We start from the raw sequence: 55,097 nt of genomic DNA on the forward strand, positions 1-55,097 counted from the left end.
TAGCGGATGTTCCGGGCGGCCTGCCCGGTGGCCGAGCAGGGGGCGAGCCGGACCGAGTAGCCGAGGTGGGAGTCCAGGCAGAGGCCGGGGGCGGAGGCGTTGCGGAGGAGTCCGTCGCTCTCGTACGTCCACTGCTGGCTCGGTGTCGCGGAGCACGGGGCGAGTTCGGTCTCCGCGCCCCGGACGGCCTTCTGCCCGGCGACGCCGACGCACAGTCCGGAGGCGAGGCTGTGCAGTTGCCCGTGCAGGGCGCCCTGGGCCGTTGCACTGGCCCGTGCCCAGGAGGGATCCGGCGGGGAGGTGGTCTGGCTGCCGGTCGCCCGCGAGGGTGTCGCGCCGGGGGCGGGCGCCGGGGCGTCGTGCGAACCGAGCACCGACCACAGGACCAGAGGGAGGACGACCATGCCGCCGACGGTGACGACGGCCAGCGCGAGGGTGCGGCGGCGGGTCCGGCGGGCGGCTCGGTGGGCGGAGCGCGGGGAGCGGTGGGAGCGGTGGGAACGGTGTGAGCCATGGGTGCCCTCGCGGGGCGGCGGGGCGGTGTCCGGGGGGAGCGCTGTCGAGGCGGCCGTCGGGAACGGGCCTGTGGCGGCCCCCCGTTCCGGGTGCGGGCCCGGCCTCGGCCGGGAGCCCGCCGGCGTGCGCCGCATCGGACGGCGCGGGGCCGGTCCCGGTGCGGCTCGCGTCCCCGCGGGCCGGCCGGGAGGCGCGGCGGGGGCGTCCGGCGCGGCATCGGCGAGGAATGCCTCGCCTCCTGGCGGCGGGAACGGGGCCGCCGCCGTCCGCGCACCGGGGGCGGCGGCCTCGTCGGCCGTGCCGGCGGTCCGGACGGGCCCGTCGTCGGTGCGGACGGGCCCGTCGTCGGTCCGGACGGGTCCGTCGTCGGTGCGGGCCGCGCGGGACTCGATGTAGGCGCGGGCGCCCCAGCCGAGGACGGCCTCGGCGAGAGCGAGGCCGAGTCCCGCGTTGAACCGGGCGAGTTGGTCGGCGGTCCGGCCGCAGTGGCGGCATCCGGCGAGGTGCTGCCCGAGGTCGGGGTCGATGTCGACGCCGCCGCGCCGGAAGGTGACGTCGAGCATGCGCTGATAGCGCCGGCACTCGGTCTCGGGGGCGAGTTCGTGGTGGGCCTGGAGGCACTCCTCGCGCAACCGTTCGCGGGCGCGGCGCAGTTCGGTCCCGGTCTCCTCCTCGTCCAGGGCCAGCAGGGCCGCGGGCACGGCAAGGGGATCGCCCTCGACCTCGGTGTGCCACAGGACCGCGCGGGCCGCCTGGGGAAGGCGCTGGAAGGCGCGGGACAGCAGTCGGCGTTCGGCCGGCGGAAGCAGCCGGGCGACGGCGCGCTCGCCGCTTCGGGGGGACGGCAGCACGGCGGGGTGCAGGAGTTCCCGCCGGCCATCGCCGTCCCATTCGGCGGCGATGCGGCGCACGGTGACCAGCAGGTGGGGACGCCAGGCGGCGGACGGGCCGGATTGTCGTATCGTCTCGCCGAAGAGGCGGGTGAAGGCGGCCGTGGTGAGCATGCCCGCGGCCCGCGGTCCCGCGGTGCACAGCCGGGCGTAGGAGAAGGCCGCTTCCCAGTGCCGGTCGAGGAGTTCACCGACGGGATGCAGCGCCAAAGGCGCGCCCGTCCACTTCTTCAGTTCGGCGCTCAGTTGCTCGTCCGAGGCGTCGGCATTCATGGCTGCATTCCTCCTGACGCACCAAGGAATTAGTCCGTACCAGGCGGTACGGAACGGGGCACAGCATCTCGAACGTCCGCCTGCGGCAGCTCTTTTGAAGCGTGAGGGCGTACGGGAGCGACCTGGCGCGTCCAGCGGAAATGTCAATTCCCGCCCGCCGCCAGCGGACACCTTGGCACAGCCCGGTACGGCGCAACAAGAGATCTCCCGCTGCGAAACATTGTGCGCGATGGATCTCCCCGCGAGACCTTGCAGATTTTCGCAAGGTCTCCCAAGTCCCTGTCGGAGAAAGTCTTTTCGGCCCCTGCGGTACGGTGCGCCTGAGCGTTCGCCCCCGTACCGCACGGACCTCGTACGCCGTCAGTGGCCGCTGACCGCGCGCGGGGTGTAGGGCTGCTCCAGTTCCTCGATCTCCTTCTGGCTCAGCTCCAGTTCGACAGCCGCCACCGCGTCCTCGAGGTGCTGGGGCCTGCTCGCGCCGACGATGGGCGCTGCCACCGTGGCATGGTGCAGCAGCCAGGCCAGGGCCACCTGGGCGCGATTGACGCCGCGTTCCCCGGCGATCCGGGTGACGGCCTCGACGATCGACCGGTCGCTCTCCAGGTACAGCCGGCCGCCGAAGGCGTCGTTCGCGCTGCGGTCGGTGACGGTGCCCCAGTCGCGGGTGAGCCGGCCGCGCGCCAGCGGGCTCCAGGGCAGCACGCCGACGCCCTGGTCCGCGCAGAGCGGCAGCATCTCCCGCTCCTCCTCGCGGTAGAGCAGGTTGTAGTGGTTCTGCATGGACACGAACCTGGTCCAGCCGTTCAGGTCCGCCGTGTACTGCGCCTTGGAGAACTCCCACGCGTACATCGAACTCGCCCCGATGTAGCGCACCTTGCCCGCCTTGACCAGGTCGTGCAGGGCCTCCATCGTCTCCTCGACGGGCGTGGAGTGGTCGTAGCGGTGGATCTGGTACAGGTCGACGTAGTCGGTGCCGAGCCGGCGCAGGCTGTGGTCGATCTCGGACATGATCGCCTTGCGGGAGAGTCCGCCGCCGTTGGGTCCTGGCCGCATCCGGCCGTGCACCTTGGTGGCGAGCACGATCTCGTCGCGGTTGGCGAAGTCGCGCAGGGCCTTGCCGACGATCTCCTCGCTGGTGCCGTCGGAGTAGACGTTGGCGGTGTCGAAGAAGTTGATGCCCACGTCCAGCGCCTGACGGATCAGCGGCCGGGAGGCCTCCTCGTCGAGGGTCCACTCGTGGACGCCGCGGTCGGGTGCGCCGTAGGTCATGCAGCCCAGACAGATCCGCGAGACGTCCAGGCCCGTCGAACCGAGCTTCACGTACTGCATCGTTGCTGCTCCTGCCTTCGGGACGGTTGTCATCGGCGAGCCTACGGGGTGGCCCCCGGGGGACTTGACGATCACCGCGCGCGAACGGTTGGATGCCCACCGTGTCATGCCGTGCGGCAGGGCACGCAGAGGTGCGCCCAGCCGGTGACGGACCGTCACGACCGCGTCCCAGCCCGGCCCCAGTCGCCAGGACGGCCCCGTGCCGGTCCGAGGCGGGGCCGTACCCGCGATCGATGGAGCGGACGTGCCGCACCGGGGTGTTTCCCGCATCGGAGGTCCCCGGACGACCATCGGCTCCGCCCTGTCCGCCCTGTCCGCCCTGTCCGCCCTGTCCGCCCTGTCTGCCCTGTCTGCCCTGTCCGCCCTCGTTCTCGCGGCGGCGGCGCTCGCCGGCTGCGGGTCCGGCGACAGCGCCGGGTCCACGTCACCGCGGCCGGCCGCGGTGCGTCTGCCCCCGCGGCACGCCGGGTTCGACTACCAGATCGGCGGCGCCTACCCCCCGCCCGCCGGGGTCCGGATCGTCAGCCGGGACCGCGCCGACTCCCCCGCTCCCGGCCTCTACAACATCTGCTACGTCAACGCCTTCCAGGCCCAGCCGCAGGAACTCTCCTCCTGGCCGGCCGACCTGCTGCTGCGCGACGCGCACGGCGCGGTCGTCGTCGACGAGGACTGGGACGAGGCCCTGCTGGACCTGCGCACCCCGGCCAGGCGCGAGCGGGTGGCCCGGCGCGTGAACGGCTGGATCGACACGTGCGCGGACAAGGGCTTCGACGCCGTCGAGCCCGACAACTACGACAGCTACACCCGCTCCCGCCGTCTGCTCACGGCCGCCGACGCGAGCGCGTTCATGCGGCTGCTCACCCGGCACGCGCACGCCCGGCACCTGGCCGTCGGACAGAAGAACACCGCCGAACTGGCCGGGCAGCGGGCGCGCGACGGACTGGACTTCGCGGTGGCGGAGGAGTGCGGGCAGTACGACGAGTGCGGGGTGTACGCGCAGGCCTTCGACGACCGGGTGGTGGACGTCGAGTACACCGACAGCGGACTGCGCAGGGCGCTGGACCGCTGGGGCGCCCGGCTGAGCATCGTCCGCCGGGACAGGGACGTCTCCACGCCCGACAGCCCGGACTACGTCCGCGAGGACCACTGAGCGGACCGGCCCGCCGCTAGGGGGTGTCGTTTGGATCAGGCCGGCCGGGACCGACGGTGCGGACCGGCCGACCCGAGCGGGGTCTGGTGCGTGCAGATGCAAGGCGGAGGAGGGAGTCGACGCGATGGGGGTCCCCCCGCGCGAGCGGAGCCGAGCGTGGGGGAGTCGGCGATCAACGACAACGCCGCAGATGTGCGTGCCAGGGCCCGCGACGCCGGAATGATCCAAACGACACCCCCTACGGCCGCTCCAGCAGGTCGAGCGCCCGCTCCCAGCCGAAGTCCGGCCGCTCGCCGTCCGCCCCGGGCCGCCCCGAGTACGGCTCGCCGAAGCGCACGCCCATGCCGCGCAGCCGGATCAGGCTGTCCCGGTAGGCGGGGTGGGCGGCCAACGCGTCGGCCACACAGGGCAGCACAGCGACCGGCACGCCCAGCCCGGGTGCCTCGCACAGTGTGCCGAGGGCGAGGGTGTCGGCCGATCCGGCCGCCCACTTGTTCACGGTGTTGAAGGTGGCGGGCGCCACGACGACCGCGTCCGGCGGCGGGAACGGGCGCGGGTCGCTCGGCGTGCGCCAGGCCGACCGGACGGCCCGGCCGGTCTGCGCCTCGGCGGCCACGGCGTCGAAGAAGCCACCCATGGCCACCGGGGTCGCGATGACACCGACATCCCAGTCCCGCCTCTGCGCGGCCGTGATCAGATCGCCGACCCCCTCGGCGATCCCAGCCGCACAGACGACGACGTACAGAAACGGCTTCCCCCGACGCTCACCCATCCGGGCACCCTACCGACACCCCGTGCCTCCGGCCGGTGGCGGGATGCAACGGTCGCCCCAGGGGCGAACGCGAGGTCCGGGGCGGGGTGTCGATGCCGGAGCCTGCCGTCGGTGCGGGGGGCGTCGGTGCGGCGGCCGGACCCGGGAGCGGGGGCAGCCACCGGTCCCGAGGGCGCCAAGGCCAAGGCCGGACGGCAACGCTGATGCCGAAGGCAACCGCCGACGCCAAGGGCAGATACCGATGCCGTGGTCAGTCGCCGAGGCCCGACGCCGACGGCGGACGCCACGCCGACGCCCGACGCCGACCGCAGACGCCACGCCGACGCCAGGAGCAGACGCCGTTGCCGAGGGCACTTACCCACGCCGAGGCCGGACTCCGACGCCGACGGCAGACGCCCACACCAAAGCCAGAGGCCGTGCCAAGGGCAGACGCCCGCGCCGAGAGCAGACTCCGCACAGGCCGGACACCAGCGACCAGAGGCAGCCACCAAGCCCGAGACCGGACGCCGGCAGCCGGAGGCAGCCACCGCGCCGGTGCCGCGCCAGGCGCCGACGCCGGATCGGACACCGGTGCAGGGACCGGACACCGGTGGCGGGGCCGCAGGCCGACGCGGAGGCCGGACACCAGCGACCCGGGGCAGCCGCCGAACCCGACACCAGACGCCGGCCGCCAGACGTCAGACGTCAGCCGCCCGTGGCAGCCACCGGGCCGGTGCCGGGCCCAGGGCGGATCCCGAGCCCCGACACCGACGCCGATGCCGACGCCGACACCGATGCCGATGCCGAGGGGAGTCAGTCTTCGCGGAGGCGAATCGCGCTGACCGGGCACGCGCGGGCGGCCTCGCGGGTCATCGGGTCGCCCGTGCCGTCCTCGCGGCCCGGGATCACCATGCTGAAGCCGTCGTCGTCCTGCGTGAAGACACCAGGTGCGGCGAGCGCGCACTGCCCCGCGCCGATGCAGCGGTCCTTGTCGATCTCGATGTGCATGACCAGAGCCTCTTACCAGGTCACGGGGAGTTCCAGCATCCCCTGGATCGTGTCGCCGGGTTTGAACGGGATTTCCTGGGCCGGGGCGGCCAATCGGAGTCCGGGCAGCCGGGTGAACAGCGCGCCGAGGGCGATCTCCAGCTCCGCGCGGGCGAGGTTCTGCCCCAGGCACTGGTGGATGCCGAAGCCGAAGGCCACGTGGTGGCGGTTCGGGCGGTGCCAGTCCAGGGAGTCGGGTTCCTCGTACACGGACGCGTCGCGGTTGATCACCGAGGTCGCGAAGAGCACGCCCTCGCCGGCCCGGATCGTGGTGCCCTCGACCTCGATGTCCTCCAGGGCCACGCGCAGCAGCCCGTCGGCGATGGAGAGCATGCGCATCAGTTCCTCGACGGCGTCGGGCAGCAGTGCGGGATCCGCGCGCAGCTCGGCCAGCCGGTCGGGGTGCTGGAGCAGGGTGTAGGTGCCGAGGGAGATCATGTTGGCGGTCGTCTCGTGTCCCGCCACCAGCAGGATGACGGCCAGGGAGACGAGTTCCGCGCGGTCCAGGGCGCCCTCGCGCAACTGGTGGTGGATCAGGTCGTCGATGATGCCGTCGCCGGGCTCCGGCTGTTCGGCCTTGCGGTCGATGAGGTCGCCGAGGTAGGTCTCCAGCCGGCTGCGGGCGGCCTGCGTGTCGGCGGCCGTGGGGCCGCGCAGCAGCCTGCGGGACTGCGCCTCGAAGAACTCGTGGTCGGCGTACGGAACCCCGAGCAGGCCGCAGATCACCATGGACGGCACGGGCAGCGCGAAAGCGGAGACCAGCTCGGCGGGCGGGCCCTGCGCGATCATCGCGTCGAGCAGACCGTCGACGATCTCCTGGATCCAGGGCCGCAGCCGTGTCGCGCTCTTCACGGTGAACGACGGGATCATCATCCGGCGCTGTGTCTGGTGCTCGGGGTCGTCGACGCCGAGCAGGGCCACCCGGCGGTCACGGACCGCCGCGAAACGGGCGGTGGGCACCGGGAAGTCGGGGCGGCGGCGGTCGGTGGACAGGCGGGGGTCGGCGAGCAGCGCGCGGGCGGTGGAGTGCCGGGTGACGATCCAGACCTTCCGGCCGTCGAAGAGGGTGACGCGGGAGAGGGCCGGGCCCTCGCGCAGGGGTTCGTAGCCGGTGGGCGGGTGGTAGGGGCAGGTGCGGTCCTGGGGGAAGGCGACCGGGGCGGCCGGGGTCGCCGGGCCGGTGATGTCCGTCAGATCCGTCATGGAAAGACCTCTCAGACGAAGAAGTGCGTCGCACCGATCACCATTAGATGCCTCGGGCACCTAATGGACGACAACAAGTTCGGCCAGATCGGTGATCCGGGGAATCTGTCCGGAGCACGGGGTGGTGGGGGGTTGCCATGCGCCGGGTTCCCGCTCGCCCGGTGAGCGGGAAGGCGCTCCTGACCAGCGGGGCGCCGCGCCACCGGGCACGAACGGAGCGGCTGGTTCCAGTCGCTGGGGAGACGTGTCCCGGCCTTTTCATTATCGCTCGGTCCGTACAGTCCCGGCTCGTACAGCCTCGGGCCCTGCAGTCTCGGGCCCTACAGTCTCGGGCCCTACAGTCTCGGTCCGTAGCAGTCTCGGCCCGTACCGCCCCGGCGACCCGTACGGGCCGAAGACGCGGGTGAGGTCATCACCCGCCTGGCGCAAGCGGCCCCGGTTCCGGATGAAACCGGGGGCCGCGGGCGTTGAAGCTGGCCGCAGGAATCAGCCGTTAGGACCGACGAAGGGTACGGATCCGATGCCTCTTGAGGGCGAGTACGAGCCCAGCACGGCCGAGTGGGTACGTGATCAGGTCGAGCTGTACGAGAGTTCGGGCGGGACGAAGGGCACGACGCTGCTGGACACCGGCCTGCCGGTGATCCTGCTGACCACGCTGGGTGCCCGCAGCGGGAAGATCCGCAAGACCCCGCTGATGCGGGTGGAGCACGACGGCAGGTACGCGGTGGTCGCCTCCCAGGGCGGGGCGCCCAAGCATCCCGTCTGGTACTTCAACGTCACGGCCGATCCGCACGTCGAACTGCAGGACGGCCCGGTCAAGCGGGACATGCGGGCCCGTGAGGTCACCGGCGCGGAGAAGGCCGAGTGGTGGGAGCGGGCCGTGGCCGCGTTCCCGCCGTACGCGGAGTACCAGAAGAAGACCGACCGGCAGATCCCGGTGTTCGTCCTGGAGCCGCTCGACGAGAGCTGATGCGGGCCCGGAAGCGGTTCGATCGGGAGAAATCCGCGCCGCGGGCGCACATGAACCGCTTCCGGGGCGGGCACCCGTGCGTCAGGCCCCGCCGCGTTCCCCCGTCGCGGCGGGGCCGCTTTCCTCCGTCGCGGCGGGGCCGCTTTCCCGCACGTGGATCCGGTCCAGTCGGGCCTGTGCGGCGGTCAGCAGCAGGTCCAGCGCTGCCGGGTAGGAGCTGTGGCGCATGGTGACCACGAGCTGGCGGGAGCAGGCCGCGATGTGGGGGTGGGTGTCGGCGGGCAGCCGGGCGTACGTGTCCCGCCAGACGTCGGCCTCGGCCTCGCGGGCGGCCCGGGGCATCGCGGTGCCCGCGGAGTCGAGGGCGGCGAAGGCGAGGGCCTGGTCGACGAAGGCGTGGTAGATTCGCACCGCCTCCCGTTCCGGGAAGCCGGCCCCGCGGAGCACGCCGAGGATGCTCTCGATCGCCTTGATCTCGTGCGCCCGGCCGGTTACCCGGTGGGCGCTGAGCACGGCGGCCCGGGGATGCGCGAGCGCACTCGAGTGCATGCGCAGGCCCAGGTCACGCAGGTCGGCCCGCCAGTCGCCGGTGGGCCGCCAGACGCGCAGGCTGTGGCCGATCAACTCGTCCGCGATGGCGAGCATCAGGTCGTCGGTGTGCCGGAAGTACCGGTACAGGGAGCTGGGGTCGGCGCCGAGGGCGCGGCCGAGCCGGCGCACGGACAGGGCGTCGGCGCCGTGCTCCTCGATCAGCCGGAGCGCGGTCTCGACGATCAGCTCCGCGGACAGGACGACGCCCTGTTTGGTGGGGCGCCGGCGCCGCCGTTCGGTGGCCGGCACAACGCGCTCGCTCATCGGACCCCTCCCTGAGGTGTGCCCCGGCTGTGTCCGGGGTGTGCCGGGGTGTGCCCCGGGTCTGTCCGGGGGTGTGCCCGGCACCTTATGACAACACCGTTGACCTGTGAAGCTCACGGGCGGTTTCATCTGCGGTCACCGGGGCCGGCCAGGCCCCGCGCTGCGAGCGGAGAGCCCGGTCATGAGCGAGACACCCTTCGGTGTGGATCCACCACCCGCGCGGCCCGAGCTGCGCAAGTCCCTGAGTGTGCTGGACACCGTCGCCGTGGCCGCGTCCAGCACGGCCGCGACCACGAGCATCGGCATCGGGCTCGGGGTGACGGCCGGCGTGGTCGGCCTCCATCTGCCGGCCATCATGCTGCTGGCGTTCGTGCCGATCCTCGGGATCGCCGGGGCCTTCTCCCGGCTGAACCGGGTGGAGCCGAACGCGGGCAACGGCTATGTGTGGGTGGGCCGTTCACTCAGTCCTTGGCTCGGTTTCATGGTCGGCTGGGTCAACTTCGTGGCGAGCATCGCGTTCCTCGCGTACACCACGGCGGTGACCGGCTCGGCGCTGCTGCAACTGGCCGGGGACGCGGGCCTGCACCGGATCGGCTCGCTCGGCCTGGATCCGGACTCGACCGCGCAGACCACGACGGTCGGTGTCGTCGTGCTGGCCGCGGTCACCGTCACGGCCGTGACCGGCGTGCGGACCGCGGCCCGGCTGCAGACCTGGCTGCTGGTCTTCGAGTACGTGGTCCTGCTGGGCTTTTGCGGCTACGGCATCGCGGCCGGCCCGCACCCCTTCCGGCTCTCCTGGTTCGACCCGTTCGCGATCCCCTCGGCGAGCGCGCTCGCACAGGGTCTGCTGCTGTCGGTGTTCTGCTACTGGGGCTTCGAGGCCGCGTTCACCGTCAACGAGGAGGTGCGCGACCCCCGGGACGCCTCCCGGGCCGGGACGATCACCCTGGTGACGATGCTCGGACTGTTCCTGCTCGGCTCGATCGCCTTCCAACGGGTGCTTTCGGAGGGCGAGTTGGCCGGGCACGGGGCGCAGGGGCTGGCGTACTTCGGGGACCGGCTGGCCGCGCAGCCGCTGGCCGCGCTGCCTCTGGTGGCGCTGATGTTCTCGGCGGTGGCCTCGCTCCAGGCCGGGGTCATCCCGGCGGCACGGGGGATGTTCGCGATGAGCCGGGACCGTACCCTCGGGCCGGTGTGGTCCAAGGTCAGTTCCCGGTACGGGACTCCGGCCGCCGGGACCCTGCTGATCGGGGCGCTGGCCACGGCCGTGGCGGTGCTCGCGCTGGTGATCCCGCGCCTCGCCGACATGATCATGGCGACGGTGAACGCGGTCGGCATCGTGGTCGCGCTGTCGTACGCGCTCACCGCGCTCGCCGCCGCCGCCCGCTTCCGGTCCCTGCTGCGCGAGGACTGGCGGCAGGGGGTGCGGGCGGTGGTCCTGCCCGCGCTGAGCGCGCTCTGCCTGCTGGGCCTCGGCGGCTATCTGGCGTGGTCCTTCTACACCTCCGTCGACCACGTCGAGGTCAGCGCGGACAACGGACGGTTCCTGCTGCTCATGCCGCTGGTGATGATCGTGTCCGGGTTCGTCGTGGCCGCGTGGGCGAAGTGGGTGCGCCGATCGCCGTACTTCCGCACCGGTGAAGGCACCGACGCCGACTCCCCGCAGCTCCTGTCCGCCGTCGACTGACCCGCCGGCCGGCCCCACGACCATCCCCGCGGCCGTCCACCCGACCGTCCACGCGGCCGTCCACCCGACCGTCCACGCGGCTGTCCATCCGACCGTCGACCCGGCTGTCCACCCGACCGTCCACCGAACGTCCTTCCAGGAAAGGCATCATGCACGCTGATCTGCTCTTCACCGGCGGCCCCGTCCTCACTCCCGAGGGGGTGACGGCCACCGCCGTGGCCGTCACCGGGGGCCGTGTCACCGCCGTCGGACACGACGAACTGCGCGCGCTCGCCGGGCCGCGCACGGAGGTGGTCGACCTCGCCGGGCGGCTGCTGCTGCCGGGCTTCCAGGACGCGCACGTGCATCCGGTGCCGGCCGGCCTGGAGATGACCCAGTGCGACCTGACCGGGACGACGACCGCCGAGGAGAGCGTGGCCGCCGTCCGCGCGTACGCCGAGGCGCATCCCGGGCGGGAGTGGATCCTCGGCGGCGGCTGGTCGATGGAGGCGTTCGAGGGCGGTACGCCGACCAGGGAGCTGCTGGACGCGGTCGTACCGGACCGGCCGGTGTACCTGCCGAACCGGGACCACCACGGCGCCTGGGTGAACAGCCGCGCCCTCGAACTGGCCGGCATCGACCGGGACACCCCCGACCCTGCCGACGGGCGGATCGAGCGGGACGCCTCGGGCGCGCCAAGCGGCACGCTGCAGGAGGGCGCGATGCAGCTGGTGGGCCGGCTGACGCCGGCCGCCACCGCGGCCGACCGGCTGGCCGCGCTGCTGCACGCCCAGCGGCATCTGCACGCGCTCGGCATCACCGCCTGGCAGGACGCGCTGGTCGGTGACTTCCTCGGCATGGACGACCCGGCGCAGGCGTATCTCACCGCGGCCCGGGACGGCTCGCTGACCGCGCGCGTGGCCGGCGCGCTGTGGTGGGACCGGGAGCGCGGGGCCGAGCAGATCCCCGAACTGGTGGAGAAGCGGGCCGCGTTCGGCCACGGCCGGTTCCGCGCGGACACGGTGAAGCTGATGCTGGACGGGGTCGCCGAGAACGGCACGGCCGCGCTGCTCGACCCCTATCTGGACCGGTGCGGCTGCGCCACCGCCAACCGCGGCAAGAGCTTCATCGACCCGGCCCGACTGCCCCAGTACGTCACCGAGTTGGACGCGCTCGGCTTCCAGTGTCACTTCCACGCGCTCGGCGACCGGGCCGTACGCGACGCGCTGGACGCCGTCGAGGCGGCCCGCGCCGCCAACGGGCCGAGCGACACCCGGCCGCATCTGGCCCACCTCCAGGTGGTGCACCCGGACGACGTGCCGCGGTTCGCCCGGCTCGGTGCCACCGCAAACATCCAGCCGCTGTGGGCCGCGCACGAGCCGCAGATGGACGAGCTGACGATCCCCTTCCTCGGGAAGGAACGGGCCGGGTGGCAGTACCCGTTCGCGGCGCTGCTGCGCTCGGGGGCGCGGCTCGCGGCCGGCAGCGACTGGCCGGTGAGCAGCCCCGATCCGCTCCAGGGCATCCATGTCGCGGTCAACCGCGTCGAACCGGGCGGCGCCGAGCCGGTGTTCCTGCCGGACGAGCGGCTGAGCCTGGCGCAGGCGCTGACGGCGTACACGGCCGGGTCGGCGTACGTGAACCATCTGGACGACACAGGGCGGGTGGCCGCCGGGGCGCTCGCCGATCTGGTGGTGCTGGACCGCGACCCGTTCGCCGGGCCGGTGGAGGCGATCGCCCGGACGCGGGTGGCCCTCACCTATGTGGGGGGTGAGCGGGTGTACGCGGCGGACGGCGAGTGAGCCGGAAGGCCGGGGGGGCCGGGCCGGTCGTCGCCGACGCGCGATTCCGGCCCCGCGGCCGTCCTCCGGTCACGCGCCCGTTCTCGGGTGGTACGCCCGCTCTCGGGTGACGCGCCCGCTCTCGGGTGACGCTTCCGACCTCGGGCCCCGCGCCCGCGGGTCACATGCAGCCGACCTGCTGCCTGGCCCGCGGCCAGGCCTCCACGCCGTCGGTCGTGCGGACGTAGGCCGTCGCCCGGTCCCCGGTCAGCCACAGGTGCCGGCCCTGGTAGTGGTACCCGGTGTCGTGGGCGTCCGCCGGCATGGGGACGTCCTCGCGGTACGGCGCCTCCAGGAGGCCGTCGAGGACGCCCTCGGGGTCGCGGACGTACGTGCGGCCGTCCAGGTCGAGGAAGTACGCGGAGTCCCAGTCGCAGTGTTCGGGGCCGGAGGAACTGCTGAGCCGGCGCACCGGTACCCGCTCGCCGTCGCCGTCCGTCCAGATCTCCCAGCCCTGGTCGGCCGCGATCCGGGCGGGGAGTTCGGCGGGGTCGCAGGCGGCGCTGGTCTCCGGGCCCCAACCGGGGCGGTCCTTCTGGTCCTTGGCCACGACGACGGCCACCTTGGTACGGCCGTGGACGTCGAAGGAGTACAGCACCCGGTCCTTCTCCCGGCGCTCCGCCCGGTAGCCGTGGTCGGGCTGGACGGGCTGGAACATGTCGAAGTACACCTTCAGCCCTTCCTCCGGTGTGCCGCCGCCGTCTCCCTCGGCCCAGCCGTCGGGCCCCGCCCCCTCGAAGATCTCCCCGTCGCACTCCAGCGCCCGGCCCGCCGCTCCGGAGGACCGCAGCAGGGCACGGGGGCTCTGCCCGTCCACGTCCGTGGTGGGCACGTACAGGGGGCCGCCGTACGGGCTGGCCGGCGGCGTGCCCTCGACCACCACCCGCACGCCGGTGCCCTCGTCGCACCCCACCGCCGTCACGGCCGCCAGTACGGCCACGGCCACCAGTCCTCCGCGCATCCCCGCCCCTGTTCCCCGGCGTCCCCGGCGTCCCGGTCCCCCGGCGTCCCGGCGTCCCCCGTGACTCCCGATGTTTCCGGTCACCCTCGGTGTTCTTCCTTGATCCGTCCGGCCCTACGACGCCGGGGCGGGCCGAAACGTTCGAGGCGGGACGAGTCCGGCGAGGTCGCGGCGACGGGGACCGGCGTGGCCGCCTTCCGGGCCGGCGACGAGGTGTCCGGCAGGCTGCGCGCGACGATCGCGGGGACCTTCCCGCTCGCGAAGGCCGCGAAGGCGCACGAGCCGGGAGACACCGGGCGGACGACGGGCAAGCTGGTGCTGGTCATGCACTGAAACTCGAAGACATATGTCAATCGAACATGCTCAAATTCCTTCCATCGAGGGTAAGTTGACTGTCCAGGAAGCGATTTCCGGGCGCGTGTGGGAGGGGCTGCTGTGGTGCGACAGGAACCCACACCGGTCACCCGGCATCTGCGCGTGCACGAGGACCGCGGGCACACCGTGGTGGAGTTCCGGGGCGAGATCGACATCGCGGCGGCGGCCGAGATCGCACCGCTCCTCGACGCCGTGTCCGCCCGGCCGGGCATCCGCCTGGTGCTGGACCTGGGAGCTGTCGAGTTCTTCGACTGCTCGGGCCTGCGGCTGGTCTACCGCACCCGCAGCCGGGTGCTGGAGCGCGGCGGACAGCTGGCGCTCGTGTGCACCCATCCGCTGACCCTTCGCGTCTTCCGGGTCACCGGACTGACCAGACTGCTGCCGCCCCACCCGACGCTGGACGCGGCCCTGGAACAGTCCGAGGCCGCGTCCGGCTCGCTGTGACGACGACCCGTCAACCACAGGTCCGTACCAAAGTATTGACGCCTTCTTATCTCACTTCTTAAATCAAGAGGCATCACACCCCCACGCGAACGGAGTGTCATGGCCTCCCCACGCCTGCTCCGCACCTGCCTCTTCGCCGCCCTGTCGGCCTCGCTGGTCGGCTCGTTCGCCGCCGGCCCGGTCCGGGCGCAGACCCCCACGCCGGCTGCCGCACCGGTTGCCGCGTCGGCCGCCGCGGCCGTGACGACGTTCTCCGACACCTTCGACGGACCCGCGGGCGCCGGGGTCGACTCCTCGAAGTGGAGCATGGAGACCGGCGACAACGTCAACAACCACGAGCGGCAGTACTACACCTCCGGCACCCACAACGCGGCCTTGGACGGCCAGGGCCACCTGGTGATCACCGCCCGCCAGGAGAACCCCGCGGGCTACCAGTGCTGGTACGGCAGCTGCCAGTACACCTCGGCCCGGATGAACACCTCCGGGAAGTTCAACGCCCAGTACGGCCATGTCGAGGCGCGGATGAAGATCCCGCGCGGGCAGGGCATGTGGCCCGCGTTCTGGATGCTCGGCACGCCGGTGAACTGGCCGGACTCGGGTGAGATCGACGTGATGGAGAACGTCGGGTTCGAACCCTCCACCGTGCACGGCACCATCCACGGCCCCGGCTACTCCGGCTCGGGCGGCATCGGCGCGGGCTACTCCCTGCCGGGCGGGCAGGCCTTCGCGGACGCCTTCCACACCTTCGCCGTCGACTGGGCGCCCGACTCGATCACCTGGTCGGTGGACGGCAACGTCTACCAGCGGCGCACGCCCGCCGACCTGGGCGGCAGGACCTGGGTCTTCAACAAGCCGTTCTTCCTCATCCTGAACCTGGCGGTCGGCGGCTACTGGCCCGGCGACCCGGACGGCTCGACCCAGTTCCCGCAGCAGCTGGTGGTGGACTCGGTGTCGGTGACGACGAGCGACACCGCGGCCGGTGCCGCCATCCGGGGACTCGCGGGCAAGTGCGTGGACGTGGCAGGCGCGAACCCCGCCAACGGCACCCCGGTCCAGCTCTACGACTGCAACGGCACCGCCGCACAGCAGTGGACGGTCGGCTCGGACGGCACCATCCGGGCGCTCGGCAAGTGCATGGACATCACGGACCGCGGCACGGCGAACGGCTCGACCGTCCAGCTGTGGGACTGCTCCGGCGGCACCAACCAGAAGTGGACCGTCACGGCGGCGCACGACATCGTCAATCCGCAGGCGGACAAGTGCCTCGACGTGACCGGGAACAACCCGGCCAACGGGACCCGGCTGCAGATCTGGAGCTGCAGCGGCGGCGCCAACCAGAAGTGGACCGTCGGCTGAGCCGTCCCCGGGTCAGTGCAGCTTCCAGCGGAACTTGTCGCCTCCCACCCAGCGGACCACCTCCGGGTCGTCCAGGTCGTGGATGGTGATCCCGTGGTGGGCGGCCGTCTCCAGCACGTCCGTGATGGAGGTGGCCTCCCTGACCACCTGACCGTCGATCTGCACGATCCGGAACGGCGGCTCACCCGGCTTGCCGGGGCACAACCCGAGCACCAGGATCCGCGGGTGCGAGATGTGGGGAGCTGATTGTTCGGTCATGCAATAGAGCGTAGAACGCGACGCGGGCGGACGACTCGTCCTCGCGAGCCGTACAGGCGAGCCCGGTGGGCCGTCGCCGTGCGCCGGGTGCGGGGCTGGGCAACCCTGGAGGTCCGGGGGGAGAACCCTGGAGGGCCGTGGGAGCTGGAGGTGGCCATGGAACCCGTCGCGGCCCTGGACCGGATCGCCTTCCTGCTGGAGCGCTCGCTCGCGCCCACCTATCGGGTACGGGCCTTCCGCACCGCCGCCCGGGTGCTCTCGGAGCTGCCCGAGGAGGAGGTGGCCCGGCGGGCGGCGGCCGGGACGCTGGAGTCGCTGAAGGGGGTCGGGCCCAAGACCGCGCAGGTGGTGCGCGAGGCGCTGGCCGGGGAGGTCCCCGGCTATCTGCGCACGGTCGAGGAGGAGGCCGGCGGGCCGCTCCCGGTCGAGGGCGGCACCGAGCTGCTGGCCCTGCTGCGCGGCGACTGCCACATGCATTCGGACTGGTCGGACGGCGGCAGCCCGATCGAGGAGATGGGGCGGGCGGCGGCCCGGCTGGGCCACGCGTGGACGGCGCTGACCGACCACTCCCCCCGGCTGACCGTGGCCCGCGGTCTCAGCCCGGAACGGCTGCGCGAGCAGCTGGCGGTGGTGGCGGAGCTGAACACACGGTGGGCGCCGTTCCGGCTGCTCACCGGCATCGAGTGCGACATCCTGGAGGACGGCTCGCTGGACCAGGAGCCCGAGCTGCTGGAGCGGCTCGACGTCGTGGTGGTGTCCGTGCACTCCAAGCTGCGGATGGACGCCCGCTCGATGACGCGCCGGATGGTGGCTGCCGTACGCGATCCGCACGCGGACGTCCTCGGCCACTGCACCGGCCGGCTGGTGACGGGCCGGGGGCGGCCGGAGTCGGAGTTCGACGCGGGCGCGGTGTTCGCCGCCTGTGCCGAGTCGGGGACCGCCGTGGAGATCAACAGCCGGCCCGAGCGGCTGGACCCGCCGCGGCGGCTGCTGCGGGAGGCGGTCGGGGCCGGGGTGCTGTTCTCGGTCGACACCGACGCGCACGCGCCCGGCCAGCTGGACTGGCAGATCCTCGGCTGCGCCCGCGCCGAGGAGTGCGGGGTGCCCGCCGGGCGGGTGGTCACCACCTGGTCGGCGGACGAGCTGCTGGACTGGACGCGCGAGGGCCGCGTACCGGCGAGGGCGGGCCCTCGTGCGGCGTGACCCACATCACGGCAGCCGGTGGAACACCACAACGAGGTTGCCCGTTGAACAGACCGTGGGCGCGGATGGGACAGTGTCCCCGGGCCTCACCATGAGCCCACAGGGACGATCGTTCGGCTGAAGCCCTGTGGAGCCGTTCGCCGAGAGGCGACCGCCATGCGCGCCCACCACTTGGCCGCCCCGGCCGTGATTCCCCCGTCACGGTCGGGGCTTCTCCATGTCACCCCGAGATGCCGCCCCGAGCGCGGTCGCCGTGAGCCCGGTCGCCCCGAGCGCGGTCACCGTGAGCGCGGCGCCCGGTCCGCCAGCGCGGTCCGCCACACCGGGTGCCGGTCGTCGGCGGCCGTCTCGGCGCGACGGCCGCCGCGGGCGAAGAAGTCGGCGAGGGGCAGGATCGCCGCGCCGACGGTGACCGCGTCGGGGCCGAGCCGGCCGAGGTCGATGGTGACCTTGTCGGCCGGGTGGCGCAGGGCGTACGTCGCCGCGTGGCGTCGTACGGCCGGCAGGAAGCGGGTGCCGAGCTGGAGGCCGGCCCAGCCGCCGATCAGGATGCGCTCGGGCTGGAACAGGTTGATCAGGTCGGACAGGCCCGCGCCGAGGTACTCGGCGGTCTCCTCAAGCACCGCGAGCGCGACCGGGTCGGGGTCGGTGCCCTCGGGCGGGTAGGCGGCGGCGAGCATCGCGGTGAGGGCGGTCTCCTCGTCGGTGCCCTCGGGCGGCCGGCCGCCCCCCTCCTGCCAGCGCTCCAGCAGGGACTCGGCACCCGCGTAGGCCTCCAGGCAGCCCGGTGCGCCGCAGCGGCAGCGCCGCCCCCGCACCCGTACGGTCAGATGGCCCCACTCGACGGCCCGGCCGTGCTCCACCTCCGGGGTGACCAGGCAGGCGCCGACCCCGGATCCGAAGAGCACGACGACGGCGTTGCGGGCGCCGCGCCCGGCGCCGAACCACATCTCGGCCTGTCCCAGGGTCTTGGCGCCGTTGTCGATGAAGTACGGGACATTGTCCGGGAGTTGGGAGGTGGAGCGGAGCAGCCGCTCCAGCGGGACCGCGTCCCAGCCGATGGTCTGCCCGTGCACGACCGCCCCCCGGTCGGCGGTGTGCTCGACGATGCCGGGGACACCGACACCGACGCCGAGCAACCGCTCGGGCGCCGCCTCCTGGACCGCGAGGATCTCGGCGATGCCGTCGCGGATGTGACCGGCGATGACGTCGGCGTCGTAGCCCTGCGGGGTCAACGGGCGTTCGGTGCGGGCGAGTTCGGTGAGGGCCAGGTCGAACAGCTCGACGCGGACGCGGGTTTCGCCGACGTCGACGCCGATCATCTGGCCGCTGCGCGGGGACACCCGCAACAGGGTGCGGGGGCGACCGCCGTCGGAGTCGACGCTGCCGGCCTCCTCGACCAGTCCGTCGGCGACGAGGTCCGCGACCACGTTGCTGACCGATCCGGAGCTGAGTCCGGTGGCCGGTCCCAGCTCGAAGCGGCTGAGCGGGCCGTCGAAGTAAAGCCGTTGGAGTACGGCCGTCCGGTTGCCCCGCCTCAGGTCGCGTACCGTACGCCCGTTCCGCCCCGCCATGTCGCTCCCTTCGCCCCCTGCCCGACCTGCAACATACCTCCCGGGACAGGCTGGGGACGACTTTATACCAACCCTTATTTCATGCTCTGAGCTAAGCGGGCGGAGCACCACTCGGCCGGGTCGGCGGGTTCTGCGGGTTCTGCGGGTTCTGCGGGCTCCGCGGGTTCTGCGGGCTCCGCGGGTTCTGCGGGCTCCGCGGGTTCTGCGGGCTCCGCGGGTTCTGCGGGTTCCCCGGGTTCAGCCCGCCGCCTACACGTCCTCCACGTACCGGCCCCCGGCAGCGGCCTCACGCTGCTGGTCATAGCCAGGCGCGAACAGACCACTCGTGAGCTTGATCGTCACCTGGCCCTCACTCACGCATCCCCCCACGGCGGACAGGGCGTCGGCCCTGAGACCGCTGCCGCCGGCCCGTCGGCCTTGTCGTTCAATGGCGCTGTGGAGCGCCGTTGCCGGCAGTACGGTCGAGGAAACAAGGACGACGGTGAGGAAGGGGGATGCTGGCGGAGACCATGACGGCGCTCGCGGCAGCCGGGGGCACGGCGGTGGTGCAGGCTGCGGGCACGGACGCGTGGGCGGGGGCGCGGCAGCGGGTCGCCCGACTGCTGAGCCGGGGCGACGGGCAGCGCGAACACGCTCAGCTGGATCGGCTGGACCGGACCGCGGACGCCTTGGACTCGGCAGGAGGGGACGAGGCGGATCAGGTGCGCCTGGTGCATGCCGAGGGGTGGCGGAGCCGGTTCGAGATGCTGCTGGAGGATCTGGACGAGCCCGCACGTGAGGAGGCTGCCGCCGAATTACGTGCCCTGGTGGCGGAGGCGCACACCGCCGTCGGCAGCAGCAGCACGCAAGTGGAGGGAAACGTCTTCCACGGGCCTGTCGCGATCCAGGTCGGCGACCACAACCGGCAGGACAACCACTTCGGGCCCGGAGCATGACCGCTGCGGCATCCGGCGGCCCCAGGACGGGCGGGGTGTCGGGCAACACCTTCTACGGCGCGACCGCCATCAACGTCGGGGCCGGCAGCGTCCAGAACAACTACTTCCAGCTCGTCACCGACGATCCCGTGGAGGCCGCGGCGCGCGACCTCGCCCGCACGGTGCTGGCGCAGTGGCGTGAAGAGGCACGTGTGCGCGGCTTGTTCGACCCGGTGCCGATTCCGGTGCCCTGGAGGGCCGTGCGGGAGCCGGAATTCGGCGACCATCCCCACCTGACCGGCGGCAGCGCCGAGGGCAGCGGCGCTGAACTGGGTTCATTCGCCCGGGCGTTCCTCGCGCTGCGGCAGCGTCGGCTGGTGGTGCTGGGTGAGGCCGGAGCGGGCAAGACGACACTGGCCGTGCTCCTGGTGATCGAGCTGCTGCAGCTGATGGGCGCCGGTGACGCCGTTCCCGTCCTGCTGCCGATCGCGTCGTGGCGGCCCGGCGAGGAGCATCTGCACACCTGGTTGGAGCACCACCTGCTCCGCGACTACCCGCACCTGACGGCCGAGACGGCACGGGACCTCATCCGCGACAGGCGCATCATGCCCGTGCTCGACGGCCTGGACGAACTACCGCCCGACCAGGCGCCGGTGGCCCTCCAGAGCCTCAACGACACCCTGGCAGCCGGTGGTCCCCTCATCCTCACCTGCCGAACGCGTGCGTACTCGGACACGGTGCGGACCGCATCCGTGCTGCGCTCGGCGGCGGTCGTACGGGCCGACCCCCTGTCCGCCGAGACCGCCGTCGAGTACCTGCGCAGCAGCGCCACTCCGCAGCACGCGGCACGATGGAAACCGGTGCTCGACGAACTCCAGGGGCACCGGCGCGGCGCGTGCGCCGGCCAGGGGAGGGTGCGCGCCCGGCGCACCCTGTCCGTCAGAATCCCGGCCGGGGTTCGGGACGGCATCCGCATCCGGGTGGTCGGGGAGAGCGGTGCCGGCCTCCACGGAGGAGCCCCGGGGGACCTGTACATGGAGGTCCGTGAACGAGAGCAGACCTGATCCCGCGCAGATCGCTCAGCGTGAGCCCCATCTGGGCTCACCCGCGACCGCGTCACCTACCACCTGCGCCGCCTCTCCGCCCGCTGGTCGGCCACCAACCGCACCCAACTGGTCTCCCGCGCCTACTCCCTGGGCATCCCCCGGAAATCCATTGGCCCGTCCTCCGCCACCTAAATAAGATGCCTGAAAACCTAGGACCCCTAGGTAGCTAAGACGCCTGGGCACCTAGGATCCCTAGGTGCGGCATCCGAGAGGACTCCCCATGCGACCGATCACCGAGCAGGACATCCGCGACTCCTTCGTCAACTGCTCCAAGGGGGAGGCCAAGCGGCTGGCGGTTCCACGTGATCTCGGTGAACGCCCGTGGGACGACCTCGACTTCCTCGGGTGGCGGGATCCCGGGGCGCCGGACCGCAGCTTTCTGGTCACCGAGCGGGACGACCGGAACGTCGGTGTGGCCCTGCGCTTCCCGTCCTCACGGCGCGGCTTCCTGCACCGCAGCATGTGCTCGGTGTGTCTGACGACACACCGGGGCGGCGGGGTGTCCCTGATGACGGCGCGAAAGGCGGGCGTGGCGGGCCGCGAGGGTAACTCGGTGGGCGTGTACATGTGCACGGACCTGGCATGTTCCCTGTACATCCGCGGGAAGAAGGTGCCGCAGTCCGGCACCCGGTTCGAGGAGAGCCTGACCGTCGAGGAGCAGGTCGCGCGCGCGGCGGCCAACCTGTCCGCCTTCCTCGACAGGCTGTACGTCTGACACCCTGAGCCGTTCAGGTCCACCATCTGCGGCGTTCGGTGCGTCGGAGGAACGGGAACAGGCCAAGGGATGCCAGAGGAACAGAAGTGGACCGTGCGACTGCGGCGCCTGCTGAGGCGGCACAGGGAGCCGGTGGTCGTCCAGACACTGCGGTCGGCCGCGGCGGCGACGGTCGCCTACGTCATCGCGCTGCGGCTGAGCCCTGAACCGGCCCCGCTCACCGCGCCCCTGACGGCGCTGCTGGTCGTCCAGGTCACCTTCTACGCCACTCTCACCAACGGCATCCGCAGGGTGAACTCGGTGGTGGCCGGCGTCCTGGTCGCGATCCTGTTCAGCCTGCTGGTGGGCCTGACCTGGTGGAGCCTCGCGCTGCTGATCGTGGCCTCACTGGCCGTGGGTCATCTGGTGCGTGTGGACGAGTACGTGGCCGAGGTGGCGATCAGCGCGATGCTGGTGCTCGGGGTCACCACCGTCGGGTTCACCGCGTGGGCGCGGATCGTGGAGACCCTGATCGGCGCGGTCGTCGGCATGGCCTGCAACCTGCTGCTGCCGCCTCCGGTGTGGGTGGACGAGGCGGCCAGTTCGATCGAGGGGCTGGCCCGCCGGGTGCGGCAGTTGATGCTGCGGATGGGCGAGGAGGCCGCGGGCCGTATCCCGTGGCAGCAGGCTGCCGCGCGGCTGCACGAGGCGCGCCGCCTGGACCACGACATCTCCCAGGTGGACGCGGCGCTGCGGCAGGCCGAGGACAGTCTGCGGCTCAACCCCCGTGTGCGGGAGGGCCTGCTGCACCGGGTGGTGCTGCGCACCGGCCTGGACACCCTGGAGATCTGCACGGTCGTCCTGCGGGTGCTGGCCCGTTCCTTCACGGATCTGGCGAAGGCCCGCGGTTCCGAGGACCTGTTCCCGAACCGGATCGGGGCGACCGTGGAGCAGTTGCTGTCCGAGATCGCGGACGCGGTGGTGAGCTTCGCCGTGCTGGTGACCACCGACCTCAGCAAGAACGCCGAGTCGGCCGAGGCGCGCCTGACGGCCGAACTGCACACGGCGGCGGCCACCCGGGACCGGCTCGCCGCGCTGCTCCACGCGGAGGTCCGCGCGGGCGCGGAGAACTGGCAGCTGATGGGCGCGGTGCTGACCGAGGTGACCCGGATCATCGACGAACTCGACACCGAGCACCGCACCCGCCGCCTGTTCGAGGAACTGGACCAGGTGTCCCGGGAGCAGCGGGCGAAGCGGCCGTGGGTGCACCGCATACGCGAGCGCCTCGGCATCCAGGACGACCTGTGGCGCAACCGCGCGGGGTTCGGCGAGCGTTCTCGGTGAGGGGCGCCGGTGCGCACCGGCCTCTTCGGGTACGGGTCATTTCGGGTACGGGTCATGACGAGGCACCAGGCATCACAGGGCGTCGCGCTGTACGCGCTGTACGCGCTGCACGGGAGGGAGCGGGCCGATGGCCGACACGGGTGTACGGATCGACGGGAACACGGTGAGGCTGGGCGGCGGGGTGGCGGTGCGCTTCGTGCGCACGCTCCGGCTGCCCGAGTCGGGCACGCATCCGCTGCCGCCGGGGCTGGGCGAGTTCCCCGTCCGGCGGGTGGCGGACTACGCCGACTCGGTGCCGGAGCAGTGGCGGGCGCGTGGTGGCGTGATGCTGCCGGTGTACCTGCGTGAGGCGATGTGGCTGAGTTTCGCCGGTACGACGGAGCCGGCCGCCCTCCAGGTCGGCGTGGGCAAGGTGTGCGCCGTCTCCGGGAAGCCGTGGCACGACGGTCTCGCGCGCACACCGCAGAACTACCTGGTCCTGCCCCGCCAGCCGTGGCTGGACGGCATCAACTCCGGAAAGGGCACGGTCCGCCAGTTCGTCGCCGTACCGCTCGGGCTCGGCGCGACCGTCGAGGGGCAGGTCACCGGCGAGGAGACGTGGGGCGGGGTCCAGTTGCAGGCGTTCGGGCTGCGTGAGGACGTCCTCGCCGAGTGGCGGCGCCGGGAGCGTGAGCAGCGCGCGCGGGCTCGGGCGGCGGGCCCGGCCGTCGGCTACGGCGGCCCCCTGCCCGCCGGGGCCTATGGCGGCCCGGCGCCCATGGCCGCCGCCGCGCCCGGCGGGCCGATGCCCTCGGCGCCGGCCGCCGCGGGTCCCCCTCCGCGTGCGGCGGCCATGGGCCTCGGCGTGGGCGGTTCGATGCGCCAGGAGGTGTACCGGGACGACCAGCCGCTCACGGACTGGGCCGGGACACCCGCCGGCCGGGTCTTCGTGCATCTGGTCACACCCCCGCAGTGGCAGCGCATCACGGGCGAGGCGCCCCCGCCCTCACCGGTGGACCGGGCGGCGTACACGAACGCGGGCCTTCCCTGGTACGACTACTACGACGAGGACGCCGAGGACCTCTCCCCCACCGGCACCCTGGAGTCCGTGAAGCCGGTCGGCGACTGGCTCGGGGACGACCTGGACCCCTGGCAGCAGCCGTCCGCCGGGCAGGTGGTACCCCTGAAGGACGCCCAGGGCAAGCCGGTCGAGGACGGGGACTGGTGACTCCGTAGCGCATCGGCGCATCGGCGCATCGACCGGCGTTGCGCTGTTTGCCATGGCGATGGCTCGTCTTGCCTTTCCGGTGGGTTCCGCGCCAAGGTGGCTGTCACGGCCGGGGCACGGACGACCTGAGGTACGGCATGGACGGCATGGACGGCACGGACGGCATGGACATGGGCGAGCGCAAGGGGCTGAGCAGGCGCCGGTTCGTCGGAGGCCTGGCGGGCATGGCCGCCGTCGTGGCGTTGCCCGCCCCGGCGGCCCCGCCGTCGCACGGCGCCCCCTCGGACCGCACCCCGCCGAACCGCACCCCGCCGGACCGGGCCCCCGCCCCCGACGCGCGGACGGCGGCGCCCCGGAAGGACTCCGGTCCTCGTCCCCTCTACATCGGCACCTACACCTCGGTCCAGGGCGGCGGCACCGGCATCGGCCTGGCGACGTACGACCCGACGACGGGCCGGATCACCGGGTCGGGGACGCTGACCGGCGTCCCCGACCCCTCGTACCTCGCCGTACATCCCGACGGCCGCACGCTGTACGCGGTCGACGAGCGGCAGGACGGCGCGGTCACCGCCGTACGCCTCGCCGACCGGCGTGTCCTCGGCAGCCGCGGCACGGGCGGCGCCGGACCCTGCCATCTGTCGGTCCACCCCACCGGGCGCTGGCTGCTGAGCGCCGACTACCAGTCGGGCAGCGTGGCCGTGCACCCCATCGACGCGCAGGGCGCGCTCGGCGAGCGCACCGCCCTGGTGACCCACTCGTCACCGGCCCCGGGACCCGGCCAGCAGGGCCCGCACGCGCACCAGTTCATCACCAGCCCCGACGGCGGTCACGTCCTCGCCGTGGACCTCGGCACCGACACCGTGTACACGTACCGGCTTGACCTGTCGAAGGGCACGCTCACCGAGGTCGCCCAGGCGCACACCCGGCCGGGTGCCGGTCCACGCCATCTGACCTTCCACCCGGGTGGCCGCTACGCCTACCTGGCGAACGAGGTGGACGACACGGTCGCCGTCTGCGCCTACGACCCCGCCTCGGGCCGGCTCACCATCGGCACCCCCCAGTCCACGGGTTCGGCCGGCGGCACCAACTACCCGGCCCAGTTCCTGGTGACGGCGAACAGCGCGTACGCCTTCCTCGCCAACCGCGGCCACAACAGCCTCGCCCGCTACGCCGTGGAGGCCGACGGCGCCCGGCTGCGTCTGCTCGGCACGGTACCGGTCGCGGGGGACTTCCCCCGGCAGATCGCCTTCTCACCGGACGGCGCCCTGCTCTTCGCCGCCAACCAGCGCTCCGGCACGGTCAGCGTCTTCCACGTGGACGCCCAGAGCGGTGAACTGCGGCTCGCGGGCAAGCCGTTCGCCTCCCCGATGGCCGTCTGCGCGCTGCCGTTGTAGCACCGGGGGCTTCGCCCTAGGGGGTGTCGCTGTCCGTGCGCTGCCGTTGCAGCGCACGCGGGCAGGCGGGGGTGGCGCTCGCCTGGGTCAGGAGCGCGTGCATGCGCTCGGTGAGTTGGCTGACGTCGTCGGCGGGGGTGTGGAACGGCAGCCGTACGTCGCCATGGGTGCGGGTGCGTTCGATGCGGAGGGTGAGGCCGTGCCGGTCGACGGCGAGGGGCGCCACCCGGGTCGCGGCGTGCAGGCTCTCGGGCCGTACGAGCCGGGTGAGCCGCTCGACGGCGTCGGGGTGGGCGTCGGCGAGGTGGGTGAGGAGGTGGGCCTCGGCCGTGGCCAGCGGGTCGGGCCGGGCGGCGGCGAACTCGTCGAGGCCGACGAGCACGGCGCCGGAGGACTGCCGCAGCACCACCCGGGTGGGCCGGAAGAGCAGCGAGGCGTCGGCCGCCGGGGTGAAGCAGCCGGCCAGCCACAGGCGGGCGCGGATACGCTGCCGTACGGGTACGGGGGCCGCGTCGGCGAACTCCAGCACGGCGTGCGGCTCCGCGCGGGGCGCGCACAGCACCGCCGCGAGCAGGGCGCTGTCCTCGGGCACCGACAGCAGCACCCCGCCGTCCTCGCTCACGCGGTGCGCGCCGACGTACTCCTCGTGGGCACCGTCCGCGCGCACCTCGCACGACCACACGGTGGCGAGCAACGATCGGGCCCGCTCCGCCGCGCCGGGTCCGGCAGCCCAGTCCTGTGTGTCAGCCATCCGAGATCTCCTTAGGTAAGCCTTGCCTAACCTATCGAAGATCCGGGCACACGCCAACCACGCCCCACCGGCAGGAAGGCCTGGACGGGACCGGACAGGGCCGGACAGGGCCGTACGGGTCGGACGGGGCCGGACGGCGTGGGAGCGGGTCGGACGGGGCCGGACGGGTCAGGCCAGGACGCCCAGCAGTGCGCGGGCGCACAGATCGCGGACCTGTTCCCGCGTCAGCGCGTCGTCACGCAGCCACTCCAGGCAGACGGCGGTGGTGAAGGCGAGCCAGCCGCGTACGGCCAGCCGCACCTCGGGCGCGCCCTCCACGACCGGCCCGAACTCGGGGTCGGCGGCCAGGGCGGCGAGGATCTGCTGCTCCTGGGCGGCGAGGGCCCGCTGGTAGACGCGGCGCACGGCCTGGTCGCCGGCCGCGTCGGCGCGATGGAAGGCGCGAAAGCCGTGGGCGTGGGCCTGGACGTAGCCGAGGTAGGTGTCGAGGCCGGCGGTGAGCTGCCCGCGCACCGGGACACCGGGCACCGCGGCCGTCATGCGCAGCATCCGCGCGCTCTCGCGCTCGACGACCGCCGCGAAGAAGTCCCGCTTGTTCGGGAAGTAGTGGTACAGCAGCCCACGGGAGACCCCGGCGATCTCGGCGACCTGCTCGATCCACACGTCGTCGTACGGACTCTCCGAGAACAGCCGCGCCCCGACGGACAGCAACTGCTCACGACGTTCTTCGGTGCTGAGTCGACGCCGGGCGCGTTCCCCCTGGTTCGCGGGCATACGGCCACTTTACTTGACGTCGGTTCAACAAGCGGACCAGACTGAAACCTGTTATTGAACTCATGTACAACACGTGCGACACGGCACAACCGTCCGCTGGATCAAGGGAGATCGCGTCATGGCGGAGACGACGGAGACCGGGCTGCCGAAGGGGTTCCGCAGCGCCGAGCACGGCTGGCCCGAACTGCACCGCATCCCGCATCCGGCACGCCGGCTGCCCCTGGTCGGCGACGTGGTGGGCGTCGACCGGCGCCGGCCCCTGCAGGACTCGCTGCGCTTCGGGCGCGAGCTGGGACCGATCTTCCGGCGGCGGGCGTTCGGCAAGGAGTTCGTCTTCGTGTGGGGTTCCCGGCTCGCCGCCGACCTCGCGGACGAGTCCCGGTTCGCCAAGCACGTCGGCCTCGGGGTCGCGAACCTGCGGCCGGTCGTCGGGGACGGACTGTTCACCGCCTACAACCACGAGCCGAACTGGCAGCTCGCACACGACGTCCTGGCGCCCGGGTTCAGCCGGGACGCCATGGAGGCCTACCACGCGATGATGCTGTCCGTCGCCGGACGGCTCACCGACCACTGGGACGGCGAGCAGGCGGCCGGACGCACGGTGGACGTGCCCGGGGACATGACCAAGCTGACCCTGGAGACGATCGCGCGCACCGGGTTCGGGCACGACTTCGGCTCCTTCGAGCGCGACCGGCCCCACCCCTTCGTCCGGGCCATGGTCGGCACCCTGACGTACGCCCAGCGCCTGAACAACGTTCCCGGGCCGCTGGCCCCGCTGCTGCTGCGCGGCGCCGCCCGGCGCAACGCGGCCGACATCGCCTACCTCAACCGCACGGTCGACGACCTCGTGGCCGCCCGGAACGGCACCGGTGGCGGCGCCGGCACGGGCACTGGCGGCGGCACCGGCACCGGCACCGGGGACCTGCTGGACCGCATGCTGGAGACGGCCCACCCCGAGACCGGGGAGCGGCTGTCGCCGGAGAACGTCCGCCGGCAGGTGATCACGTTCCTGGTGGCCGGCCACGAGACCACGTCCGGCGCGCTCTCCTTCGCCCTGTACTACCTCGCCCGGCACCCCGAGATCGCCGCCCGCGCCCGCGCCGAGATCGACCGCGTCTGGGGCGACACCCCGGAACCGGGCTACGACCAGGTCGCCAAGCTGCGCTACCTGCGGCGCGTACTGGACGAGACGCTGCGCCTGTGGCCCACCGCTCCCGCCTACGCCCGCGAGGCCACGCGGGACACCGTGCTGGCCGGGGACCACCCGATGCGCCGGGGCGCGTGGGCGCTGGTCCTGCTGCCGCTGCTGCACCGCGATCCCGAGGTGTGGGGCGAGGACGCCGAGCGCTTCGACCCGGACCGGTTCGACGCCAAGGCCGTACGAGCCCGCGCCCCGCACACCTTCAAGCCGTTCGGCACCGGCGCGCGGGCCTGCATCGGCCGCCAGTTCGCGCTGCACGAGGCGACGCTGGTGCTCGGCCTGCTGCTGCGCCGCTACGACCTGCGGGCCGACCCGGACTACCGGCTCCAGGTCACCGAGCGCCTCACGGTCATGCCCGAGGGCCTGCGGCTCGGCCTGGAGCGCCGCACGGTGGGCGCGGGCGCCGCTGCCGGTACCGGTGCCGCTGCCGCTGCCGCTGCCGCTCCCGTGACCGTTCCGGACGACGGAGCCGGAACCGGGGCCGAGTCCGGGGCCGGGTCAGCCGGCCGTTGTCCAGTGCATGGGGCGGGTGAGTGACGGGGAGAGCCGGGTGCCCGCGCTGCCGCGGGCCGCGTTCAGCTGCGGCTGGGTGAGGAAGAAGGCTCCGGTGAGGTCCGCGTCGGTCAGGTCGGCGTCGCGCAGATCGGCACCGATCATGTCCGCGTCGCGCAGATCGGCGCCGGTGAGGTCGGCCGCGATGAGGTAGGCACCGCGCAGGGTGGCCCCGCGCAGGTCGGCGCCCCGGAGCCGGGCACCGATCAGGTCCGCTCCCCGGCGATTCTTCCCCTTGTCAGCCTTCTTGCCGGCCTTCTTGCCGGCCTTCTTGCCGGCCTTCTTGTCACCCGCGCCGAGGGCGGCGGCTCGGGCCAGCTCGCTGGTGCGCAGCAGCAGGACGTTGACGTCCTGCCGGTGGGCGGCGACATCCAGCGCGGCCAGTTCCCCGGGCGTGCCGAGGGTGAGCCGCTCGGTGTTCTCCAGCGCCGTGCGCAGCTCGGGGTGAACGGGCCGGGCGGCGTCCAGGCCCAGCGCCTCGTTCAGGTACCACAGCAGTTCGTGGAGCTGACGGACGACCGGGAACACGTCGAACATCGAGCGGGCCCGCTCCGGGGACCCCGTCCGCCAGTCCTGCCCGCCGAAGGTGACCTGCGAGACCTTCTGTCCCGCGCCGAGGCAGTCGTAGACCGTGCACCCGGTGAAGCCCTTCGCGCGCAGGTCGGTGTGGATGCCGCAGCGGTGGTCGCCCCGCAGGTTGGGGCAGGGCTTGCCGGCGGGCTTGTCCAGCGCGAAGTCGGCGGAGGCCGCGAAGGGCAGCGCGACGCAGCACAGCCCGAAACACTGTGCGCAGTCGCCGCGCAGGTCAAGACTGTCGGTCGGTATGTGTTCCGGCATGACCACAAGCCTACTGACCTGCACGACTTCCCTGCGGGGCTGTTCTGAGGTGCTGCCCTGCGCGGCTGTTCTGCGGAGCCGCCCTGCGCGGGTGCCTTGCGCGCCTGTCCTACAAGGCTGCCCTGTACGACTGTCCTGCGGGGCTGCCCTGCGCAGCTGTTCTGCGGAGCCGCCCTGCGCGAATGCCTTGCGCGCCTGTCCTACGGGGCTGCCCTGTACGACTGTCCTGCGGAGTTGCCCTGCGGAACCGCCCTGCGCGGCTGCCCAGGGCGACTCCCCTGCGCGGCCGACCTCTGCGGGACGTACGCGGCGGCGGCGCCCGCCGAGGCCCTTGGCTATTGGCTATTGGCTATTGGCTATTGGGCCTCATCCCCCGGTAAACCGGTCGATCTCCTTGAGTACCACGCCCGGTCGGTCCTCGGTGGACATGTGGCGGGCGCCCTGTGCGGCGGCGCGGGAGTAGGCCTGCTGATTCGTCACGCGGCCGAGGGCGGCGGCGAGGCGGTCGGCGGTGAGGGCGCGCATCGGGATCGGCGCGGGGGCGGCACCGGCCGCGGCGAGGCGGGTGGCCCAGAACGGCTGGTCCGCCGTGACCGGCACCGCGACCGACGGCACCCCGGCGCGCAGCGCGGCAGCCGTGGTGCCCGCACCCGCGTGGTGCACGACCGCGGCCAGTCGCGGGAACAGCAGCGCGTGCGGCAGGTCCCCGACGGTGAGCATGTCGTCGGCAGTGGTGTCGGCGGCGAGCCCGGCGGCACCGGATTGCAGGATGCCGCGCAGCCCGGCCTGCCGCAGGGCCCGTACGGCGATCTCGCTGAGCCGTTCGCCCTCGCCGCTCGCCATGCTGCCGAAGCCGACGAGGACCGGGCGGGGCCCGGCCCGCAGGAAGTCCTCGACGGCGGCGGGCAGTCGTGCGCCCGCGTCGACGTCGGGCCAGAAGGTGCCCGCGATCCGCAGGCCCGGACGCCAGTCGGCGGGGCGGGGCACGAGGGCCGTGCTGAAACCGTGCAGCACGGGCCAGTCCGCCGTGTCCAGGCGCCGGCGCGTCGCGCCCACGGACAGCGGCGCAAGACCGAGGTCCCGGCGCAGCTCGGTGACCGCCTGCGCGTAGATCCGGTCGACCATGCGCAGGGCGAACCGGCCGGCCAGCCGGTTGCCGGTCCGGCCCAGCGGACGGGCGGCCATGACGGCGGGCGGGAAGTCACCGGTCGGCGCGTTCGGCTGGAGGTAGGCGCCCAGGCTCGGGATGCCGGTGGCCTCGGACAGCTGCCAGCCGAGCGGTGCCGTCGTGGCCGACAGGACGAGCAGGTCCGTGCCCTCGGCGACCGCGTCGGCGAAGCCGCGGCCGAGTTCGGTGACGAACGCGGCGGCCGTACGCATCAGTTCGCGTCCACTGCCGGCTCCCCCGTGCCCGCGCGGGTCGGCGGGCAGCCGCCGGAATCCCAGGCCCGCGCCACGCGCGAGGGAGGCGAAGGTGTCGGTGGTGGCCAGGGTGACCTCGTGCCCGGCGCCGGCCAGGGCGGCGCCCAGACCGGTGCAGGGGGCGACGTCGCCGCGTGATCCGGCCGTGGCGATCAGGATTCTCACGGATGCTCCTCGTCGTCGGTGCGGGAGCCGTCACGGCGGCCGGCGTTGGCGTGGATCGCCTTGCTCACATAGGCGGCGAGGCCGGGGCGTTGCTGTGAGGGCGGGACGAGGAGGGCGAAGGCGCGCGGGTCGGCGGCGAGGTCGTCGGCGACGCGCCGGTGCATGTCGGGCGGGCAGGGCGTGAACCAGCGGGTGAGATGGCGGCGGTGCTCCTCGGCGAGGTCCGTCGCCCGTTGCCCGTCGGCGGGTTCACCGGCGTCGAAGGCGGCGAGCAGTTCCTCCCACCAGTCGGCGGCCTCGCTCATGATCTGCCGCCAGTCCTCCTCGGTGTGCGCCCCGGCGCGAGCCATCGCCTCCCGGTACGAGGCGGAGTGCTGCCATTTCAGCTGTGCCTCGGTGGCGTAGCTGAGGTCGAAGGAGATCTCGCCGAAGACCTCGAACCGTTCCTCGGGCGTGAGCGCCACTCCGGTCCGCTGCACCTCGATGGCGTGCTCGGCCACCTCCGCGAGACGCTCGAGCCGGTCGATCTCCTCACGCAACTGCCGCTGCCGGGACCGCAGATGGTGCAGTGCGCAGGCCTGCGGGTCGCGCAGGACGACGGCGATCTCGTCGAGCGGGAAACCCAGTTCGCGGTAGAAGAAGATCTGCTGGAGCCGCGCCAGGTCGGCGTCGTCGTAGGAACGGTATCCCGCGGGACTGCGGTCGCTCGGCGAGAGCAGCCCCGCCTTGTCGTAGTGGTGCAGCGTCCGCACGGTCACCCCCGCGAACGCCGCCACCTGCCCCACCGAGTACCCCATGTGCCTGCCCTCTCGTCCGCTCACAGCTTCGAGCCTGACGTAAGGGGAGGGTCAAACTCGCCGGTGGTACCACGGTTCACCGGTGGTATCACGGTTCACCGGTCGTACCGCTGTTCACCGCTGGTGCCACCGTGTGGCTCAGGCCTCGTCGCGGCTCAGGGCCAGCAGCCGGTCCAGGACGCGCGGTGTGCCCGTGCGCAGGCCGTCGTGCTCGAACTCGTCGGTGACCCAGGTGCGCAGGCCCCGGATGGCGCGGGCGGTCTCCAGGGAGTGGGTGCTGTCGACGTACATGTCGTCGTGGTAGACGGCCGCGGCGACCGGTACCTCGTTGGCGGCCAGGCGCGCGGGGTCGTACAGGGGCTCCCAGTCGGTGCGGGCGGCGAGCAGGTCGGCGGTCTCGCGCAGGGGGCGCAGGGCGGGGTCGTTGTCGAAGGTCCAGGGGTGGACCGTCTCGCCGGTGAACAGGACCGGGGCGTCCCCGGCGAGCGCCTTGACCGCGTCGAACTGCGGGAACTCGGCACGCACCCGCTCGGCGGCCCAGTCGGTGGGACGGCTGTCCTGGCCGTAGATCGTCTCGTGGACGAGCGCGTACAGCGGGTGGCCCGCGTAGGACAGGAGGCCGCGCACCTCCTCCTGGAACGCGTCGGACAGCTCCGTGCCGCCTGGGGTGCGGACGAAGGCGTCCTCCAGGAGGTAGTGCAGGCGGTGGCTGCCGTCGCTCATGCCGAGCATCAGTCCGAGGGACTGGAAGGCCTCCACGGTGAGGCGGTAGCCGCCCGGCAGGACGACGTCACGGGTGAGCAGGTGGTCGGCGATGCGGCGGGCCCGGTCGACGTCCTGCGGGTAGCGGGCGTAGTGGGCGCTCACCTTGCGTTCGACGCGCGGGTAGGCGGCCCGGTAGACGTCGTCCGCGTGGGCGTGCAGGGAGGGCAGACCGCCGGTGACGAGCGCGGCGGCCATGCCCTCCGGAGCCAGGGAGAGGTACGACACCGTGCAGAAGCCGCCGAAGCTCTGGCCGAGCACGGTCCAGGGGGCGCCGCCGGTCACCTGCGGGCGGATGGCCTCGCAGTCCCGGACGATCGAGTCGGCGCGGAAGTGGCCGAGGTGGGCGGCCTGTTCGGCCGGGCCGCCGCGCAGCGGCAGCGTCTGGCGGTTGGCGGGCGTGGAGCGGCCGGTGCCGCGCTGGTCGAGGAGCAGGACCCGGTAGTCCTTCAGGGCCCGGTCGAGCCAGGACTGCCGTCCGGAGAAACGATTCGCCCCGAAGCCGGGACCACCCTGCAGATACACCAGCCACGGCAGGTCCTGCCCCGCCTTGTCACCCGCCACCACCTCGCGGGCGAACAGCTCGATGGTCTCGCCGCCCGGGTCCGAGTGGTCGAGAGGCACGGTGAAGTGGCGGTCGGTGAGGACGACGCCGGGCTGGCGGTAGCTGAGGCTCAACGGGTCTCCCGGGACGGATGGGACGGTCGAGTCCCAGTTCAGCACATGGAGGCCCCGGGCCCGAGCGTGGGGATCATGGAATCTTGCTGAACATCGGGTCAGCGGGCGCCGGGCCGGTGCTGCGGGCTGGGACTGCGCACGACAGGTCCGGGGCGCCGCGCCCTCTCCCGTCGCGCGATGCCGTGCCATTACCCTGCACTGGTCCGATGACCGACCGCGAGGAGCCGCGATGCGCGTCGCCCTTTTCCTGACCTGCGTCAACGACACGCTGTATCCGGACACCGGGCGCGCCGTAGTGAAACTGCTGACCAGGCTGGGTGTCGACGTGGACTTCCCGATGGCTCAGACGTGCTGCGGGCAGGCGCACTACAACACCGGCTACCGGCATGAGGCGGAGCCGCTGGCGACTCATTTCTCCGATGTTTTCGGGGAGTACGACGCGATCGTGACCCCTTCCGGGTCGTGCGCGGCGATGGTCCGGGAGTTGTATCCGCGGATCGGCGAGCGGGCGCGGGCCGAGGGGCGCGGGGACGGGCCGGCCACCACGCTGGCGCCCGTGGTCCCGAAGACGTACGAGCTGACGGAGTTCCTGGTGGACGTGCTGGGGGTGACGGACGTGGGCGCCTTCTATCCGCACACGGTCACCTATCACCCGACCTGCCACGGGCTGCGCGGCCTGCGTCTCGGCGACCGTCCGCTTCGGCTGCTGCGGGCGGTGAAGGGGCTGGAGCTGGTCGAGCTGCCGGGGGCGGAGGAGTGCTGCGGGTTCGGCGGGACCTTCGCGGTGAAGAACCCCGAGGTGTCGGCGGCGATGGGCGCGGACAAGGTCCGCAACGCGGAGTCGACCGGCGCCGACGTGCTGTGCGCGGCCGACAACTCGTGTCTGATGCACATCGGCGGGACCATGAGCCGGCTGAAGGTGGGCATGCGGCCGGTGCACATCGCGGAGATCCTGGCGAGCACGGAGGAGGAACCGGCCGTATGAGCGGAACGTTCGTGGGGATGCCGGTGTTTCCCCCGCCCACCTACCCAGCCTTTCCGACGGCGGCGGCGGAGGCCGTCGGCAATGCCACCCTGCGTGCCAATCTGCGGCACGCGACGCACACCATCCGCGCCAAGCGGGCGAACGCCGTGGCCGAGGTGTCCGACTGGGCGGCGCTGCGGGAGGCCGGCAAGCGGATCAAGGACCACACGCTGCGCCATCTCGACCGGTATCTCGTCGAGTTGGAGGAGTCGGTGACGGCCGCGGGCGGCACCGTCCACTGGGCGGCGGACGCCGACGAGGCCAACCGGATCGTCGCCGAACTGGTCAAAGCGACCGGCGAGTCGGAGGTCGTCAAGGTCAAGTCGATGGCCACGCAGGAGATCGGGCTCAACGAGGCGCTGGAGGCGGAGGGCATCCGGGCCTACGAGACCGATCTCGCCGAGCTGATCGTGCAGTTGGGCAAGGACCGCCCCTCGCACATCCTGGTCCCGGCGATCCACCGCAATCGCGGCGAGATCAGGGACATCTTCCGCTCCGAGATGGGTGAATGGGGCCGCCCGGCCCCGGAGGGCCTGACCGACACGCCCGCCGAACTCGCGGAGGCGGCCCGGCTGCATCTGCGGGAGAAGTTCCTGCGGGCCAAGGTCGGCATCTCGGGCGCCAACTTCATGGTGGCCGAGACCGGCACGCTGGTGGTCGTGGAGTCCGAGGGCAACGGCCGGATGTGCCTGACCCTGCCCGAGACGCTGATCTCGGTGGTCGGCATCGAGAAGATCGTGCCCACCTGGCGGGACCTGGAGGTCTTCCTTCAGACACTCCCCCGCTCCTCGACGGCCGAGCGCATGAACCCGTACACGAGCATGTGGACGGGGACGACGGACGAGGACGGCCCGAGCGCCTTCCACCTGGTACTGCTCGACAACGGCCGCACCGACACGCTCGCCGACGAGGTCGGCCGGCAGGCGCTGCGCTGCATCCGCTGTTCGGCCTGCCTGAACGTGTGCCCGGTGTACGAGCGGGCCGGCGGCCACGCCTACGGCTCCGTCTATCCCGGCCCGATCGGCGCCATCCTCAGCCCTCAACTGCGGGGCACGGCGAGCGAGATCGACGCCTCGCTGCCGTACGCGTCCTCACTGTGCGGGGCCTGCTACGACGTGTGCCCGGTGGCCATCGACATCCCCGAGGTGCTGGTGCATCTGCGGGAGCGGGTCGTTCAGGGCGGTCCGGCGGTCCGGCAGGGCAACCGGGTGGTGCTGAAGCCGGCCAAGGGCCACGCGGCCGAGCGGGCGGCCATGCGGGCGGCACGCTGGACGTTCGGGCACCCTGGAGCCCTGCGCACCGGGCAGCGGCTCGCCTCCCGGACCCGCCGGCTGCTTCCGCGCGGTCTGCCGGGGCCCGGCCGGGCGTGGAGCGGGACCCGGGACCTGCCGGCCGTGCCCGCGGAGCCGTTCCGGGACTGGTGGCAGCGGACGCACGGCGGGAAGGACACCAAATGAGCGGCAGGGAACGGATCCTGGGCCGGGTGCGGCGCGCGCTCGCGGACGTGCCCCGGGACGAGACGCCGTACGAGCGGGCGGTTCCACGCGACTATCTGCGCGAGCACGGGTCCCGGACCACCAGGGAGAGCGTGGATCTGCTCGCCGAGAACCTCGCGGACTACCGGGCGATCGTGCACCGCAGCACCGAGGACGAACTGCCCTACGACATCATGCGGTTGCTGGCCCGGCGCGGGCCCCGGTACGTGCTGGTACCCCCGGGGCTCCCACCGGAGTGGATGTCGGCCGCCGATCCGGCACGGGTCCATGACCGTGCGGTGAGCACGGCCCGCGAACTCGACCAGGTCGACAGCGTGGTCACGGGGTGCGCGGTCGCCATCGCCGAGACCGGCACCCTCGTGCTGGACGGCTCACCGGACCAGGGCCGGCGCCGCATCACGCTGATCCCCGACCATCACATCTGTGTGGTCCGGGTCCCCGACCAGGTCGTGGCCTCCGTCCCGCAGGCGCTCGAACGCCTCGACCCCTCCCGTCCGCTGACCTGGATCTCCGGCCCGTCGGCCACCAGTGACATCGAGCTGGACCGGGTCGAGGGGGTGCACGGGCCGCGCACTCTGGAGGTGGTGCTGGTGAGCGCGGACTGACCGGCGCGGTTACCGTGGGTGAATGATCCGCTTCGATCAGGTCACCAAGCGGTATCCGGACGGTACGACGGCGGTGGACGACCTCTCCTTCGAGGTCGGCGAGGGCGAACTCGTCACGCTCGTCGGCCCGTCCGGCTGCGGCAAGACGACGACCATGATGATGGTGAACCGGCTCATCGAGCCGACGTCCGGGCGGATCTTCGTGGACGGCGAGGACGTCGCCGACGTCGACCCGGTGCGGCTGCGCCGGCGGATCGGCTACGTCATCCAGCAGGTGGGGCTCTTCCCGCACCGCACGGTGCTGGACAACACGGCGACCGTGCCGGCGCTGCTCGGCTGGAGGCGGGCGAAGGCGCGGGCGCGCGCCGCCGAGCTGCTCGATCTCGTCGGTCTCGACCCGAAGACGTACGGGCCGCGCTACCCGGAACAGCTGTCCGGCGGGCAGCGGCAGCGGGTCGGCGTGGCGCGGGCGCTCGCGGCGGATCCGCCGGTGCTGCTGATGGACGAGCCGTTCGGCGCGGTCGACCCGGTGGTGCGCGAGCAGTTGCAGGACGAGTTCCTGCGGATGCAGGACGCGGTGCGCAAGACGGTGCTGCTGGTCACGCACGACATCGAGGAGGCCGTCCGGCTCGGCGACCGGATCGCCGTGTACGGGCAGGGCCGGATCGAGCAGTTCGACACGCCCGGGGCGGTGCTCGGGGCGCCCGCGACCCCGTACGTCGCCGGGTTCGTCGGCGCCGACCGCGGTCTGAAGCGGCTGTCGGTCACCGCGATCGAACCGGACGACCTGGAACAACCGCCGGTGGCCCGCCCGGACGAGCCCGCCGGGCGTGCCGTGGAGCGGCTGCGGGCCGAGGGCGCCCGGTGGGCGGTCGTCCTGGACCGGCACGGCGATCTGCACGGCTGGGTCGGCATCGACGAGCTGGCCGCCGGCGGCACGGTCGGGGACCTCGCGCACCGGATGACCGCGTGGGTGCCGGTGGGCGCCCCGCTGAAGCAGGCGTTCGCGGTGATGCTCCAGTACGACGCCGGATGGGTCGCGGTGCTGGACGGGGCACGCTTCCTGGGCGTGCTCACCCCGGCCGGGCTGCACGAGGCGCTGCGCCGCTCGGTGGACGCGGACGCGCGGGGTGTCGCGCGGGGTCAGGTGTCGTTCGACTCGATCGCGGACGCCTGAGGGGTCCGGTGCCTCACTTCAGCAGGCCCTTGTCCTTCAGGTACGTGTGCGCGACGTCGGCGGGCAGGCGGCGCCGGCTGTCGACCTGCCGGTTGAGGCCGGCCAGGTCCTCGGTCGTCAGGACGGAGTTGAGCTTGCCGAGCGCCTTGGCCACGCGGGGGCTTCCGGCGCGGGAGCGGTTGACGACCGGGACGACGTGGTCGGCGTTCTGCAGGTGCTTGTCGTCGGCGAGGAGGACGAGACCGAACTGGTCGAGGGTGGCGTCGGTGCTGGTGGTGAGCACCATCTGGTCCCGCCCCGACTGCACGGCCCGTTTGGCCTGGGTGGTGCCGACACCCTTGGGGTCGATGCCGGTGACGTCGATGCCGTACACCTTCTTCAGGCCCGGCTCGCAGTACGGCCGTTGTACGCACTCGTCCCCGGCCGCGAGCCGCACTTTCAGCCCGGAGGCGCCGAGGTCGCTGAGGGTCTTGAGGCCGTGCTGCCGGGCGTAGGCGGCGGTGACGGCGAAGGCGTTCTGGTCGACGGCCCGGCCGGGCGAAAGGACGGTGAGTCCGCGGGGTTCCGCGAGGGAGCGCAGGGCTTTCATCGTGGTGTCGAGAGCGGGTGAGCCGACGGGGCGGGCGCCGGGGCCGTGGGTCTTGGCGTTGAGCCAGTCGGCGAAGGTGGCGGCGTACTCGGGGACGACGTCGATCTGGCCGGATTCCAGGGCCGGTTCGTACAGTTCCCGGTTGCTGACGGTGAGCAGGGACGTCTTGTAGCCGGCCTGGTTCAGCAGCTGCGCGTACATCTGGGCGAGCAGGTCGCTCTCGGTGAAGCCCGCCGAGCCGATGGTGAGGTGGTGGCTGTCGCCGGGCGGCGCGGTGACCTGGCCCCGGTTCTCCAGGGAGGGGCCGGCGGTGCAGGCGGTCAGCGCGAGGAGCACGGCTGCCGCCGGCAGCGCCCCGCACTTCATCGCCCGCCCCTGGCCCAGGCCGGTGCCAGGCGTTCGGCGATCTCGAAGACGGCCTCGACGACGAGGGCGAACACGGCGACGAGGAGGGCGCCGGCGACGACCTGGGGTGTGCTGGCCAGGTTGAAGCCCGCCGTGATGATCCGGCCGAGTCCGCCGCCGCCCGCGAGCGCGGCGATGGTGGCGGTGGCGACGAGCTGGACGGCGGCGATCCGCACACCGTTGAGGACCATCGGGAACGAAAGGGGCAGTTCCACGTGAAACAGTATCTCCCGCCCGGTCATCCCCATCCCCCGCGCCGCCTGGACCACGCTGCGGTCGACCTCGCGCATGCCGACGTAGGCGTTGGTGAGCAGGGGTGGTACGGCGAACAGCACCAGCGCCACCACCGTGGGCCCCTCGCCCCACTTCCCCACCGGGGTCAGCAGGAGCAGGACCAGCACGGCGAAGGTGGGGACGGCCCGGCCCACGTTGGAGATGTTGACGGCGAGTGCGCCGCCCCGGCCGAGGTGGCCGAGGACCAGCGCGACCGGCAGGGCGATCAGGCAGCTGACGACCAGGCAGACGACGGTGAGCAGCAGGTGCTGGAGCAGCCGGTGCCGGACGCCGTCGTCACCCGACCAGTGCGCGGGGTCGGCGAGCCAGTCCCAGGTGGCGTGCAGGGTGCTCATGTGCGGGCCGCCCGTCGCGCCCACGGCGCGATCAGCCACTGCACGCCCAGCAGGAGCAGGTCGGCGGCGACGGCGATCACCACGCACAGCACGGACGCGGTGAGGACCTGGGCCTTGAAGTAGGTGTTCATGCCGGAGTAGATCAGATTGCCCAGCCCGCCGAAGCCGACGATGGCGCCGACCGTGACCAGGGAGACCGCCGAGACGGTCGCGATGCGCAGGCCGGCCATGGCGGCGGGCAGGGCGAGGGGCAGTTCGACGGTGAGCAGGAGCCGGATCGGGCCGTAGCCGAGGCCGCGTGCCGCCTGCCGGGTCTCCTCGGGGACGGCGCGCAGCCCGGCGAGGATGTTGCGTACGAGCAGGGTGAGCGAGTACAGGACCAGTCCGGCGACGACGAGGGGGGCCGAGAGGCCGTAGACGGGCAGGAGCAGGGAGAACATCGCCAGGGACGGGATGGTGTAGAGGATCGTCGTCACGGCGAGGACCGGTCCGGCGGCCCAGCCCCAGCGGCGCGCCAGCACCGCCATGGGTACGGCGATCACGAGGGCGACGACGACCGAGACCGTCGTCAGTTCGAGGTGCTGGACGACGGCGTCGAGCAGGATGTGGCGGCGGGTGGCGAGATAGGCGCCGCAGATCCAGTCGTTGCGCGCGAGGCAGTCGTCCGGAGGCGCGGTCGTCACCCGTCCATTGCACCGGCTGGCCGAGCGGGTCGGCGCGCTGGGGTGACCCGTTCGGGGCCGGGGCCGCGGCGGGGGCCGGGGCTTCGCGGGGGCGGAGCCGCAGCGGGAGTCGGGGCCGCAGCGGGGCCGGGGTACAGGCCCCCGGGGTGGCGGCGAATTCCGTGACAAGGGTGCTGAACAAGCGCTTAGATAGTTAGATAGTGGGAGCACGCTGGACGCAGACCGCGGCACGCGGATCCCGACCCCTCCGGAGGCCCCGTTGTTCACATCCGTCGACGACGTCTCCGCCCGCCTCGCCGAGACGGGGTACCTCGCCTCGCCCGCCGTGGCCACGACGGTCTTCCTGGCCGCCGAGCTGGGCAAGCCGCTGCTGGTGGAGGGTCCCGCCGGGGTCGGCAAGACCGAGCTGGCGAAGGCCGTCGCCCAGATCGCGCGGGCCCGGCTGATCCGGCTCCAGTGCTACGAGGGCGTGGACGAGTCCCGGGCGCTGTACGAGTGGAACCACGCCAAGCAGCTGCTGCGCATCAGCGCCGGCCGCGACGAGAACTGGGACGAGACCCGCACCGACATCTTCAGCGAGGAGTTCCTGCTCCCCCGCCCCCTGCTGACCGCGATCCGCGGCGACGAGCCGACGGTCCTGCTGATCGACGAGACCGACAAGGCCGACGTCGAGATGGAGGGGCTGCTGCTGGAGGTGCTCAGCGACTTCCAGATCACGGTCCCCGAGCTGGGCACGGTCACCGCGACCCGCCGCCCGTTCGTCGTGCTCACCTCCAACGCCGGCCGGGAGCTGTCCGAGGCGCTGCGCCGCCGCTGCCTGTTCCTGCACATCGGCTTCCCCGACGAGGAACTGGAGCGGCGGATCGTACGGCTGAAGGTCCCGGGCCTCGGCGAGGCGCTGACCGAGTCCGTGGTGCGGGTGGTGGGGGCGCTGCGCGCGATGGACCTGCGCAAGGTGCCCTCGATCGCCGAGACCGTCGACTGGGCCCGCACCCTGCTGGCCCTGGGCGCCGACACGCTGGACGAGACGGTCGTACGGGACACCCTCGGCGTGATCCTCAAGCACCAGGAGGACGTGCAGAGGGCCGCCGCCAAGCTGGACCTGAGCACGCTGTGAGCGCGGGCGAGGAGCGGGGCACCGACGTGGAGGCGCCGATGACCGGTGTCGAGGCGCGGATCACCGGTCTGGTCGGCGCGCTGCGCGCGCACGGCGTGCGGATCGGCACCGGGGAGACCGTCGACGCGGCCCTCGCCGCCGAGGCGCTGGGCTTCGCCGACCGGGAGGTGCTGCGCGAGGGACTGGCCGCGACCCTGCTGCACGGCTCCGGGCAGCGGACGGTGTTCGACCCGGTCTTCGACCTGTACTTCCCGCGCGACGTCGGCGCCCCTCTCACGGAACGCTCGGGCCGCGAGGAACTGCGCGACCGTCTCGCCGACGCACTCGCCGCCGACGACCGGGCGCTGCTGGCCAGGCTGGCGACGGAGGCGGTCGACAGCCTGGGCGGCTACGGCGCCACGCCGGGCTCGGACGGCTCGGACGGCTCGGACGGCTCGGACGGCTGGTCGGCGTACCAGACCCTGGACCGGCTCCGCCCGGGAACCCTGCTGGCCCGGGTGCGCTCCGACGTGCGGGCCCGGGGCGGGGCGGCCGGGTTCGCCGACCGGCTGCTGGACGACGAGATCCGCCGCCGTATCGAGGAGTTCCGGCGGCTTGTCGGCGCGGAGGCGCGGCGCCGGGTCGCCGAGCGGCGCGGGCGGGACCGGATCGCCCGGCGGGCCGTCGCCCCGACCGCCGACCGGGTGGACTTCCTTTACGCCGGCCGGGACAAACTCGCCGAGCTGCGCAGGACGGTGCGGCCGCTGGCCCGCAAGCTGGCGACGCGGCTGGCCGCGCGCCGCCGCCGGGCCGCACGCGGCACGATCGACCTGCGCCGCACCCTGCGCTCCTCGCTGTCCACGGGCGGGGTGCCGATGCGGCCGGTGCTGCGCCGGCGCCGTCCGGTCCGCCCCGAACTGGTGCTGCTGTGCGACGTGTCCGGCTCGGTGTCCGGCTTCTCCGACTTCACGATGCTGCTGGTCCAGGCGCTGCACGACCAGTTCAGCAAGGTGCGCGTGTTCGCCTTCGTCAATCGCGTCGACGAGGTGACCGGCCTGCTCGACCACGGCCGGGCCGACCCCGACGGGCTCGGCGCCCGCATCCGCGACGAGGCCGCGCTCACCGGCTGGCACGGCAGCAGCGACTACGGCGTCGCGCTCGGCGAGTTCACCGAGCGGTACGGCGCCGCGGTCGGCCCGCGCACGACCGTCTTCGTGCTCGGGGACGCCCGCACGAACATGGGCGACCCGAACCTGTCCGCCGTCCGCGACCTCACCCGCAGCGCCCGCCGCGTCTACTGGCTCAACCCCGAACCCCGCGCCCAGTGGGGCACCGGCGACTCCGCCGCGCCCGACTACGCCGAGCTGGTGGAGATGCACGAGTGCCGCAACGCCATGCAACTCGGCACGATCGTCGGACGACTGCTGCCGGTGTGACGGCGCCGCTCCCGCCGGACCTGGGGGTACCCAACCCTTGGCGTACCTAGCCCTTGGCGTACTCGTTCGCCATGGTGCCCGCGAAGTCGAACACCACGACCTGCTCGTCGCCGACGACCCAGGCGTCGTGGCCGGGCGAGCAGACGAAGACGTCGCCGGGGCCGATCTCCGCCTCGCCGCCGTCGTCCATGACGAGACGCATCCGGCCCTGCACCACATAGCCGTTGTGATGGACCATGCAGCTCTCCGTGCCGGCGAGCCGCGCCACGGACTCCGACCAGCGCCATCCGGGTTCGAAGGTGCCCACGGCGAAGTCGAGCCCGGTCAGGTGCAGGGCGTCGAGGTGGCCGCGGGGGAAGTCACGCCGCTCGTCGGGCTTGTCGACCGTCTTCACTTCCAGCATGACGGTGTCCTCCCTTCCGGCCGCTCACCGCGGCCAGGGACGGCCTCCGTGCCCCCGGCGCCTCGGACGGTGCCGACGCTGCGACGGCGACCGCACCCCACGCCCCCATCGTCTGCCCGGCCCCACGAAGCTGCCAACCGGTCGTAGGCTGGCGTCCCCCTTCCCCCTGGCACGAAGTTCCCCCTCGCTCAAAGGTGACCATGTACACGATCCCCCTCGGTGACGACGGCTCCGAGCTGTGTCCCCTCCAGCCCTGGCGGGCCGGGGAATTCCTCGACCATGTCGAGCGTGGGCGGGAGTTCATCGGCCGGTTCAACGGGCTGCCGGACGTGGTCGCGGATCCGGCGGGCGCCGAGGCGTTCCTGCGGGCGTACGCCGAGAAGGAGGCCGCCGACGCGGGCCGCATCGCCGGGATCCGGTACGACGGCACGCTCGTCGGTGCGGTGATCCTGCGCCGGATGGACGTGGCGCAGGGCACCGCGGAGGCGGGCTGCTGGCTGGAGCCGGCGGCGGTGGGGCGGGGCCTGGTGACCCGGGCGGCCCGGGTGCTCATCGACTGGGCGATCCGGGAGCGGGGCGTCCACCGCGTCGAGTGGTGGGTGTCCCCGCAGAACACCCCGAGCATCGCGGTCGCCCGGCGGCTCGGCATGCGCAGGGACGCCGTGCTCAGGGAGAGCTACCTGTACCGGGGCAAGCGGCACGACGAGGAGATCTGGTCGGTGCTGGCCCCGGAGTGGACCGGAGCCGGCCACCAGAACGGAGCCGGGCGCCCCGGCCACCGTGCCGGAGCGCCCAGCCGACCAGCTACTCAGCGGCGCTGTCGCTCAGCTACGAACTACGCCCCGGGGTGGGCGAGTTCGATGTCGTGGTCGCCGATGTCACCGCGGAGGGTGACTCCTGCGGCCCGCGGCGGATAGCCGGCCGCGATCACCGTGTACGTCCCACCGTCCAGGTCGCAGAAAGCGTACGCGCCGTCCTCCCCGGTCGTGGTCGTGGCGACGACGTTGCCCGCGCCGTCCACGAGCGTCACCCGGGCGTCGCCGAGCGGCCCGCCCGCGCCCTGCACCGTGCCGCGCACCTGCGCGCCGGCCCGCAGCTCCACCTCGGCACGGGTGATCCCGTCGCCGGTGATCTCCACGGGCAGGGCGAGGGGGCGGTGCTCGGGCGAGCTGACGGCGAGGGTGATGGTGCCCGGCACGAGGTCGCCGAGGGTGAACTCGCCGAGCCCATCGGTCTCCGCGCTGCCCAGCACGTCCCCGCGCACGTCGGTGACGACCACCAGCGCCGCGGCGACGGGTGCCCCGCTGTCGGCCGAGCGCACCAGCCCGGCCAGTCCGCCGACCCCGCCGAGCAGGATGTCGTACGCCACCGGGTCCGTGCCGACGACCAGGGTGGTGGCCCAGGGGCGGCGGCCGTCCGCGGCGGCGACGAGGACGTACGTCCCGGCCCCCGGCGCCTCGACGGCGTAGGAGCCGTCGGCCCCGGCGACGGACCGGCCGACCTGCCGGCCGCCGAGCGAGATCAGCGTCACCGCGGCGCCGCCGACGACCGCGCCGTCCGCCCCGCGGACGGAGCCGCGCACGGGTATGCCCCCGCCCGTCACGGGCGGCTCGGGGACATCGACGGGCCGTACGTCGTCGTGCTCCACGCCACCGGCCACCGGCCCCCCGGCAACATGGCTGCCGACACCACCGCCGACACCGCCGACACCGCGAGCGTCCTGCGCGGGCTTCACCCGCCGGGGAATGAACGCGGCCACGAACAGCGCGAGCACCGCCGCGCCCGAACCGATGGCCATGACGACCTTGAAGCCGTTCTCGGAGGGCAGCTTCACCGTGCCGAAGGTCGTGGTCATCTGGGCGAGGATCACACCGGCGACGGCGCTCGCGGTGGAGGTGCCGATGGACCGCATGAGGGTGTTGAGACTGTTCGCCGCGGCGGTCTCGGACGGGTCGACGGCGCCCATGATCAGCGCGGGCATCGCACCGTAGGCGAGCCCGATGCCGGCGCCGATGACACAGCTCGCCAGGAGCAACTGCCAGACGGCGCCCATCATCACGACGCTGAGGCCGTACCCGCCGGCCACGACGACCGCGCCGCACATCAGGGTGACCTTCGGGCCCCAGGTCCGGGAGATGAGCGCGGACACGGGCGCCGTCGCCATCATGACCAGGCCGGGCGGGGCCATGACCAGGCCGGCGTCGAGCAGCGACTTGCCCAGCCCGTATCCGGTCGCCCGAGGCAACTGCAGGAGCTGCGGAAGGACCAGGGACATCGCGAACATCGAGAAGCCGAAGGCTACCGAGGCGAGGTTGGTGACCAGGACCTGGCGGCGGGCGGTGGTGCGCAGGTCCACCAGCGGCTGCGTGGTGCGCAGTTCGTAGATCCCCCAGGCGAACAGGACGACGACGGCCGCCGTGAACAGCCCGAGGGTGGTGGCACTGCTCCAGCCCCAGTCCGCGCCCTTGGAGATCGCCAGCAGCAGGCAGATCAGGCCGGCCGCCATGCCGAGCGCGCCGATCAGGTCGAACCGCCCGCCGGAACGCACCGCGGATTCGGGAACGAGGAGCAGGACGAGGACGGCGGCGACGACGCCGAGCGCGGCCGAGGTCCAGAACAGCGTGTGCCAGTCGTAGTGGTCGGCGATGAGCGCGGCGGCGGGCAGGCCGAGGGCGCCGCCGACGCCGAGGGAGGCGCTCATCAGGGCGGTGGCGGAACCGAGCCGTTCGGCGGGCAGTTCGTCGCGCATGATGCTGATGCCGAGCGGGATGACGCCGGACGCAAGGCCCTGCAGCGCCCGTCCGATGATCATCGGGGTGAGCGTGTCGCTGAGCGCGGCCGTGACCGAGCCGGCGACCAGCATGAACAGGCTGGTCAGCAGCATCAGGCGCTTGCCGTACATGTCGCCGAGCCGGCCCGTCACGGGCGTGGCGACGGCCGCCGCGAGCAGCGTGGCCGTGATCGCCCAGGCCGCGTCCGAGGCGGAGGCGTGCAGCAGCCCGGGGAGTTCCGGGACGATCGGGATGATCAGGGTCTGCATCAGCGAGACCACGATCCCGCCGAGGGCCAGCACCGCGACGACGACGTTCGCGCGGGGTGCGGCGGTCAACTCCCCGGCCTGGTCGGGCCGGGGTCGTGCAGGGGTCATGGTCGGGCCTCCGTCGGGGCACGCGGATCTGGGGCAGGACACGCAGAATGTAGGTCCGTTGATTGACTTAAGCAAGGAGAGCGCCGCCGGACGGGCTCGCTCCACGAGAGCCGGGTCCGCGGTGGCGCGGCAGCGCGGGCCGACTGCCACTAGGTTGTGCGGCATGAGCAACCTTGACCGCGCGCCCGAACCGAGCGTGTGCGGCGGCCGCGGATTCGTCGTCGCCGAACCCGTCCGCGAACTGCTGAGCCCCCGTCGCGTACCGCTCGGCGAGTCGACCGAGGTGCGCCGGCTGCTGCCGAACCTCGGCCGGCGCATGATCGGCGCCTGGGCCTTCGTGGACCACTACGGCCCCGACGACATCGCCGACGAGCCCGGCATGCAGGTCCCGCCGCATCCGCACATGGGGTTGCAGACGGTCAGCTGGCTGCACGAGGGCGAGGTGCTGCACCGCGACTCCACCGGCAGCCTGCAGACCATCCGGCCCCGCCAGCTGGCCCTGATGACCTCGGGCCGGGCGATCAGCCACTCCGAGGAGAGCCCGCGCCCGCACGCCCGGTTCCTGCACGGCGCGCAGCTGTGGGTCGCCCTCCCCGACGAACACCGCCACACCGAGCCCCGTTTCGAGTTCCACGCGGAACTGCCCACCGTCACCGCACCGGGCCTGACCGCCACCGTGCTCCTCGGCGACCTCGACGGCTCGACGTCACCCGGTACGGCCTACACCCCGCTCGTCGGCGCCGACCTCGCGCTCACCCGGGGCGCCGACGTCCGCCTGCCCCTGGACCCCGACTTCGAGTACGGCGTCCTGTCGATGTCCGGCGAGGTCCACGTGGACGGCGTACCGGTCCTCCCCGGCTCGATGCTCTACCTCGGCTGCGGCCGCACCGAACTCCCCCTCCGCGCCGAGTCCGACGCCGGACTCATGCTGCTGGGCGGCGAACCGTTCGCCGAGGAACTGATCATGTGGTGGAACTTCATCGGGCGTTCGCAGGACGACATCACACAGGCCCGGGAGGACTGGATGAACGGGTCCAGGTTCGGGGAGGTGAAGGGGTACGACGGCGCTCCGCTGCCTGCGCCGGAACTGCCGGCGGTGCCACTGAAGGCGCGGGGTCGCGTGCGCTGAGTCGGCGTTTCCTGGTGTGGTGGCCGCATAGGTTCACCAGGTTGTGGGTGCGCCGGCGGCCTGGTGACCACCCGGGACAGGGTTCGCGCGCTCACCGCGTCCGGTGCGGCCTATCGCTCGGACAGCGGGTCGTGGTGCGCCGTCGCCGAGAGGGGCGATTCGGAGTCGAAGTCGAAGGTCTCCGTGGCAGCGTCGGCGGGGAACTCCCGGTGGTCGCGCCAGATGTGGGCGAACGCGACCAGAAGGTTCCATGAGGCGGTTGCGTGGAGTTCGGTCTCCGCGGCCTGCTGAGGCGGGGAGGCCCGATGGAAGCGCACCGCCGCGACCTGTGTGGTCGCGGCCAGCCGCAGGGCTGCCGTGGCGACGACGCAGGCGACGGCGGTGAACGGCTGAACGTCGACACGACGCACCACCAGCTCCAGCCCGGCGACCGGCTCCTCCTGTACACCGACGGCATCGTCGAGGCCCGGGACGCGGAAGGACGTGAGTTCGGCCGGGACCGCTTCGTCGACTTCATCGTCCGCCACCACCACGGCCACCAGACACTCCACGAGACCCTGCGCCGGCTGATGCACGCGGTCGTCGAACATCACGCGGGCCGCCTCGCCGACGACGCGACCGTGCTCCTCGCGGAGTGGCGCGCCGGCCACCAGGACACGCTCACGCCATGACCGCGGCGCACCCCGCCGGGCCGGAACCAGGTTTCACACCGGGCCCGTTGGACACTCCGAGGCCGACCGCCGCAGCCCCGCGTCGGTGCCGGGGCGCGGGCTCAGGGCTGGCTGCTCATGTCGGTGATCATGTCGGTGACCTCGGCCAGGCCGCCCCGGGCCAGCGCCTGCCGTTGCCGGTCCGCGCCGGTGCCCTGTTGAAGCAGGCGGTGCACCAGTGCTCTGACCTCCCGGGCGTCTCCCGTGTCCTCCAGGGCCCGGCCGACGTGACGCATCAGGCGGCAGACCACGTCTCCGGCACGTCGCCGTTCGCCGTCCGGATCGATCAGGTCCCCGGAGAGTCCGTGCCGGGCGGCCTGCCACATGGCCGCCTTCAGCAGTTCCGGATCCTGGTGCCGTTCGGGCTCACCCGCGGTGGCGTCCCACATCGCGCGTTGCACGAGGGCCCGTACGACACCGGCGAACATCGCGGCCTCGTCGGTACGCAGCTGGACGTCGAAGCAGCGGATCTCGATGGTCGGATAGCGCTCGGACATCCTGGCCTGCCAGTAGAGCTGGCCGGTGTCGGTGATGACGCCGGTGTCCAGCAGGTGCCGGATCCTTCGGTCGTAGTCGATGTCGTCGGCGAAGTACGGTGGGACGCCGCTGACGGGCCACCGGTCGTAGATCAGGGTGCGCCATGTGGCGAAGCCGGTGTCCTCGCCCTCCCACAGGGGCGAGTTGGCCGCCATCGCGGTCAGCACGGGAAGCCAGGGCCGGATCCGGTTGAGTACCTGCACGCCGGTGGGCCGGTCGGGCACGGCGGCGTGGATGTGCATGCCGTTGACGAGCTGCTCGGCGACCAGTTGCGGAGCCTGCCGCTGCATGGCCCGGTAGCGCGGGGAGTCGGTGACCGGAACGGACTGGGTGCGCGACGGGGGCGTGCCGCTGGCCAGGACCCGGCAGCCGAGCGCCTGCCCCGCCGCGGCGACGGCATGCCGCAGCCGCAGCAGATGGCCGCCGACCTCGTCGAATGTGCCGCAGACGGGAGTCACCGCTTCCACCTGGGCCTGGGACAACTCCGTATGCAGTTCCTGGTCGGCCACCAGTGACTTCAGCCCCGCCGCTGTGCGCACCTTGTCCCCGTGCGGGGCCAGCCGGCCGGTGACCGTGTCGATCAGCAGGTATTCCTCTTCGACACCGAGGGTGATCACATCCGTGGCGCCTTCCGTATCTCGGCAGGGCCCGCCGCCCGCGGCGACGGGAGCGTTGTCTCCGGCGATACCGCAGGCACCGGATTGCCGCCCCTCTCCCAGAGGGGGCCCCGACCAAGTGACCGCAAACGCCGGGGCACAAACGTGGCCGACGCCCACCGGGGCGCCGCTCCCGGGCGCCTTCCTGGTGGGCTTCCCGGGCACCCGCCCGCAGAGGGCCACGGGAAAAGTACGCCGCCTTCCGGAGTCCGGTCGCGCCGGGGCACACCGCACGGCAGGACGTCTTCTCGTAGGCTGCCGCCATGGCCTCCACCCCTGTCTCCCCCGCTCAGGCCGTCGACGCTCTGCTCGCCGGCAACAGGCGGTTCGTGGCGGAAACCCCCGATCATCCGAACCAGGACGCCGCGCGGCGGGCAGAACTCGCACCTGCGCAGAAGCCCTTCGCCGTCGTCCTGGGATGCTCCGACTCAAGGCTGGCCGCCGAAATCATCTTCGACCAGGGCTTGGGCGATCTGTTCGTCGTCCGCACCGCCGGACATGTCCTGGGGCCGGAAGTCCTGGGCAGCATCGAGTACGGCACCAGTGTGCTGGACTGCCGGCTCGTGGTGGTTCTGGGCCACGACTCCTGCGGTGCCGTCGCCGCGGCCCGCGCCGCCGTCGAGGACGGGACGACCGCCACGGGGTACGTCCGCGACATCGTGGACCGCGTCACCCCCAGTGTGCTCGCGGCCCGCGCCGCCGGCCGAACGGAGGACAGCGACCTCATCGACGCCCACATCCAGCACACCGTGGACCTGCTGCTGGAGCGGTCCCGTGTCCTTGCCGACCAGGTGGCCTCCGGCCACACCGGCGTCGTCGGCCTCGCCTACCGCCTTGCCGAAGGCAACGCACGGCTCATCACCGCCCACGGCATCCCCACCGCGGCATCGTGAGGGCACTGCGCGGGATCGGATGCTCGGCACGACGAACGGTGAAACACGCACGCTGAGTGGCGGATCGACATCGCATGGTCACAGGTAGTGGTAGTGACTCCCCCGTACGCGTGCTGCTCCAGTGGGGTGGAGGCAGGTCGTTCCGCTCGCCTGCACACGGACAGGAGCGGCATCAGCGACAGCCGTCAGCGGATGAGCCAATTGACTGATGCCGTGACGCCGGTTCAGCGGTGACGATGGCCCGCACCGGATCGACCTGTCACCAGGAGGAAGCGTCATGATCCAGCGGCATCGTCCTTTCCTCGCCTACTGGGACTGGCAACGGCACGCACTCTGCCGGGACATGGACAGCTCAGTCTTCTTCTCTCCGCCCGGCGAGCACCGTACCGACAGGCAGGCGAGGGAGAAGAAGGCCCGGGACGTGTGCAGGCGTTGCTCTGTGCAGGAGGCCTGCGCCTGGACCGCGATGGCCGGGCCTGAACCGTACGGCGTCTGGGGAGGCTTGTCCGAGGGGGAACGCAGACAGCTTCTGCAGCTGCGGCTCCGCAAGGACGTCACGACCGAGTCCGAGTCGCCGGGATCCGAGTGAAGTTCTGTGTGGGGAGGACGCACGATGACGGGGAACGGCAGCGACCCGGACGCCGAGCGGCAGCGGCTGGCGGAGGCCGACGCGGGGCGGGTCGCATGGCGGCGCTGGGGGCCGTATCTCAGCGAACGGCAGTGGGGGACCGTCCGCGAGGACTACAGCCCCGGCGGGGACGCCTGGTCGTCCTTCACCCATGACCAGGCCCGGTCCCGGGCGTACCGCTGGGGCGAGGACGGCATCGCGGGCGTCAGCGACGACAAGCAGCGGCTGTGCTTCGCGCTCGCCCTGTGGAACGGCCGCGACCCGATCCTCAAGGAGCGGATGTTCGGCCTGACCAACGCCGAGGGCAACCACGGGGAGGACGTCAAGGAGTACTACTTCCACCTCGACAGCACGCCCACCCACTCGTACATGAAGTACCTCTACAAGTACCCGCAGCGTGCCTATCCCTACGACGACCTGGTGAGCGTCAACGGGGCCCGGGGGCGCAACGATCCCGAGTACGAACTCCTCGACACCGGCGTCTTCGACGAGAACCGCTACTTCGACGTGTTCGTCGAGTACGCCAAGGCCGGCCCGGAGGACCTGCTCGTCGAGATCACCGCGCACAACCGCGGGCCCGACGAGGCCGTGCTCCATCTGCTGCCCACACTGTGGTTCCGGCACACCTGGTCGTGGGCGGGCGGGGAGGCCGTGCCGAGCCTGCGGGACGTCCCGGGGGCCATCCGCGCCGACCACGAGGAACTCGGCGCCCGGTGGCTGTACTTCTCCGGGGACGCGCGGACCCTGTTCACCGAGAACGACACCGACAACGAGCGCGTCTTCGGCAGCCCCAACGCCGGCCCGTACGTCAAGGACGGCATCGGCCGGTGCGTCGTCGAGGGCGAGACCGGGGCCGTCAACCCGGAGCGGACGGGCACGAAGGCGTCCGTCCACCATGTTCTCACCGTGCCCGCCGGTGACAGTGCCACCGTCCGGCTGCGGCTGTGCGACACCCCGCCTGACGTGTCTCGGTCGGAGTTCGGGCAGGTCATGGAGGCGCGGCGGGCCGAAGCCGACGTCTTCTTCGAGGGTGTCGTCCCGGACAGTCTCGGCGAGGACGAGCGCCGGCTGGTGCGGCAGGCGCTCGCCGGGATGCTGTGGAGCAAGCAGTACTACTACTTCGACGTCGAGCGCTGGCTCGCCGAACACGGCGTCGATCCGCTGGCCGCCGACCCCCGTGTCCGCAACAGCGCCTGGTTCCACATGGTCAACGACGAGGTCATGTCGATGCCCGACACCTGGGAGTACCCCTGGTTCGCGGCCTGGGACCTCGCCTTCCACACCATCACCCTGTCCATGGTCGACATCGGTTTCGCCAAGGCACAGCTGGAGTTGCTGCTGCGCCGTCTCTACCTCCACCCCAACGGCCAGATCCCGGCGTACGAATGGAACTTCGGGGACGTCAACCCGCCGGTGCACGCGTGGGCCGTGCTCTTCGTCTACGAGCTGGAGAAGCACCGTACCGGCCGCGGCGACCGCGTCTTCCTGGAGAACGCCTTCCAGAAACTGACGACGAACTTCACCTGGTGGCTCAACCGCAAGGACGTCGACGGCAACAACGTCTTCCAGGGCGGCTTCCTCGGCCTGGACAACATCGGCGTCTTCGACCGCTGCGCCCCGCTGCCCACCGGCGGCCACCTCGACCAGGCCGACGGCACCGCGTGGATGGCCCTGTACTGCCAGAACCTCCTGGAGATCGCCCTCGAACTGGCCGCGGACAACCCGGTCTACGTCGAGCAGGCGCAGACGCTGTTCGAGCACTTCGCGTGGATCTCGGTCGCCATGAACCGCATCGGCAACGACAACCACAGCCTCTGGGACGAGGAGGACGGCTTCTTCTACGACGTCCTGCGCCTGCCCGACGGCAGCGCGACCCGGCTGAAGGTCCGCTCCCTGGTCGGGCTGATCCCGCTGGCCGCGACGAGTGTGGTCGGCGCCTGGACGGATCGGCGGTTCCCGGAACTGGTTTTGAGCGCACGGGAGTTCGTGCGCGGGCATCCCGCCGTCCAGGCACTCGTCTCCTCCCGTGACGCCCTCGGTCCGGGCGTCGACGGGCGGCATCTGTTCGCGCTGTTCGACGAGGACCGGCTGCGCCGCGTCCTGGCCCGGATGCTCGACGAGGACGAGTTCCTCGGACCGCACGGCATCCGCTCCCTCTCCCGGTACCACGCCGCCCATCCGTACTCCTTCGGGGTGCACGGCGAGACCTACGGGGTCGGCTACCTGCCCGCCGAGTCCGACTCGGGCATGTTCGGCGGCAACTCCAACTGGCGCGGCCCGGTGTGGTTCCCGGTCAACATCCTCCTCGTCCGCGCCCTGCTGAACCTGCACGCCTATCACGGCGACGACTTCACCGTGGAGTGCCCGACCGGCTCCGGCCGGAAGATGAACCTGTACGAGGTCGCGCGCGACATCGCGGACCGGCTCACGTCCACCTTCCTGCGCGATGCCGAGGGCCGCCGGCCGGTGCACGGTGCCCAGCCCCGGTTCGCCGAGGACCCGCACTGGAAGGACCTGATCCTGTTCTACGAGTACTTCCACGGAGACAACGGCTCGGGTCTGGGCGCCTGCCACCAGACGGGCTGGAGCGGCCTGGCCGCGGTCACCGCCACGCTGTTCCACCTCGTCGGCGCCGGCGACGACCGGGGCGCCCGGAGAGAGGAGCCCCTGTCATGACGGCGATCTACGAGATCAACACCCTTGTCTGGCTGCGCGAGTTGAGCGGGCGCTACGGGCGACGGGTCACGCTCGGCGACGTTCCGGGCGAGGTCTGGGACGAGGTCGCGCGGCCGGGCGTCGACACCGTCTGGCTGATGGGCGTGTGGGAGCGCAGCCCGGCGGGACTGCGCATCGGCCTGCGCGACGACCGTTTGACCGCCTCCTTCCGTGACGCCCTGCCCGACCTCGTCCCGCAGGACATCGCCGGGTCCCCGTACTGCGTGCGGAACTACGTCGTGGACGAGGGTCTCGGCGGCCCCGAGGGGCTGGCCGGGGCGCGCGGGCAGCTCGCCGCGAGGGGCGTACGCCTGATGCTCGACTACGTGCCCAACCACGTGGCCCCCGACCACCCCTGGCTCACCGAGCACCCCGAACACCTGGTCCGGGGGACACCGGAGGACCTGGCCGGCGCTCCCGACGCCTTCCTGGACGTGGGCGGGCAGGTGTACGCGCGCGGCCGGGACCCGTACTTCCCGGCGTGGCCGGACGTGGTCCAGTTGAACGCCTTCAGCGAGGACCTGCGGGCGGCGGCCGTGGACACGCTGCTGGCGATCGGCGACCAGGCCGACGCGGTGCGCTGCGACATGGCGATGCTCCTGATGAACGACGTCTTCGCCAAGACGTGGGGCGAGAGGGCGGGCCCGGTGCCCGCCGAGGACTTCTGGCCGTACGTCCTGCCGCGCGTACGGGCACGCCACCCCGGTCTCCTGTTCGTCGCGGAGGCGTACTGGGACCTCGAACGGGCCCTCCAGCAGCAGGGGTTCGACCACTGCTACGACAAGCGGCTCTACGACCGTCTGGTCCACGAGGACGCGGGATCGGTCCGTGCCCACCTCGGCGCCGGCCTCGCCTGTCAGCGCGGGCTCGTACGGTTCCTGGAGAACCACGACGAACCCCGGGCGGCAGCCGTCCTGCCCGGCGAGCGGGAACGCGCGGCGGCCGTCGCCGTCGCCACACTGCCGGGCGCGACGCTGTGGCACGAGGGCCAGTTCGACGGCCGCCGGATCCGCCTGCCGGTGTTCCTCTCGCGTCGCCCACAGGAACGGGCCGACGCCTCGCTGCGTGACTTCTACGGTCGCCTGGTGACGGCCGTGGCGCCCGTCCGCGAGGGCGACTGGCGGCTGCTGACCTGCACGGGCTGGCCGGACAACGACACCCACCACAACCTGCTCGCCTGGTCCTGGACCGCCGGCCGGCAACGGCACCTCGTCGTGATCAACTACTCCGACCGGCCCGCCCAGGGGCGGGTTCAGCTGCCCTGGACCGATCTTCACGGGCGTTCGTGGGAACTGACCGGACTGCTCGACGGGACCACCTACGAACGGGACGGCGACGAACTGACCGACCAGGGCCTGTTCGTCGCCCTCGACGCCTGGCACTGGCACCTGCTCTCGCTCAGCGGGTAGGTGGGGCTGCGGCTTCCGTCCGTGCCTTCGGTCACCGACACGGTCGACTGTTCCGGCGCACTCGCTCCCGCTCCGGCTCCGGCTCCGGCTCCGGCTCCGGCTCCGGCTCCGGCCAGGAGGACGGCTTGATCGACTGAGAGGCAACTGAGAAGTGGTCGTGCGAACCTGGCTCGCACCCACCCCCTTCTCAGGAGCTCCTCGATGAGTCTGATCAACGGCCTGCCCGCCCATGTCCTGCTGGTCCATGTGGTCGTCGTGCTGATCCCGCTGACCGCGCTGGCCCTGGTCACGGCCGCGCTGTGGCCGCGAGCCGCCCGGCGGATGGGCCCGCTGGTGCCCCTGCTGGCCCTCGTCGCCCTGATCAGCGTGCCGCTGACCACGCAGGCGGGCGAGTGGCTGGAGCGGCACGTGGACAGCGACCCCCTCGTGCGCCGGCACACCGAGCTGGGCGACGGGCTGCTCCCGTGGG

The 55,097-nt window shown here is 72.5% G+C and carries 49 protein-coding genes and 4 pseudogenes (2 of these 53 only partly in view); 31 read left to right on the top strand and 22 right to left on the bottom strand.

Annotation, left to right across the window (positions count from 1 at the left end; genetic code table 11):
* Both ACGFYV_RS03495 and ACGFYV_RS03500 read right to left on the bottom strand, forming a co-directional pair.
* Positions 1-1,679, bottom strand: the 5' portion of a protein-coding gene (locus ACGFYV_RS03495) for a ricin-type beta-trefoil lectin domain protein (protein ID WP_393876649.1). Its footprint begins 238 nt before the window's first position; 1,679 of the gene's 1,917 nt are visible here — the first part of the coding sequence; the start codon lies at positions 1,677-1,679; the stop codon falls past the left edge of the window.
* Between the two features lie 360 nt (positions 1,680-2,039).
* Positions 2,040-3,008, bottom strand: a complete 969-nt coding sequence (locus ACGFYV_RS03500; protein ID WP_393876650.1) for an aldo/keto reductase — start codon at positions 3,006-3,008, stop codon at positions 2,040-2,042.
* 310 nt (positions 3,009-3,318) lie between these two features.
* Here ACGFYV_RS03500 and ACGFYV_RS03505 point away from each other — a divergent pair, with 310 nt between their 5' ends.
* Positions 3,319-4,158 (top strand): endo alpha-1,4 polygalactosaminidase, encoded by an 840-nt coding sequence (locus ACGFYV_RS03505; protein ID WP_393876741.1) that lies wholly within the window; start codon positions 3,319-3,321, stop codon positions 4,156-4,158.
* A 238-nt stretch (positions 4,159-4,396) separates the two neighbouring features.
* On the opposite strand, the gene ACGFYV_RS03510 is transcribed toward ACGFYV_RS03505, so the two are convergent.
* From ACGFYV_RS03510 to ACGFYV_RS03520, 3 genes are all read right to left on the bottom strand, one after another.
* On the bottom strand, positions 4,397-4,930 hold the full coding sequence (locus tag ACGFYV_RS03510; RefSeq protein WP_393876651.1) for a flavoprotein: 534 nt from the start codon (positions 4,928-4,930) through the stop codon (positions 4,397-4,399).
* A 792-nt stretch (positions 4,931-5,722) separates the two neighbouring features.
* Positions 5,723-5,917, bottom strand: coding sequence for a ferredoxin (locus ACGFYV_RS03515; protein ID WP_393876652.1), 195 nt, complete (start codon positions 5,915-5,917; stop codon positions 5,723-5,725).
* A gap of 12 nt (positions 5,918-5,929) precedes the next feature.
* On the bottom strand, positions 5,930-7,159 hold the full coding sequence (locus ACGFYV_RS03520) for a cytochrome P450 (RefSeq protein WP_393876653.1): 1,230 nt from the start codon (positions 7,157-7,159) through the stop codon (positions 5,930-5,932).
* A gap of 520 nt (positions 7,160-7,679) precedes the next feature.
* Here ACGFYV_RS03520 and ACGFYV_RS03525 point away from each other — a divergent pair.
* Positions 7,680-8,129 (top strand): nitroreductase family deazaflavin-dependent oxidoreductase, encoded by a 450-nt coding sequence (locus tag ACGFYV_RS03525; RefSeq protein ID WP_393876654.1) that lies wholly within the window; start codon positions 7,680-7,682, stop codon positions 8,127-8,129.
* An 81-nt stretch (positions 8,130-8,210) separates the two neighbouring features.
* Here ACGFYV_RS03525 and ACGFYV_RS03530 read toward each other — a convergent pair whose 3' ends face one another.
* Positions 8,211-8,984, bottom strand: a complete 774-nt coding sequence (locus tag ACGFYV_RS03530) for a TetR/AcrR family transcriptional regulator (protein WP_393876655.1) — start codon at positions 8,982-8,984, stop codon at positions 8,211-8,213.
* 181 nt (positions 8,985-9,165) lie between these two features.
* On the opposite strand from ACGFYV_RS03530, the gene ACGFYV_RS03535 reads away from it, so the two are divergent.
* Positions 9,166-10,671 (top strand): APC family permease, encoded by a 1,506-nt coding sequence (locus ACGFYV_RS03535; protein WP_393876656.1) that lies wholly within the window; start codon positions 9,166-9,168, stop codon positions 10,669-10,671.
* A gap of 149 nt (positions 10,672-10,820) precedes the next feature.
* A complete protein-coding gene (locus tag ACGFYV_RS03540) occupies positions 10,821-12,452 on the top strand; it encodes an amidohydrolase (protein WP_393876657.1) in 1,632 nt (543 codons plus the stop codon).
* A 160-nt stretch (positions 12,453-12,612) separates the two neighbouring features.
* On the opposite strand, the gene ACGFYV_RS03545 is transcribed toward ACGFYV_RS03540, so the two are convergent.
* On the bottom strand, positions 12,613-13,452 hold the full coding sequence (locus tag ACGFYV_RS03545; protein ID WP_393876658.1) for a hypothetical protein: 840 nt from the start codon (positions 13,450-13,452) through the stop codon (positions 12,613-12,615).
* Between the two features lie 186 nt (positions 13,453-13,638).
* On the opposite strand from ACGFYV_RS03545, the gene ACGFYV_RS03550 reads away from it, so the two are divergent.
* The 3 genes from ACGFYV_RS03550 (at position 13,639) to ACGFYV_RS03560 (ending at position 15,627) form a co-directional block, all read left to right on the top strand.
* Positions 13,639-13,785 (top strand): zinc-binding dehydrogenase, encoded by a 147-nt coding sequence (locus ACGFYV_RS03550; RefSeq protein WP_393876659.1) that lies wholly within the window; start codon positions 13,639-13,641, stop codon positions 13,783-13,785.
* 105 nt (positions 13,786-13,890) lie between these two features.
* A complete protein-coding gene (locus ACGFYV_RS03555; protein WP_393876660.1) occupies positions 13,891-14,271 on the top strand; it encodes an anti-sigma factor antagonist in 381 nt (126 codons plus the stop codon).
* 99 nt (positions 14,272-14,370) lie between these two features.
* A complete protein-coding gene (locus ACGFYV_RS03560; RefSeq protein WP_393876661.1) occupies positions 14,371-15,627 on the top strand; it encodes a ricin-type beta-trefoil lectin domain protein in 1,257 nt (418 codons plus the stop codon).
* A 12-nt stretch (positions 15,628-15,639) separates the two neighbouring features.
* On the opposite strand, the gene ACGFYV_RS03565 is transcribed toward ACGFYV_RS03560, so the two are convergent.
* Positions 15,640-15,885, bottom strand: coding sequence for a hypothetical protein (locus ACGFYV_RS03565; RefSeq protein WP_393876662.1), 246 nt, complete (start codon positions 15,883-15,885; stop codon positions 15,640-15,642).
* 156 nt (positions 15,886-16,041) lie between these two features.
* Between ACGFYV_RS03565 and ACGFYV_RS03570 the strand changes: the two genes are divergently transcribed.
* On the top strand, positions 16,042-17,088 hold the full coding sequence (locus ACGFYV_RS03570) for a PHP domain-containing protein (RefSeq protein WP_393876663.1): 1,047 nt from the start codon (positions 16,042-16,044) through the stop codon (positions 17,086-17,088).
* Between the two features lie 278 nt (positions 17,089-17,366).
* Here ACGFYV_RS03570 and ACGFYV_RS03575 read toward each other — a convergent pair whose 3' ends face one another.
* Positions 17,367-18,662, bottom strand: a complete 1,296-nt coding sequence (locus tag ACGFYV_RS03575; RefSeq protein ID WP_393876664.1) for an ROK family protein — start codon at positions 18,660-18,662, stop codon at positions 17,367-17,369.
* A 494-nt stretch (positions 18,663-19,156) separates the two neighbouring features.
* Here ACGFYV_RS03575 and ACGFYV_RS03580 point away from each other — a divergent pair, with 494 nt between their 5' ends.
* The 8 genes and pseudogenes from ACGFYV_RS03580 to ACGFYV_RS03615 all read left to right on the top strand — a co-directional run bounded on the left by ACGFYV_RS03580 (position 19,157) and on the right by ACGFYV_RS03615 (position 25,321).
* On the top strand, positions 19,157-19,597 hold the full coding sequence (locus ACGFYV_RS03580; protein ID WP_393876665.1) for a hypothetical protein: 441 nt from the start codon (positions 19,157-19,159) through the stop codon (positions 19,595-19,597).
* Positions 19,594-20,388, top strand: a pseudogene (locus ACGFYV_RS03585) (NACHT domain-containing protein); the annotation flags it as partial. The gene ACGFYV_RS03580 and the pseudogene ACGFYV_RS03585, both read left to right, overlap by 4 nt.
* Before the next feature lie 3 nt (positions 20,389-20,391).
* A pseudogene (locus ACGFYV_RS03590) lies at positions 20,392-20,625 on the top strand (DnaJ C-terminal domain-containing protein); the annotation flags it as partial.
* A 48-nt stretch (positions 20,626-20,673) separates the two neighbouring features.
* Positions 20,674-20,814 (top strand): annotated as a pseudogene (locus ACGFYV_RS03595) (diguanylate cyclase); the annotation flags it as partial.
* An 88-nt stretch (positions 20,815-20,902) separates the two neighbouring features.
* Positions 20,903-21,397: an FBP domain-containing protein gene (locus ACGFYV_RS03600; RefSeq protein ID WP_393876666.1), complete on the top strand. Its 495-nt coding sequence runs from the start codon at positions 20,903-20,905 to the stop codon at positions 21,395-21,397.
* 69 nt (positions 21,398-21,466) lie between these two features.
* Positions 21,467-22,720, top strand: coding sequence for an aromatic acid exporter family protein (locus ACGFYV_RS03605; protein WP_393876667.1), 1,254 nt, complete (start codon positions 21,467-21,469; stop codon positions 22,718-22,720).
* A 127-nt stretch (positions 22,721-22,847) separates the two neighbouring features.
* Entirely contained in the window at positions 22,848-23,927 is a 1,080-nt protein-coding gene (locus ACGFYV_RS03610) for a hypothetical protein (protein ID WP_393876668.1), read from the top strand.
* A 164-nt stretch (positions 23,928-24,091) separates the two neighbouring features.
* Positions 24,092-25,321, top strand: coding sequence for a lactonase family protein (locus tag ACGFYV_RS03615; protein WP_393876742.1), 1,230 nt, complete (start codon positions 24,092-24,094; stop codon positions 25,319-25,321).
* 16 nt (positions 25,322-25,337) lie between these two features.
* On the opposite strand, the gene ACGFYV_RS03620 is transcribed toward ACGFYV_RS03615, so the two are convergent.
* Positions 25,338-26,072: a DUF2470 domain-containing protein gene (locus ACGFYV_RS03620; protein WP_393876669.1), complete on the bottom strand. Its 735-nt coding sequence runs from the start codon at positions 26,070-26,072 to the stop codon at positions 25,338-25,340.
* Positions 26,073-26,240: 168 nt separating this feature from the next.
* On the bottom strand, positions 26,241-26,846 hold the full coding sequence (locus tag ACGFYV_RS03625) for a TetR/AcrR family transcriptional regulator (RefSeq protein ID WP_393876670.1): 606 nt from the start codon (positions 26,844-26,846) through the stop codon (positions 26,241-26,243).
* A 118-nt stretch (positions 26,847-26,964) separates the two neighbouring features.
* Between ACGFYV_RS03625 and ACGFYV_RS03630 the strand changes: the two genes are divergently transcribed.
* Positions 26,965-28,584 carry a cytochrome P450 gene (locus tag ACGFYV_RS03630; RefSeq protein ID WP_393876671.1) on the top strand — a complete coding sequence of 540 codons (1,620 nt, stop codon included), beginning with the start codon at positions 26,965-26,967 and terminating at the stop codon, positions 28,582-28,584.
* Here the strand turns inward: ACGFYV_RS03630 and ACGFYV_RS03635 are convergent.
* The 4 genes from ACGFYV_RS03635 to ACGFYV_RS03650 form a co-directional block, all read right to left on the bottom strand.
* Positions 28,546-29,436 carry a pentapeptide repeat-containing protein gene (locus tag ACGFYV_RS03635; protein ID WP_393876672.1) on the bottom strand — a complete coding sequence of 297 codons (891 nt, stop codon included), beginning with the start codon at positions 29,434-29,436 and terminating at the stop codon, positions 28,546-28,548. The two genes, ACGFYV_RS03630 and ACGFYV_RS03635, sit on opposite strands and share 39 nt — an antisense overlap.
* Before the next feature lie 366 nt (positions 29,437-29,802).
* A complete protein-coding gene (locus tag ACGFYV_RS03640; protein WP_393876673.1) occupies positions 29,803-31,023 on the bottom strand; it encodes a glycosyltransferase in 1,221 nt (406 codons plus the stop codon).
* On the bottom strand, positions 31,020-31,820 hold the full coding sequence (locus ACGFYV_RS03645) for a MerR family transcriptional regulator (protein ID WP_393876743.1): 801 nt from the start codon (positions 31,818-31,820) through the stop codon (positions 31,020-31,022). Before ACGFYV_RS03645 ends, ACGFYV_RS03640 begins: the two co-directional genes overlap by 4 nt.
* Positions 31,821-31,958: 138 nt before the next feature.
* Positions 31,959-33,260, bottom strand: a complete 1,302-nt coding sequence (locus ACGFYV_RS03650) for an alpha/beta fold hydrolase (protein ID WP_393876674.1) — start codon at positions 33,258-33,260, stop codon at positions 31,959-31,961.
* A 229-nt stretch (positions 33,261-33,489) separates the two neighbouring features.
* Between ACGFYV_RS03650 and ACGFYV_RS03655 the strand changes: the two genes are divergently transcribed.
* The 4 genes from ACGFYV_RS03655 to ACGFYV_RS03670 are packed head-to-tail and all read left to right on the top strand — an operon-like array spanning position 33,490 to position 37,562.
* Positions 33,490-34,245 carry a (Fe-S)-binding protein gene (locus tag ACGFYV_RS03655; protein ID WP_393876675.1) on the top strand — a complete coding sequence of 252 codons (756 nt, stop codon included), beginning with the start codon at positions 33,490-33,492 and terminating at the stop codon, positions 34,243-34,245.
* A complete protein-coding gene (locus ACGFYV_RS03660) occupies positions 34,242-35,741 on the top strand; it encodes a LutB/LldF family L-lactate oxidation iron-sulfur protein (protein ID WP_393876676.1) in 1,500 nt (499 codons plus the stop codon). The genes ACGFYV_RS03655 and ACGFYV_RS03660 overlap by 4 nt, the downstream gene beginning before the upstream one ends.
* Positions 35,738-36,385 (top strand): lactate utilization protein C, encoded by a 648-nt coding sequence (locus ACGFYV_RS03665; protein ID WP_393876677.1) that lies wholly within the window; start codon positions 35,738-35,740, stop codon positions 36,383-36,385. The genes ACGFYV_RS03660 and ACGFYV_RS03665 overlap by 4 nt, the downstream gene beginning before the upstream one ends.
* 22 nt (positions 36,386-36,407) lie before the next feature.
* Entirely contained in the window at positions 36,408-37,562 is a 1,155-nt protein-coding gene (locus ACGFYV_RS03670) for a betaine/proline/choline family ABC transporter ATP-binding protein (RefSeq protein ID WP_393876678.1), read from the top strand.
* 13 nt (positions 37,563-37,575) lie between these two features.
* Here ACGFYV_RS03670 and ACGFYV_RS03675 read toward each other — a convergent pair whose 3' ends face one another.
* Genes ACGFYV_RS03675 through ACGFYV_RS03685 form a run of 3 tightly spaced genes read right to left on the bottom strand, consistent with a single transcriptional unit; the run spans position 37,576 to position 39,868 of the window.
* A complete protein-coding gene (locus ACGFYV_RS03675) occupies positions 37,576-38,517 on the bottom strand; it encodes an ABC transporter substrate-binding protein (protein ID WP_393876679.1) in 942 nt (313 codons plus the stop codon).
* Positions 38,514-39,185, bottom strand: coding sequence for an ABC transporter permease (locus tag ACGFYV_RS03680; RefSeq protein ID WP_393876680.1), 672 nt, complete (start codon positions 39,183-39,185; stop codon positions 38,514-38,516). Before ACGFYV_RS03680 ends, ACGFYV_RS03675 begins: the two co-directional genes overlap by 4 nt.
* Positions 39,182-39,868 carry an ABC transporter permease gene (locus ACGFYV_RS03685; protein WP_393876681.1) on the bottom strand — a complete coding sequence of 229 codons (687 nt, stop codon included), beginning with the start codon at positions 39,866-39,868 and terminating at the stop codon, positions 39,182-39,184. Before ACGFYV_RS03685 ends, ACGFYV_RS03680 begins: the two co-directional genes overlap by 4 nt.
* Before the next feature lie 259 nt (positions 39,869-40,127).
* Between ACGFYV_RS03685 and ACGFYV_RS03690 the strand changes: the two genes are divergently transcribed.
* Positions 40,128-40,985, top strand: coding sequence for an AAA family ATPase (locus tag ACGFYV_RS03690; RefSeq protein ID WP_393876682.1), 858 nt, complete (start codon positions 40,128-40,130; stop codon positions 40,983-40,985).
* 38 nt (positions 40,986-41,023) lie between these two features.
* Entirely contained in the window at positions 41,024-42,400 is a 1,377-nt protein-coding gene (locus ACGFYV_RS03695) for a VWA domain-containing protein (protein WP_393876744.1), read from the top strand.
* Positions 42,401-42,446: 46 nt separating this feature from the next.
* Here ACGFYV_RS03695 and ACGFYV_RS03700 read toward each other — a convergent pair whose 3' ends face one another.
* Positions 42,447-42,803: a cupin domain-containing protein gene (locus ACGFYV_RS03700; protein WP_393876683.1), complete on the bottom strand. Its 357-nt coding sequence runs from the start codon at positions 42,801-42,803 to the stop codon at positions 42,447-42,449.
* Positions 42,804-43,003: 200 nt separating this feature from the next.
* Between ACGFYV_RS03700 and ACGFYV_RS03705 the strand changes: the two are divergent.
* A pseudogene (locus ACGFYV_RS03705) lies at positions 43,004-43,552 on the top strand (GNAT family N-acetyltransferase); the annotation flags it as partial.
* A gap of 86 nt (positions 43,553-43,638) precedes the next feature.
* Here the strand turns inward: ACGFYV_RS03705 and ACGFYV_RS03710 are convergent.
* Positions 43,639-45,951: an MFS transporter gene (locus tag ACGFYV_RS03710; protein WP_393876684.1), complete on the bottom strand. Its 2,313-nt coding sequence runs from the start codon at positions 45,949-45,951 to the stop codon at positions 43,639-43,641.
* A gap of 163 nt (positions 45,952-46,114) precedes the next feature.
* Between ACGFYV_RS03710 and ACGFYV_RS03715 the strand changes: the two genes are divergently transcribed.
* Positions 46,115-47,080, top strand: coding sequence for a pirin family protein (locus ACGFYV_RS03715; RefSeq protein WP_393876685.1), 966 nt, complete (start codon positions 46,115-46,117; stop codon positions 47,078-47,080).
* A gap of 110 nt (positions 47,081-47,190) precedes the next feature.
* Here ACGFYV_RS03715 and ACGFYV_RS03720 read toward each other — a convergent pair whose 3' ends face one another.
* Positions 47,191-47,397, bottom strand: a complete 207-nt coding sequence (locus ACGFYV_RS03720; protein ID WP_393876686.1) for a hypothetical protein — start codon at positions 47,395-47,397, stop codon at positions 47,191-47,193.
* On the opposite strand from ACGFYV_RS03720, the gene ACGFYV_RS03725 reads away from it, so the two are divergent.
* On the top strand, positions 47,386-47,751 hold the full coding sequence (locus ACGFYV_RS03725) for a PP2C family protein-serine/threonine phosphatase (RefSeq protein WP_393876687.1): 366 nt from the start codon (positions 47,386-47,388) through the stop codon (positions 47,749-47,751). The two genes, ACGFYV_RS03720 and ACGFYV_RS03725, sit on opposite strands and share 12 nt — an antisense overlap.
* A 101-nt stretch (positions 47,752-47,852) precedes the next feature.
* Here ACGFYV_RS03725 and ACGFYV_RS03730 read toward each other — a convergent pair whose 3' ends face one another.
* Positions 47,853-48,944, bottom strand: coding sequence for a glutamate--cysteine ligase (locus tag ACGFYV_RS03730; RefSeq protein ID WP_393876688.1), 1,092 nt, complete (start codon positions 48,942-48,944; stop codon positions 47,853-47,855).
* A gap of 302 nt (positions 48,945-49,246) precedes the next feature.
* Here ACGFYV_RS03730 and ACGFYV_RS03735 point away from each other — a divergent pair, with 302 nt between their 5' ends.
* The 5 genes from ACGFYV_RS03735 to ACGFYV_RS03755 all read left to right on the top strand — a co-directional run.
* Positions 49,247-49,876, top strand: coding sequence for a carbonic anhydrase (locus ACGFYV_RS03735; protein WP_393876689.1), 630 nt, complete (start codon positions 49,247-49,249; stop codon positions 49,874-49,876).
* 277 nt (positions 49,877-50,153) lie between these two features.
* Positions 50,154-50,465 carry a WhiB family transcriptional regulator gene (locus tag ACGFYV_RS03740; RefSeq protein ID WP_393876690.1) on the top strand — a complete coding sequence of 104 codons (312 nt, stop codon included), beginning with the start codon at positions 50,154-50,156 and terminating at the stop codon, positions 50,463-50,465.
* A gap of 24 nt (positions 50,466-50,489) precedes the next feature.
* On the top strand, positions 50,490-53,180 hold the full coding sequence (locus tag ACGFYV_RS03745; RefSeq protein WP_393876691.1) for a glucosidase: 2,691 nt from the start codon (positions 50,490-50,492) through the stop codon (positions 53,178-53,180).
* Positions 53,177-54,628, top strand: coding sequence for an alpha-amylase (locus ACGFYV_RS03750; protein ID WP_393876692.1), 1,452 nt, complete (start codon positions 53,177-53,179; stop codon positions 54,626-54,628). Before ACGFYV_RS03745 ends, ACGFYV_RS03750 begins: the two co-directional genes overlap by 4 nt.
* Positions 54,629-54,829: 201 nt before the next feature.
* Positions 54,830-55,097, top strand: the 5' portion of a protein-coding gene (locus ACGFYV_RS03755) for a DUF2231 domain-containing protein (protein ID WP_393876693.1). Its footprint extends 248 nt past the window's final position; 268 of the gene's 516 nt are visible here — the first part of the coding sequence; its start codon is at positions 54,830-54,832; its stop codon lies off the right edge, out of view.

This window comes from Streptomyces sp. NPDC048297 (genome assembly GCF_043201585.1).
Classification (GTDB): domain Bacteria; phylum Actinomycetota; class Actinomycetes; order Streptomycetales; family Streptomycetaceae; genus Streptomyces.

Bases quoted from the DNA above. Each gene is read 5' to 3' on its own strand.
- ACGFYV_RS03620 (WP_393876669.1), bottom strand. From the start codon at position 26,072: ATGGCTGACACACAGGACTGGGCTGCCGGACCCGGCGCGGCGGAGCGG.
- ACGFYV_RS03750 (WP_393876692.1), top strand. From the start codon at position 53,177: ATGACGGCGATCTACGAGATCAACACCCTTGTCTGGCTGCGCGAGTTG.
- ACGFYV_RS03580 (WP_393876665.1), top strand. From the start codon at position 19,157: ATGCTGGCGGAGACCATGACGGCGCTCGCGGCAGCCGGGGGCACGGCG.
- ACGFYV_RS03610 (WP_393876668.1), top strand. From the start codon at position 22,848: ATGGCCGACACGGGTGTACGGATCGACGGGAACACGGTGAGGCTGGGC.
- ACGFYV_RS03570 (WP_393876663.1), top strand. From the start codon at position 16,042: ATGGAACCCGTCGCGGCCCTGGACCGGATCGCCTTCCTGCTGGAGCGC.
- ACGFYV_RS03605 (WP_393876667.1), top strand. From the start codon at position 21,467: ATGCCAGAGGAACAGAAGTGGACCGTGCGACTGCGGCGCCTGCTGAGG.
- ACGFYV_RS03665 (WP_393876677.1), top strand. From the start codon at position 35,738: ATGAGCGGCAGGGAACGGATCCTGGGCCGGGTGCGGCGCGCGCTCGCG.
- ACGFYV_RS03675 (WP_393876679.1), bottom strand. From the start codon at position 38,517: ATGAAGTGCGGGGCGCTGCCGGCGGCAGCCGTGCTCCTCGCGCTGACC.
- ACGFYV_RS03660 (WP_393876676.1), top strand. From the start codon at position 34,242: ATGAGCGGAACGTTCGTGGGGATGCCGGTGTTTCCCCCGCCCACCTAC.
- ACGFYV_RS03530 (WP_393876655.1), bottom strand. From the start codon at position 8,984: ATGAGCGAGCGCGTTGTGCCGGCCACCGAACGGCGGCGCCGGCGCCCC.
- ACGFYV_RS03625 (WP_393876670.1), bottom strand. From the start codon at position 26,846: ATGCCCGCGAACCAGGGGGAACGCGCCCGGCGTCGACTCAGCACCGAA.
- ACGFYV_RS03615 (WP_393876742.1), top strand. From the start codon at position 24,092: ATGGACATGGGCGAGCGCAAGGGGCTGAGCAGGCGCCGGTTCGTCGGA.
- ACGFYV_RS03670 (WP_393876678.1), top strand. From the start codon at position 36,408: ATGATCCGCTTCGATCAGGTCACCAAGCGGTATCCGGACGGTACGACG.
- ACGFYV_RS03735 (WP_393876689.1), top strand. From the start codon at position 49,247: ATGGCCTCCACCCCTGTCTCCCCCGCTCAGGCCGTCGACGCTCTGCTC.
- ACGFYV_RS03515 (WP_393876652.1), bottom strand. From the start codon at position 5,917: ATGCACATCGAGATCGACAAGGACCGCTGCATCGGCGCGGGGCAGTGC.
- ACGFYV_RS03560 (WP_393876661.1), top strand. From the start codon at position 14,371: ATGGCCTCCCCACGCCTGCTCCGCACCTGCCTCTTCGCCGCCCTGTCG.
- ACGFYV_RS03535 (WP_393876656.1), top strand. From the start codon at position 9,166: ATGAGCGAGACACCCTTCGGTGTGGATCCACCACCCGCGCGGCCCGAG.
- ACGFYV_RS03565 (WP_393876662.1), bottom strand. From the start codon at position 15,885: ATGACCGAACAATCAGCTCCCCACATCTCGCACCCGCGGATCCTGGTG.
- ACGFYV_RS03600 (WP_393876666.1), top strand. From the start codon at position 20,903: ATGCGACCGATCACCGAGCAGGACATCCGCGACTCCTTCGTCAACTGC.
- ACGFYV_RS03540 (WP_393876657.1), top strand. From the start codon at position 10,821: ATGCACGCTGATCTGCTCTTCACCGGCGGCCCCGTCCTCACTCCCGAG.
- ACGFYV_RS03635 (WP_393876672.1), bottom strand. From the start codon at position 29,436: ATGCCGGAACACATACCGACCGACAGTCTTGACCTGCGCGGCGACTGC.
- ACGFYV_RS03525 (WP_393876654.1), top strand. From the start codon at position 7,680: ATGCCTCTTGAGGGCGAGTACGAGCCCAGCACGGCCGAGTGGGTACGT.
- ACGFYV_RS03715 (WP_393876685.1), top strand. From the start codon at position 46,115: ATGAGCAACCTTGACCGCGCGCCCGAACCGAGCGTGTGCGGCGGCCGC.
- ACGFYV_RS03700 (WP_393876683.1), bottom strand. From the start codon at position 42,803: ATGCTGGAAGTGAAGACGGTCGACAAGCCCGACGAGCGGCGTGACTTC.
- ACGFYV_RS03680 (WP_393876680.1), bottom strand. From the start codon at position 39,185: ATGAGCACCCTGCACGCCACCTGGGACTGGCTCGCCGACCCCGCGCAC.
- ACGFYV_RS03725 (WP_393876687.1), top strand. From the start codon at position 47,386: ATGGAAGCGCACCGCCGCGACCTGTGTGGTCGCGGCCAGCCGCAGGGC.
- ACGFYV_RS03655 (WP_393876675.1), top strand. From the start codon at position 33,490: ATGCGCGTCGCCCTTTTCCTGACCTGCGTCAACGACACGCTGTATCCG.
- ACGFYV_RS03710 (WP_393876684.1), bottom strand. From the start codon at position 45,951: ATGACCCCTGCACGACCCCGGCCCGACCAGGCCGGGGAGTTGACCGCC.
- ACGFYV_RS03745 (WP_393876691.1), top strand. From the start codon at position 50,490: ATGACGGGGAACGGCAGCGACCCGGACGCCGAGCGGCAGCGGCTGGCG.
- ACGFYV_RS03510 (WP_393876651.1), bottom strand. From the start codon at position 4,930: ATGGGTGAGCGTCGGGGGAAGCCGTTTCTGTACGTCGTCGTCTGTGCG.
- ACGFYV_RS03695 (WP_393876744.1), top strand. From the start codon at position 41,024: ATGACCGGTGTCGAGGCGCGGATCACCGGTCTGGTCGGCGCGCTGCGC.
- ACGFYV_RS03630 (WP_393876671.1), top strand. From the start codon at position 26,965: ATGGCGGAGACGACGGAGACCGGGCTGCCGAAGGGGTTCCGCAGCGCC.
- ACGFYV_RS03520 (WP_393876653.1), bottom strand. From the start codon at position 7,159: ATGACGGATCTGACGGACATCACCGGCCCGGCGACCCCGGCCGCCCCG.
- ACGFYV_RS03740 (WP_393876690.1), top strand. From the start codon at position 50,154: ATGATCCAGCGGCATCGTCCTTTCCTCGCCTACTGGGACTGGCAACGG.
- ACGFYV_RS03645 (WP_393876743.1), bottom strand. From the start codon at position 31,820: ATGGGGTACTCGGTGGGGCAGGTGGCGGCGTTCGCGGGGGTGACCGTG.
- ACGFYV_RS03545 (WP_393876658.1), bottom strand. From the start codon at position 13,452: ATGCGCGGAGGACTGGTGGCCGTGGCCGTACTGGCGGCCGTGACGGCG.
- ACGFYV_RS03575 (WP_393876664.1), bottom strand. From the start codon at position 18,662: ATGGCGGGGCGGAACGGGCGTACGGTACGCGACCTGAGGCGGGGCAAC.
- ACGFYV_RS03500 (WP_393876650.1), bottom strand. From the start codon at position 3,008: ATGCAGTACGTGAAGCTCGGTTCGACGGGCCTGGACGTCTCGCGGATC.